Source organism: Streptomyces sp. NPDC086835, from assembly GCF_044745705.1.
Taxonomy (GTDB): domain Bacteria; phylum Actinomycetota; class Actinomycetes; order Streptomycetales; family Streptomycetaceae; genus Streptomyces.
This window is the reverse complement of record NZ_JBIVAU010000002.1, coordinates 978,607-1,036,277: the sequence shown is the minus strand read 5'-3', so window position 1 is coordinate 1,036,277 and position 57,671 is coordinate 978,607. Positions and strand designations below refer to the sequence as shown.

The 57,671-nt window shown below is 70.3% G+C and carries 39 protein-coding genes and 1 pseudogene (2 of these 40 only partly in view); 19 read left to right on the top strand and 21 right to left on the bottom strand.

Annotated features, from left to right (window positions below; all coding sequences use genetic code 11):
* A protein-coding gene (locus ACIPJI_RS10800) for an NCS2 family permease (RefSeq protein WP_356621084.1) crosses the window boundary here: on the bottom strand, window positions 1-751 show its 5' portion. Its footprint begins 695 nt before the window's first position; the window shows 751 of its 1,446 coding nt (coding positions 1-751); its start codon is at window positions 749-751; the stop codon falls past the left edge of the window.
* A 275-nt stretch (window positions 752-1,026) separates the two neighbouring features.
* Between ACIPJI_RS10800 and ACIPJI_RS10795 the strand changes: the two genes are divergently transcribed.
* Window positions 1,027-1,704 carry a helix-turn-helix transcriptional regulator gene (locus tag ACIPJI_RS10795; protein ID WP_307708380.1) on the top strand — a complete coding sequence of 226 codons (678 nt, stop codon included), beginning with the start codon at window positions 1,027-1,029 and terminating at the stop codon, window positions 1,702-1,704.
* 41 nt (window positions 1,705-1,745) lie between these two features.
* Here the strand turns inward: ACIPJI_RS10795 and ACIPJI_RS10790 are convergent, their stop codons facing one another.
* The 8 genes from ACIPJI_RS10790 to glgP all read right to left on the bottom strand — a co-directional run bounded on the left by ACIPJI_RS10790 (window position 1,746) and on the right by glgP (window position 20,606).
* Window positions 1,746-2,225: an SUKH-3 domain-containing protein gene (locus tag ACIPJI_RS10790; protein ID WP_402245614.1), complete on the bottom strand. Its 480-nt coding sequence runs from the start codon at window positions 2,223-2,225 to the stop codon at window positions 1,746-1,748.
* Window positions 2,226-2,327: 102 nt separating this feature from the next.
* Window positions 2,328-2,801 (bottom strand): hypothetical protein, encoded by a 474-nt coding sequence (locus ACIPJI_RS10785; protein WP_356621083.1) that lies wholly within the window; start codon window positions 2,799-2,801, stop codon window positions 2,328-2,330.
* A 161-nt stretch (window positions 2,802-2,962) separates the two neighbouring features.
* On the bottom strand, window positions 2,963-3,355 hold the full coding sequence (locus ACIPJI_RS10780; protein ID WP_307708377.1) for a hypothetical protein: 393 nt from the start codon (window positions 3,353-3,355) through the stop codon (window positions 2,963-2,965).
* Between the two features lie 22 nt (window positions 3,356-3,377).
* A complete protein-coding gene (locus tag ACIPJI_RS10775) occupies window positions 3,378-10,286 on the bottom strand; it encodes a polymorphic toxin-type HINT domain-containing protein (RefSeq protein WP_402245612.1) in 6,909 nt (2,302 codons plus the stop codon).
* Window positions 10,287-10,393: 107 nt separating this feature from the next.
* Entirely contained in the window at window positions 10,394-14,041 is a 3,648-nt protein-coding gene (locus ACIPJI_RS10770) for a LamG domain-containing protein (protein ID WP_402245610.1), read from the bottom strand.
* A gap of 23 nt (window positions 14,042-14,064) precedes the next feature.
* Window positions 14,065-15,627, bottom strand: a complete 1,563-nt coding sequence (locus tag ACIPJI_RS10765; RefSeq protein WP_402245608.1) for a VCBS repeat-containing protein — start codon at window positions 15,625-15,627, stop codon at window positions 14,065-14,067.
* Between the two features lie 307 nt (window positions 15,628-15,934).
* Window positions 15,935-17,503, bottom strand: a complete 1,569-nt coding sequence (locus ACIPJI_RS10760; protein WP_402245606.1) for an FG-GAP repeat domain-containing protein — start codon at window positions 17,501-17,503, stop codon at window positions 15,935-15,937.
* Window positions 17,504-17,930: 427 nt separating this feature from the next.
* Window positions 17,931-20,606, bottom strand: a complete 2,676-nt coding sequence (gene glgP / locus ACIPJI_RS10755; RefSeq protein ID WP_356621077.1) for an alpha-glucan family phosphorylase — start codon at window positions 20,604-20,606, stop codon at window positions 17,931-17,933.
* A 474-nt stretch (window positions 20,607-21,080) separates the two neighbouring features.
* On the opposite strand from glgP, the gene ACIPJI_RS10750 reads away from it, so the two are divergent.
* The 4 genes from ACIPJI_RS10750 (at window position 21,081) to glgB (ending at window position 29,466) form a co-directional block, all read left to right on the top strand.
* Window positions 21,081-23,078, top strand: a complete 1,998-nt coding sequence (locus tag ACIPJI_RS10750; protein WP_402245604.1) for an alpha-1,4-glucan--maltose-1-phosphate maltosyltransferase — start codon at window positions 21,081-21,083, stop codon at window positions 23,076-23,078.
* Entirely contained in the window at window positions 23,075-24,802 is a 1,728-nt protein-coding gene (gene treS, locus ACIPJI_RS10745) for a maltose alpha-D-glucosyltransferase (protein ID WP_307708370.1), read from the top strand. The genes ACIPJI_RS10750 and treS overlap by 4 nt, the downstream gene beginning before the upstream one ends.
* Before the next feature lie 177 nt (window positions 24,803-24,979).
* Window positions 24,980-26,356, top strand: a complete 1,377-nt coding sequence (locus ACIPJI_RS10740; protein WP_402245602.1) for a maltokinase — start codon at window positions 24,980-24,982, stop codon at window positions 26,354-26,356.
* Between the two features lie 50 nt (window positions 26,357-26,406).
* Window positions 26,407-29,466 carry a 1,4-alpha-glucan branching enzyme gene (glgB, locus tag ACIPJI_RS10735; protein WP_402245600.1) on the top strand — a complete coding sequence of 1,020 codons (3,060 nt, stop codon included), beginning with the start codon at window positions 26,407-26,409 and terminating at the stop codon, window positions 29,464-29,466.
* A gap of 105 nt (window positions 29,467-29,571) precedes the next feature.
* Here the strand turns inward: glgB and ACIPJI_RS10730 are convergent, their stop codons facing one another.
* Window positions 29,572-31,821: a UvrD-helicase domain-containing protein gene (locus tag ACIPJI_RS10730; RefSeq protein WP_356621073.1), complete on the bottom strand. Its 2,250-nt coding sequence runs from the start codon at window positions 31,819-31,821 to the stop codon at window positions 29,572-29,574.
* A 237-nt stretch (window positions 31,822-32,058) separates the two neighbouring features.
* Between ACIPJI_RS10730 and ACIPJI_RS10725 the strand changes: the two are divergent.
* Both ACIPJI_RS10725 and ACIPJI_RS10720 read left to right on the top strand, forming a co-directional pair.
* A pseudogene (locus ACIPJI_RS10725) lies at window positions 32,059-32,157 on the top strand (response regulator transcription factor); the annotation flags it as partial.
* Between the two features lie 89 nt (window positions 32,158-32,246).
* Window positions 32,247-33,683: a WGR domain-containing protein gene (locus ACIPJI_RS10720; protein ID WP_402245598.1), complete on the top strand. Its 1,437-nt coding sequence runs from the start codon at window positions 32,247-32,249 to the stop codon at window positions 33,681-33,683.
* 31 nt (window positions 33,684-33,714) lie between these two features.
* On the opposite strand, the gene trxA is transcribed toward ACIPJI_RS10720, so the two are convergent.
* The 3 genes from trxA to ACIPJI_RS10705 all read right to left on the bottom strand — a co-directional run bounded on the left by trxA (window position 33,715) and on the right by ACIPJI_RS10705 (window position 35,965).
* Window positions 33,715-34,056 carry a thioredoxin gene (gene trxA / locus ACIPJI_RS10715; RefSeq protein ID WP_356621071.1) on the bottom strand — a complete coding sequence of 114 codons (342 nt, stop codon included), beginning with the start codon at window positions 34,054-34,056 and terminating at the stop codon, window positions 33,715-33,717.
* A 3-nt stretch (window positions 34,057-34,059) separates the two neighbouring features.
* Complete coding sequence (locus tag ACIPJI_RS10710) at window positions 34,060-34,452, bottom strand: MerR family transcriptional regulator (RefSeq protein ID WP_005311723.1); 393 nt, start codon at window positions 34,450-34,452, stop codon at window positions 34,060-34,062.
* Window positions 34,453-34,591: 139 nt separating this feature from the next.
* On the bottom strand, window positions 34,592-35,965 hold the full coding sequence (locus ACIPJI_RS10705; protein ID WP_307708363.1) for a cation:dicarboxylate symporter family transporter: 1,374 nt from the start codon (window positions 35,963-35,965) through the stop codon (window positions 34,592-34,594).
* A 127-nt stretch (window positions 35,966-36,092) separates the two neighbouring features.
* Between ACIPJI_RS10705 and ACIPJI_RS10700 the strand changes: the two genes are divergently transcribed.
* The 6 genes from ACIPJI_RS10700 to ACIPJI_RS10675 all read left to right on the top strand — a co-directional run bounded on the left by ACIPJI_RS10700 (window position 36,093) and on the right by ACIPJI_RS10675 (window position 42,715).
* On the top strand, window positions 36,093-37,922 hold the full coding sequence (locus ACIPJI_RS10700; protein WP_402245595.1) for an ATP-binding protein: 1,830 nt from the start codon (window positions 36,093-36,095) through the stop codon (window positions 37,920-37,922).
* Complete coding sequence (locus ACIPJI_RS10695) at window positions 37,919-38,599, top strand: response regulator (protein ID WP_402245593.1); 681 nt, start codon at window positions 37,919-37,921, stop codon at window positions 38,597-38,599. Before ACIPJI_RS10700 ends, ACIPJI_RS10695 begins: the two co-directional genes overlap by 4 nt.
* A 154-nt stretch (window positions 38,600-38,753) precedes the next feature.
* Window positions 38,754-40,112, top strand: a complete 1,359-nt coding sequence (locus tag ACIPJI_RS10690) for an ABC transporter substrate-binding protein (RefSeq protein ID WP_402245591.1) — start codon at window positions 38,754-38,756, stop codon at window positions 40,110-40,112.
* Window positions 40,113-40,119: 7 nt separating this feature from the next.
* Window positions 40,120-40,986: a sugar ABC transporter permease gene (locus ACIPJI_RS10685; RefSeq protein WP_356621066.1), complete on the top strand. Its 867-nt coding sequence runs from the start codon at window positions 40,120-40,122 to the stop codon at window positions 40,984-40,986.
* Window positions 40,986-41,810 (top strand): carbohydrate ABC transporter permease, encoded by an 825-nt coding sequence (locus ACIPJI_RS10680; protein WP_402245589.1) that lies wholly within the window; start codon window positions 40,986-40,988, stop codon window positions 41,808-41,810. The genes ACIPJI_RS10685 and ACIPJI_RS10680 overlap by 1 nt, the downstream gene beginning before the upstream one ends.
* Window positions 41,811-42,094: 284 nt before the next feature.
* Complete coding sequence (locus tag ACIPJI_RS10675; protein ID WP_402245810.1) at window positions 42,095-42,715, top strand: XRE family transcriptional regulator; 621 nt, start codon at window positions 42,095-42,097, stop codon at window positions 42,713-42,715.
* On the opposite strand, the gene ACIPJI_RS10670 is transcribed toward ACIPJI_RS10675, so the two are convergent.
* The gene (locus ACIPJI_RS10670) at window positions 42,712-43,767 is read right to left on the bottom strand and encodes a helix-turn-helix domain-containing protein (RefSeq protein ID WP_356621065.1); all 1,056 of its coding nucleotides are present in this window, start codon (window positions 43,765-43,767) and stop codon (window positions 42,712-42,714) included. The genes ACIPJI_RS10675 and ACIPJI_RS10670 overlap by 4 nt on opposite strands.
* A 183-nt stretch (window positions 43,768-43,950) precedes the next feature.
* A complete protein-coding gene (locus ACIPJI_RS10665; protein ID WP_307708356.1) occupies window positions 43,951-44,976 on the bottom strand; it encodes an ATP-dependent 6-phosphofructokinase in 1,026 nt (341 codons plus the stop codon).
* A 301-nt stretch (window positions 44,977-45,277) separates the two neighbouring features.
* Between ACIPJI_RS10665 and pta the strand changes: the two genes are divergently transcribed.
* The 5 genes from pta (at window position 45,278) to ACIPJI_RS10640 (ending at window position 51,552) form a co-directional block, all read left to right on the top strand.
* Window positions 45,278-47,440 (top strand): phosphate acetyltransferase, encoded by a 2,163-nt coding sequence (gene pta / locus ACIPJI_RS10660; RefSeq protein WP_356621064.1) that lies wholly within the window; start codon window positions 45,278-45,280, stop codon window positions 47,438-47,440.
* A complete protein-coding gene (locus ACIPJI_RS10655; protein ID WP_307708354.1) occupies window positions 47,437-48,690 on the top strand; it encodes an acetate kinase in 1,254 nt (417 codons plus the stop codon). Before pta ends, ACIPJI_RS10655 begins: the two co-directional genes overlap by 4 nt.
* Window positions 48,691-48,795: 105 nt before the next feature.
* Entirely contained in the window at window positions 48,796-50,226 is a 1,431-nt protein-coding gene (pyk, locus tag ACIPJI_RS10650; protein ID WP_307708353.1) for a pyruvate kinase, read from the top strand.
* Between the two features lie 181 nt (window positions 50,227-50,407).
* Window positions 50,408-51,166, top strand: coding sequence for a hypothetical protein (locus ACIPJI_RS10645; protein WP_402245585.1), 759 nt, complete (start codon window positions 50,408-50,410; stop codon window positions 51,164-51,166).
* Window positions 51,163-51,552 (top strand): GntR family transcriptional regulator, encoded by a 390-nt coding sequence (locus ACIPJI_RS10640; RefSeq protein ID WP_356621062.1) that lies wholly within the window; start codon window positions 51,163-51,165, stop codon window positions 51,550-51,552. The genes ACIPJI_RS10645 and ACIPJI_RS10640 overlap by 4 nt, the downstream gene beginning before the upstream one ends.
* A 72-nt stretch (window positions 51,553-51,624) precedes the next feature.
* Here the strand turns inward: ACIPJI_RS10640 and ACIPJI_RS10635 are convergent, their stop codons facing one another.
* The 5 genes from ACIPJI_RS10635 to ACIPJI_RS10615 form a co-directional block, all read right to left on the bottom strand.
* Complete coding sequence (locus ACIPJI_RS10635) at window positions 51,625-51,855, bottom strand: hypothetical protein (RefSeq protein ID WP_356621061.1); 231 nt, start codon at window positions 51,853-51,855, stop codon at window positions 51,625-51,627.
* Window positions 51,856-51,959: 104 nt separating this feature from the next.
* Window positions 51,960-53,291 carry a hypothetical protein gene (locus tag ACIPJI_RS10630; protein WP_402245582.1) on the bottom strand — a complete coding sequence of 444 codons (1,332 nt, stop codon included), beginning with the start codon at window positions 53,289-53,291 and terminating at the stop codon, window positions 51,960-51,962.
* Window positions 53,281-53,826 (bottom strand): DUF6114 domain-containing protein, encoded by a 546-nt coding sequence (locus tag ACIPJI_RS10625; protein WP_356621059.1) that lies wholly within the window; start codon window positions 53,824-53,826, stop codon window positions 53,281-53,283. The genes ACIPJI_RS10630 and ACIPJI_RS10625 overlap by 11 nt, the downstream gene beginning before the upstream one ends.
* Before the next feature lie 97 nt (window positions 53,827-53,923).
* Window positions 53,924-54,580, bottom strand: a complete 657-nt coding sequence (locus ACIPJI_RS10620) for a DUF6230 family protein (RefSeq protein ID WP_356621058.1) — start codon at window positions 54,578-54,580, stop codon at window positions 53,924-53,926.
* 716 nt (window positions 54,581-55,296) lie between these two features.
* Window positions 55,297-56,265, bottom strand: a complete 969-nt coding sequence (locus ACIPJI_RS10615; protein WP_402245579.1) for a tetratricopeptide repeat protein — start codon at window positions 56,263-56,265, stop codon at window positions 55,297-55,299.
* Window positions 56,266-56,546: 281 nt separating this feature from the next.
* Here ACIPJI_RS10615 and ACIPJI_RS10610 point away from each other — a divergent pair, with 281 nt between their 5' ends.
* Entirely contained in the window at window positions 56,547-57,194 is a 648-nt protein-coding gene (locus ACIPJI_RS10610; RefSeq protein WP_402245577.1) for a TetR/AcrR family transcriptional regulator, read from the top strand.
* A gap of 27 nt (window positions 57,195-57,221) precedes the next feature.
* Here the strand turns inward: ACIPJI_RS10610 and ACIPJI_RS10605 are convergent, their stop codons facing one another.
* Window positions 57,222-57,671, bottom strand: partial view of a methylmalonyl-CoA mutase gene (locus tag ACIPJI_RS10605; RefSeq protein WP_307708344.1) — the 3' portion only. Its footprint extends 1,251 nt past the window's final position; only the last 450 of its 1,701 coding nucleotides appear in the window; the start codon falls outside the window, past its right edge; it ends in the stop codon at window positions 57,222-57,224.

Sequence of the window (57,671 nt, the reverse complement as noted above, 5' to 3'; positions counted from 1 at the left end):
GCGAGGTCAGGCCCCAGGACTTGACGTCGGCCAGCTCGTTGACGACGACGGCGAGGATCGTCATCAAGACGATGCTGATGAGAATGGCGCCCTTGACCTTGCGGGCGAGCAGCACCACTGTCAGGAGCACGCCGAGGCAGAAGACGAGCATGGGCCAGCCGGTGAGCGCACCGGTGCCGAGCTGCACGGGCACGGTGGTGTTCGCGGCGTCCGGGATACGGGTGACGAACCCGGCGTCCACGAAACCGATGAACGCGATGAACAGGCCGATGCCGACGCTGATGGCTTGTTTGAGGGGCTGCGGGATGGCGTGCATGACGGCCTCGCGCAGACCGGTCACCACCAGGACGCAGATCAGCAGCCCTTCCAGCACGATGAGGCCCATCGCGTCGTCCCAGCCCATCAAAGGGGCGACCTGGAAGGCGACGACGGCGTTGATACCCAGACCCGCGGCAAGGGCGAGCGGCAGATTGCCGCCCACGCCCATGATCACGGTCATGACCGCGGCCACCAGCGCCGTGACGGTGGCCAGTTGCCCGGCGTCCAACTGCTCGCCGAACTTGTCCTTGGCACTGCTCAGGATGATCGGGTTGAGCACCAGGATGTACGCCATGGTGAAGAACGTGGCGAACCCGCCACGTATCTCCCGGCCGTACGTCGAGCCACGCTCGGTGATGCCGAAGAACCGGTCGAGCGGGCCGCCGGTTCCGGTGGGCGGCGCGTCGGCCGGACTGGTCGCGCTGTTCTGCATGACGGCGTCTCCTGGGCCTACAGATGGGAGGGAGAAGGATGACGGCGCCGCGGGGAAAGAGCGTTCACGACTGTTGTGCGAACACACATGCGGCACCTCGCGAGCGGATCATACGTGGCGCGACGCGGTACACAACCAGGCCGTCAGGAACGGGAATTGACTGGTCGGGCAACCCCTGTGGCTTCCTACGAAATCCCTGACGACCTATCCCGCATAACGGGATGCAGGCGACAGTGGCCATGGAGTAGCGGCGAGTAACTGCCTACTCTCGCACCGTGCATCCACCCCTCCCCTTCAACGCGCGCGCCGCCCGCACTCTGCGCGAGAAACTCGGGATGGCCCACGGCCACGTCGCCTACGGCATGCGCGCCTCCTACGGCATGACCCACATCACGCCCGACCACGTCGCGGCGTGGGAACGCGGCACGGCACTGCCCACCGCCGACGAACTCACCGCCCTGGCCGGCGCCCTGTGGTGCGCCCCCGGTGAGCTCATGGGTCACGCCCGTACCCTGCGCGAGCACCGCCTCGCCCGCGGACTTCCCGTCGAGGACGTCGCACGTGCCACGGGCCTGACGCTCGACGCGTACCACCACATGGAAGAGACCGGCCTGTGGACCGGCGACAAGCGCCAGTCCGCCGCCCTCGGCAGCGTTCTCGGCCTTCCCCCACGCGACTTCATCGCCATCACCGGACTCGAGAACGAGTTGGCCCGCCTCCTCACCGAGGCCGTCTCCACCCGCTGGCAGGCCCACATCCGCGCCATCGCCAAGCTCGTCGCCATCGAGCGCCGCGACCTGCAGGACCCGCTGCGCACCATGCAGCAGGACTACCAGATCCTCCTGGCGGCCACCCTCAGCCGTGCCGGCGGCAGCACGGCCTCCGGCGAGGACGGACGGCGCTACCTCGACGAGATCGTCGACCACTTCTGGGCGCTGCTCCCGGACCACTGAGGGCGCTCGCCGCACATGCAGACGATGGGGAGGCGTGCCTTCTACCTCAGCCAGTCGGCCTGCTGCCGACGGCTCTCGTCGCCGCCTCCCACGACCACGTGGGCCAACGCCTCGGCGAAGGTGGGCCCGAGGACCCACATGTCCCGCAGTCCGATCGCGACCACGAGGCCGCTCTCGGCGATGTACGACCGGAACTGGACGGCCCACATACCCAGCGGGGAACAGTTCTCCCCGAACCGGCGGCTGAGCACCCGCGACTCGTCCAGGGCATCGATACAGGCGTCGACCGGATCAATACGCAGGCTCGACGGAGGAACGCGCTGCGTGGCACTGCGGATCGTCAGCCCTCCGAACTCGGACCAGACCCGCCGGGCGAGCGGGCCCGGCTCGAAGCCCGCTCCCCCGAGCTCCTCCATCCATCCGGAGATGTCGTACTCCCGGCCCTCGGCCCACCCCGCTGCGCGAAGAGCCTCCAGCACTGCGGGCCGGTCACCATGGATCGGCTCACCAGTGGGTTCCAAAGGTCCTCCTGATCACGGTCCGGCGGGACGCGTCACACGGATCGGCGGGGAGGGGACGACGTGGCGCGTGGCCGGGTCCCGAGGACCCGGCCACGCTCCTGTCTAGGAACCCAGGACGAGTCCCACCTCGGCCGCCAGTTCCGAGGCGGCCGGGTTCTTCCCGAGCAGCGGGTGTTCCACCACGACCGCGGCGAGCTCCCGCCTGATGAAGTCGCGCCCCGCGTCGACGAACTCGTCGACGCGGCACACGATCTCCGCGTCCGTGTAGGTGGGTGACAGCACGAGGTCGTCACCGCGGCGCTCGATCCGGATGCGTTCGTCGTTCTCTGTGAAGTCGATCCAGTCGTGCGCCACGCCTTCCCGGGCTGACTTCATGACGTCCCGGACGCCGTAGAAGGCGTCGAAGAGCGGCGTCCAGCCCCAGGGAGGGCTGATGTCGATCGCTCCGTGCTCGATCCGCCAGGCACCGAGGAAGCAGTACCACCGCAGATCGCGACGGGAGACGGCCGTCAGGTCCACCCGGGACTCGTACCCCTGCGGGCCGTACCAAGGGTCGGCCGCGAAGGTCATGTGCATGCTCGTTCCCTCCTGTGGGCGGCGCCGCACGGACGTCCTGACCCGTCTCCCCGGCCTCTCCCTGGACGGCCGCCTGGCGTCGAAGACGGTCGTCACGGACGTGGAGAACGGGGAGGACCGCCCCGGTGAAACCAGGGCGGTCCTCGTGGTGTGTGTTCTCGTCAACCCTCGTAGGCCTCTGCGAGTTCCGAAAGCGCTTCGGCGAACTCGGCGCGAGCGCCTCGCAGGTCCTCCTCGGAGGGCAGCGACCGTAGTGCTTCCCGCCGAGCAGACCTGTCTTCGTGGGGGCGGTGTTTCACAGCGGACCGCTCCGCGTCGAGCGCGGAACCGGAATCGGCAACGCGGGTCCAGGTACGGCGCACGCGAGTCCAGGCCTCATCGACCCGGACGAGGGTCTCCATGAGTGCGTCCTCGTCCCCCTGGACAACGGGTGAGCGGAAGTCCGACCCACTCGACGCGATCAGCACGCGCCCGATCTCTCGTTGCACCTGTGCGTCGCAATACCCGCTGGCCAGAACATCGGCCAGGAAGTGGGTGCCGGTCGGCGCCGTCATCACTCTCCTCCTTCTCCCGGGGTCACCGGATGAGATCTCTCACTCCGAGCCCGAACAGAGCAGCGAAGTCCCTCAGCCCGTCTGCTTGGAGTCCGCCCTTCTGGCCGACCACCATGCAATGGGAGATACAGCTGTTGCCAATCTTGTCGTACTTGCCGAGGTCGCCGGCTCTCATGAGCTGGCGTTGGAAGTCCATCGCCATTTGCGGGTTCGGCAGCCGGATGGTCGTGGAGCTGACCTTCTTCAGACCGGGCTGGAACTTGACGATCTCCGTGCTGCTGTAGTCGTCCGCGGTGATGATCTGCTCGGTGTGCAGCGAGGTCTTGCCGTCGGAGACCTCGATGCTGAAGTGCGGTGATTCGCCCTCCGCCTCAGGGGCCCACTTGTGCAGCGTGATCTCACCACAGTTGTGGACCAGGAGCGGCGTGCTGTCCGCCAGCACGTAGTAGGCGTGGATCCCCGTGACCGTGAGGTCGTGCGTGCGCTGGCGCTTGTCGAAGTGGCGTGTATCCGTCACCTCGACCGTGTCACCCGCGGGGGTCCGCAGAGTCATGCCGGGGCGGAGATCCCCCGCCTTGACCCACTCGCCTTCGGAGACCACCCAGAACGGGTGGGTCGTGGTGGCGATCAGTGCCTCGGAGGCGCCGGATCCACTGGCGATCGTGAGGTCGATGAAGTGCTTGTCGTCCTCAGTGACGATGGTACCGGCGACCTCCCTGACAGTCGTCTCACCTGTTTCGGGGTCCGTGACGGTCACCGTGTCGCCGAGGGCGACGTCCTCGATCGGCTTCGTCGAACCGTCTGCGAGAAGAACCTTGGTGCCGGGCAGGAAGCTGTGGCACTCGGTCTTCTTCTTCTTGAGGGCCTCGGCAGCCTTCTTCTTGGCTGCCGCCAAGGCGTCCTTCGCCTTGGACAAGCCGTCCTTCGCCTTGTCGACGGCCTTGTTGGCCTTCCACAGATCCTTGACGCCGCCGATCAGATCGCCGACGAGATTGACCACTCGCTTGGCCAGCTTGGCGCCCTTGGCCCAGTTCCACGGTGCGCCGTACTTCGCCAGGATCTTGCCGGCGAGGCCACCGGCGAAGCTGCCCGCGATGTTGAGCAGCGTCTCGCCGCAGGCACCCATGTCACCGCTGGAGACGCAGTCGAGTGCGGCGTCCACGCCGAGGATGTCGCGGGCGATCTTGACCAGCGCCTTGCCCGCGGACTTGATGCGCTGCTTGGCGTTGGACTGCTGCTCCTGGGCACCGGCCAGGACGTTCGATGCCCCGTCGACGTTGTTGGAGGCGGTCTTGACCGGGTCCGACTTGCCGCCGGAGACCGGAAGTCCGCCCCGGCACTCGATGAGCCCCTGCATGCACTCCGGAATGGCCATACCGCTCGGGTCGGCGTGGGTCACCGGAGTGTTGTTGGCGTAGGCATAACCGTTGATCTGCTGCGGCTGCGTGTGGTCGATGATCGGGTCGACGGAGATGAATTTGCCGATCACCGCGTCGTACTCGCGCGCTCCGAGATGGATCAGACCGGTCGACTTGTCGATCGTCCCGCCGACGTATCCCTGCTCACCGGGCCACGTACCGGTCGCCTCGCCCCGCTCGACGCCGAAGGGATCGAAGCGGCGCTGCGAGACAGAACCGGTGGCGGCGTCGATGGCGAGTTCGCCGGTGCCGTGGTGGTCGGAGGCGACGAATGAGACCTTGTTGTCGTTGGTCCGCACGGCGACCGTCTGCCCGGCGTGCGCGTAGTAGCGCGTGGCCTCCTTGCTGCCGTCGGCGGAGAGCTTCAGCTCCGTCCCGGGCAGATAGACCGTCGTACCCGTGGGATCCTTGCGCTGGACCCGGTTGCCGGAACTGTCGTAGAGATAGGTCGTCTCGGACCCGTCGGCCTCCTTCGCCTTCCCCAGCTTGCCCGCGTCGGTCCATTCCAGGACCTGAGCGTCACCGCCGATGGTGCGCTTGGTCGTGTTCCCCGTGTCGTCGTATTCGTACGAGGACTGTCTGTCGCCCGTCGGCGTGGTCTCGACGACCTTGGTCAGTTGGTGCGGGCCGCTTCCGAGAGCGCCGGCACCTCCGTAGGTGTAAGTGCGCGTGACGTTCTTCGCCGTGTCGAGTCCGGTGTCATGGACGGTCTCGGACGTCCGGTTGCCGATGGCATCCGTGACGTACGACTTCCAGTAGGGCGCCTGGCCGCCCAGCGGGTTCGCGCCGGGAGCGGTCTGGCACGCGCTCGGACCGGTTCCCTCGACGGGAGCCGACGAGCCGATCGTTCCTCTGCCGGACGCGGCTGCCACGGATGCGGCCGGTGTCCACGCCTCCGCGAGTCGCTGGCGCGAGTCGTAGCCGAAGCACTGGACGTCGGGCGCAGCCGTGTTCGAGGTGTCGGCGATGGAGAGGACGTTGCCGGCCTGGTCGTAGGAGTAGTTGGCTTCCTTCACCGGCGCCGAAGCGCCGTAGACGTCCACGACGGAGCGCTTCAGCCGGTCGGTCCCCGTCTCGTAGTCGAAGGTCTGCCACACCTTCTTGCCACTGCCGGTGGAGAGTTCCAGCTGGAGCAGATGGCTCTGCCCGGAGTAGACGGAGTTCGTCACATAGGACGTCGATCCCGTCAGGGACGTAGGCCGCTGCAAGTCGTCGTAGCCGTTGACCAGAACCTCCGCCGGGAGTCCGCCGACAGCCGGCAGCCCGGTGGACTGAACCGTACCGTCGCGGTTGTACACCGCCGTGAAGGTGTACGTTCCCGCCAGGGATCCCTGGGACGCAGGCACGATGTGGTCCGTGCGCAGCGGCCGGTAGAGGTCGTCCCAGGACTGGGTGACGGTGGCGAAGTACTCGGTCGGGGACGTCCAGCTCAGCTCGGCGTACGCCCGCCCCAGGAGCCCCGCCTTGTCGTAGCGGGTCTCCGTGAGCTTGGTGCCCGTGTTCGCCTCGCCCTGCCAGGTGGACAGAGTTCGGCCCAGCTTGTCGTAGACGGTCGAGATCTTCTTGCCGCGGCCGTCCGTCGTCGACACGGCTCGGTCGAGCGCGTCGTACCCGACCGTCGACGTCCCCGCGTCCGGGTCCACGCTCTTCGTCTTGCGACCCAGCAGGTCGTACTCGTACCGCCACACGTTGCCCTTGGCGTCGGTGACCGTCTCCAGCTGGTTCTTCGGCGTGAAGGTGTACTTGGTGACGTCGTAGCCGGACAGCGGGTTCGGGGAGTCGCCCCGGTAGTGCCAGATCTCCTTCGTGTTGCCCTTGGCGTCGGTGATCGACGTCGTCGGCACCCCGCCCTTCGGCGGGTCGACCGTGGTGCGCTCACCGTCGTACGTGGTGGTTGTGCGCCACTGCTCGACACCGGAGACCGCCATGATCTGCGCGGTCGGGCGGCCGAGGCCGTCGTACTCCATCAGGCTCTGCTGGCCGACTTCGCCGTTACGGACGGTCAGCAGCTCGCCGGAGGCCGCGCCGGCCGCGTTGTACGTGGCGTTGGTCTTCTTGACCTTGCCCGTCCCGTCGTAGAACGCGTCGGCGACCATGCGGGTGCCGCCCGGACCCTCCGTCTGGAGCTGGCGCGGGCGCAGCAGGCTGTCGTACAGCTGGTACTCGGAGCCGTACGAGCCGTCGTTCTCGATCTTCTCGGTCCGGATCACCGTGACCTTGTCGCGGCGGACGTCGTACGAGTACTTGATGCTCGGCGTCTGGGACTTCGCGCGGTCCGGGAGCCATACCGAGGTCAGGCGGCCCAGGCCGTCGTAGGCGAGGTCCGTGCGCTTGCCGTTGGGGTCGGTCTGGCCGGCCGACATGCCCCACGCCGGGAGGTAGTCGGTGGTCGTGACGTGGCCCAGCGCGTTGGTGTTCTTCGTCTGCGAGATCAGGCCGTTGACGTCCGTGTACGCCGTCTTGGTCTCGGCGCCGGACGCGTCCTTCTGCGACAGCGGACGGCCGAAGCCGTCGTACGTGGTGGTGCCGGTGACCTGGTAGGTGCCGGTGGTGCCGTTGTGTGAGGTCAGCCGCTCGGTGGTGGTGGCTAGACCTCTGGTCGGGGCAGCTCCGAAGGCCAGGCCGTCGTACGAGGTGCGCTCGTCGGCGTGGACCTGGGTTCTCCGGTCCGGTGTGGCCGAGCACCTCACGCCCACCGACTCGCTGCGCGAGGGCAGCGTGAGGATGTTGGCGGTCGTGTTGTCGGCGTACCAGGTGCGGGTGCAGGTGTCGTCGGACGGCGTGGAGACGTCGCCCTGGTCGTCGACCTCGGTCACACGGCCGGTGCCGTTCGCGGTGTCGTACTTCGTGACGGACTTGGACTCCAGCCAGGTCCCGCCGGACCGCAGCTCGAACCCGCGCTCCGTCTCGGTGCGCACGATCGACGCGTGAGTCGTGCCCCAGCTGCGCGTCTGCGTGGCGGTGTTCACCTTCCACGGGGTGCTGATGACCTTGGAGACGACCTTGTCGCCGTCCCAGGTCTGCGCCTCCAGCTGGTGCCCGGTGAACTCCTCCGAGTCGGTCCACTCGGCGCCCGTCGAGTCCTTGACCTTGACGGAGCGGGTGCCGCCGTCCGGGTCCTTGTCCCCGTCCATGCCCTGGAGGTACGTGTAGTCGATCCGCGTGGTCTGCTTGTCGGCGCTGCCGGAGGTCACGGTGACCTTGCCGTAGCCCTGCCAGCCGCCCCAGGTGAGGTACTTGTCCTCGGTGATGCCGTCCGGCTTCGCCTTCCGCCAGGCCGCGTCACCGTTGTAGTCGTAACGCGTGACGAGGGAGTCGCCGCCGCCGGTGCGGTCGGTCTCGACGATTTCGGCGACCACGTACTTGTGGAACCAGTCCGTGATCGGCTCGATGGTGCCCGGTGGGGCCCACTTGACCGGGTAGCAACGCTTCACCGACGCGCCCGGCCTTGGCAGTGTGTCCTTGGTGCACTCGGTCGGCGCATAGTTGACGTCGAGCTGGGCACCGGTCTCACTGAGGACGGCCGCGAGGCGGTAGCGGTGGAACGGGGCGATGTTGTCGCCGATCGCGTCGACGCGGTTGGCGAGCTGCTCACCATAGAGCTCCAGCGCGGGCAGCTTTGCCGCCGTGCCGACCCGGCCCTCGTGCTCCAACTTGGAGAGCCAGAGTGTCTTGGAGTCGTCACCGTTGTCCGTGAACAGGTGGGTGAAGGTCCACGCGTCCACGTCCTGGTACTCGGTGGCGCTCTTGCGCATCTGGGTGGTGATACTTGTCAGGCGCTTCGTGGTCCAGAAGGTCTGGCCGACGGTGCACTTGGTGGCGGCCTTGCACTCCTGGTCGACCGGGGTGTCCGGCCAGTGTGCCGCGTTCGCCTTGGTCCGCTTGGCTTCGGCGCAGTCGAAGTCGGTTGTGGGCAGACAGCGTTCGGCGACGTCGAACACGACACGGGCGGGTGCCTTCGCCGCGTACACGGAGCCGTCGCGCTGACCGTAGTCGATGCGCTTCAGATAGCCGCCGCGATGGTACGCGGTGCCGTTGACGTCGGTCTTGCCGTTGAGGGCGTAGTAGTTCGTCTCGGGCGCGTAGAAGTAGGACATCACGTTGCCGTGGGTGTCCTTGACGTAGTCCAGGCTCCAGCGCCACGCCTGCTGGCAGTGTGCGCTGGTGAACGTGGCGTTGTAGCAGGGCTCTCCGGAGTCGTCACCGAAGACGGGGACCGTCCAGGCGGAGCCGGTGGTCTCGTTGCCCGTGGCCCAGCCGGGCAGGCGGTTGAGCCCGAACCAGTACTGGGTGCCGTCGGCGGTGGTGACCTTCCAGTGCTCGCCGTCGTTGTCGCCGTTCGTCGCACCGGTCAGCTTCTCGACCTTGGTGCCGTCGTCGGACGAGAACTTCCAGTCCCCGGTCTTGTCGTCCTTGATCAGCTCACTGGAGTTGCCGTTGAGCATGATCGAGGCGTTGTCGAACGCCCAGCACTGCTCACCGGAGGTCGAGTGGCCGTCGTCGGCACACGGCTTGTAACGGCGCTCGATGTAACCGGCGTCGTAGGAGAAGCCCTCACCGATCCAGGAGCCCTGGTTGTTCGTCACGGCAGTGCGGCCGTCGGCCGACTGGGACGAGTAGCCGAGACCGACCGTCGGTGACAGGCCGCCCGGCGTGGGCACCGTCCGCATCGGGTAGTTCCAGCTGAAGCCGCCGGACGAGTTGGCGACACTCCAGCTCGCCGACGGGGAGAGCGACGTCGCCTTGTAGCTGCCCTGGGCGGAGGACGGGCCGGCCGCCAGCGCGACCAGCGGGGCGGCCTCGACGGCCATCGTCGACGGGCCGGACCGCGGCGCGGGGGCCGCGGTCACAGAAGCGGAGACCGTGCGGTCCGCGGGGTCGTTCACCGTCGGCAGCGGCTTCGGCAGCTCCGGGCATGCCTTGCTGCCGGGTGTCGCGACGGCCGCACAGGCAGGCAGTTGCACCAGGTGCAGGCGGGAGGCGTAGGAGCCGCCGTAGCCCTCGGCGAAGGAGGAGTAGTCGACGGTCAGCCGGACCGGGGCCTTCTTGTCCCGTCCGTCGGCGCGTTCGAGGCGCAGCAGCGCGCCGGCGCCGAGCTCCGCGGCCCGCTTCGCCGGCAGCACGTCGACCTTCACCTCGGCGGGCGCGGGCGGGCGGGAGGCGCTGCCGGCACGTGCCGACTTCACCGGCGCCGTGGTGACCGCGACCGGCAGGCCGCCGACCGTCGTCTCCTTCGGCGCCGCTGAGGTCACGGCGACCTCCGCGCTGCCGCCGCCCGGCCAGACCGCCTTGTCGAGCGTCGTGACCGCGGCCTTCCTCGCCGGGTCGGCCGGACGGGGCGCGGCCTTGGCGTTCCTGCCCTCGACAGGATCGCCGAAGTCCTGCACACCGGGCCTGCCCCGGCCCTGTTCCTCCAGGGTGAGCGGCATCGCCTGGACCGTACTGCCGGTCAGGGCGACGACCACCCCCAGGGCGGTCGCTGCGAGCAGCCGCCCGGGTATGCGCCGGTTCATCAACCGGCCACGAAATGGCATCACGTGTCTCCGCACGTAGCAAGGGATGAATCGAGAAGGGACGGGTGTGCCGGCCCGAGTGGCCGGCACACCCGTCCGCCAGGTACTTACATGTCCGGCAGAGCCATCGGGTTGGACATCTGCTGGATCGCGGTCTTGTCCGCGGCTCCGCTGTAGACACGGACCTCGTCGATCGCGCCCGCGAAGTACTCGCTGCCGCCGCCGAGAGCCGAACGGCCCACCTGAAGGGCGCCGGTGGCGGCCCACAGGGTGTCGTCGGTGCCGTGCGCGATGTCGGCGAGCATGCCGTTCACGTACAGCCGGATCTCGTTGGCGAACGCGTCGTAGACGACCGCGAGGTGCTGACCTGCCGGATCGTTGTCGGGCAGTTCCTGGTCGTCGGTGAACGACTTCACCGTCGCGGTGGCCGAGTCGGATTCGGCGACGGCGAGCTCCCACATGGACGGTGTCTCCGCGTCCGGACCGGGCCGGTAACGGACGGTGAGACGGTTCGCCGCCGCGCCGGGCAGCGAGAGCACGGTCTGGGCCTTCTCCGGGTTCAGCGTGGTGAGCTGGGTGCGGGCCGTGACCGTGAAGCTCGCGGCTCCGGTGACCGGGGCGGTCGCCGTCGTCGCGTAGTCCCCGTCACCGTCGAGGACCATGTGCCCGTTCCCGACCATCGGGAAGGGGTCCGCCGACAGCGGGTCGGTGGGCGCCAGGTGGATGTAGGAGTTGCCCGCCAGCTTCAGCGCCTGCCCCGCCCCCGTGTCCGGGGACGAGCCCGAGGTGGCCGAGTCGAGCTGCCAGTAGTTCTTGCGCTCGGGCTTGACCGTCATCATCTCCGCCACCTGCGCGGCAGGCAGAACGCGGTCGAAGACGCGGACCTCGGCGAGGTCGCCGTGGAAGTTGTCCCGGTAACCGCTCTTGGCCGTGGTGCGGCCGAGTTGCAGCGGACCGTAGGAGCGCCACACCGAGCGGCGGGAGGCGACGCCCTTCGAGTCCTTGTTGATGTACAGCCGCAGTTCGGACTTGGTGGCGTCGTAGACGCCGGTCAGCAGGACCCACTGGTCGGGGACGACACTGACGCCCGTGGCGACGGCCTTCCACTCGCCGAGTGTGTCCACGTCCGTCACCGGGACGGAGAACGCCCAGGTGCCGGCCGTCTGGTCGTAGCCGAGCGTGAAGCCCGGTTCGCCGGTGCCGTCCTGGCTGACGATTGCCATGTCACGGGTGGGCGTGCCCTTCGGGCGGACCCAGGCGCTGACGCTGAAGCTCTTCGAGGAGTCGAGGACCGTCTCGTTGACGTCGGCGTAGGCGGCGGAGGTGCCGTCGAAGCGGGCGGCGGCGTCGACCTTGCCGCCGGGGCCCTCCACCCCGAAGGTGACACCGGTGCCTGCGGTCGCCGAGAAGGCTCCGGTCTCGTCGTGCGCCTCGGTGCTGGTCGGCGCGTCGGCGAGGTTCCACTGGGCGGCGACGGGCGTGCCCTCGGTGACGAGGAACTCGTAGTGCGCCTTGGTGCTCGGGTTCTCCGCCTTGTCGACGGCGATGACGTCGACCCAATGGCGTCCGGCGCGCGTCGGCATCCAGCTCACCGTCGCGGGGCCGCCGGCCGAGGTGGCGTTGATCGTGGTCGTCGGCGTGGCCGTGCTGTCGAACGCGTAGCGGTACTTGACGACGTCCGTGTCCGGCACGGAGTCGTTCGGGTTCGGCGAGAAGGTGAACGAGCCGTAGGTGCCGACGCCGTCGTGGTAGACGCTGTCGGACGGGTACTGCTTGGACAGCACGTTCGGCCTGCCGGGCAGCGTCCGGTCGTAGATGAACTCGCAGCGGACGGAGTCGCCGTCGTAGCTCCACGGGCCGTAGCCGTCACCGTCGTAGGCGCGGGCGCTCCAGTAGATGACGGTGTTCTGCGGGACCGTCGACTTCACCGTGTGCGTGAACTTGGTGCCGGAGGTCGGCGCCAGCCAGGAGGGGGTCAGGTATGTGTAGCTCTTGGCCTCCTTGGTGACCGGGTCGGTCCAGTCGACCTTGAACTCGACCTTGACCTTGTCGGTGCTGCTGCTCGTGTGGTCCGGGTCGCTGGCGATGGCCTGGAGCTGCGGCGGGACCTCGGCGTACGGACGGCCGGCGCCGGAGGTGCAGACACCGCCGGGGTTCTGCGAGAGCGTGGTGATCTTCCGCGGCAGGTTGTTGTAGCTGATGGAGAGGTACGCGTTGCCGCAGATCCGCTTCCACTCGGGCAGCCGGGTCTCGTCGGCCGCGCGCAGACCGAGCGTCATCGAGGACCAGCCCTCGGCCGCGGCGGTCTTCACCTCGCTGGTGAGCTCACCGGTGTCGCCGGCCTCGAAGTGCAGGTTGGCCTGGCTCGAGCAGCTGGTCGGCGAGATGGCCTTGTCGACCGTGCCGATGTGGTCCAGCCAGTCGTCCGAGGTGTTGGACCAGCTGGAGGACGACGTGATGCTGTAGTTCTTGCCGCCGATGCGGTAGAGACGGATCGGCTCCGCGGTCGGCGAGGCGCTGTAGATGTGCTCGACGCGGGCGGAGAACGTCGCGCCGAGGATCTGCTTGCCCTTGTAGAACGACATCGGCATGGTGAACAGCAGCCGCCGCACGCCCACCCCGTTGCAGGAGACCGGGCTGTAGTCGGTGGGGCACTTGCCGACACCGGCGCTGCCGGAGTACTTCCAGTCCTGCTCACTGGGCATGCCCGACATCACGCCGGTCCACGCGGTGCGTGAAGTGGTGCGCTGGATCGGGTCGATGACGACCGGGAAGACGGTGTCCTTGCCCTTGAGCAGCTTCTGGTCGGGCACCAGGGACAGCTTGCCCTTGCCGACCTCGAGGCCGAGAGGTGAGGTCTTGCCGCCGCCTCCGGGGCCGGCGAGCGCGGCCTCGGGTGCGACGGACGGGGCCGGGGCCGCGTCCGCGGACGCGGCGGCGACCGCCTTGGAGACGGCCTTCGGGCCCTGCTTCCTGGCCGCTGCCTCCTTGACGGCGGCCGAGTCCCACATCACGGGCTTGCCGGCCTCGAAGACGGTGCCGCCGACGGCTGCGTCCTCGGCCTTGAGGGCGCCGGTGGCGTCCTCCTTGACCTTGAGACCGTCGGTCTTCAGGCCGAGGTCGAGCCTGGCCAGGCGCGGATCGGCGGCGGCCTGCGGGGTCTTGACGACAAGGAGGTGGCCGAAGCCGTCCGCCTCGGCGCGAACCGCGAGGTCGACGCCGGGCAGGGCGTCCTTGTAGGTGGCGGTGTCACCGTCGAGGACCGGCGCGGGAAGCTTCCCGTGCGGCCACGTCAGCGACAGCACGCGGCCCGCCTGGTTCATGGTGACGAACGGCTTGCCCGCCGTGCCGTCGGAGAACGTCAGGCCGACCGCGGCCGCCTTCGGCGCCACGCTGCCGTCGGTGCCGCGCACCAGGGTCCTGTCGATGTCGACCCATGAGCCGCCCTGGAAGGTGCGGATCGGGTCGGTGTACTCGCGGGCCGTGAAGGTGCCGTTGGGCTCTGCGTAGATCTCCCGGCGTGCCGTGCGCATGCCGAGGATCTCGATCTTCTTGCCGCTCTTCTTGGCGACCGCGAGGGCCTCGGCCTCCGTCTGCACGGGGCTGCCGGTGCCGACGGCGGTCTGCTCGGGTGCGGCGTCGCTGCCGTCCGAGGCGTCCGGCAGCGCGTTGAAGCCGCCGGTCAGTACGGCGCCGGCCGCCACCGCGGCGATCGCGCCGCGCAGCACGAGGCCGCGTCGTATACGTCTGGACACGTGTCCGTTCTCCCTGTCGTTCATCAGCGGACCGCCGCACCGAATGCGGTGTCGCCGGCGGGAATTCCGTCCCAGCCGGGCTTGAAGGTCTTCGTGGGGGCGCCGCCGACGGCCGTGCCCCACGGGAAGAGGTGCACGGCGTGGTCCACCGCCGGCCCGTACGGCATGCCGACGTAGAGTCCGCCGGGGCTCGCGGCCATGCTCAGGCCGGCGAACTGCTTGGCGGCCGGTTCACCGGGGATGCCCGAGCCCGGGTCGAGCCACGCGTCGGACGCTCCGGGCGCACCGACCAGGGGGACGATGTGGACGCCGCCCATCTCCTGGTGCTCCTCGGCCGACTCCTCACCGGGGACGCCGATGGCGAGCCGGGTGTTGGTGCCGGAACTGGTAGTGCTCGGCGCGGTGTTGACGGCCGCGAGGCGCTGGCCGAAGAAGTCGCCCGCGTCGCCCGCCTGCTCGACGTCGGCGGTGTTCTGCTCGATCCACATGTGTGTCGTGAACGAACCCGCGGCGGTGACGCGGAACACCTGGACCGCTCCGGCGTCGACCGTCGTGGAGAGGTCCTCGCCCGGCACACCGATGGCGAGGAGCGACTCCGTGGTCGAGGTCGCTCCTGCCGCGCGGTAGGGAACCATGGCGAGCGCCGTCCCGAAGCCGTCGCCCACCTCCTCGGCGCCCGCGACCGTGTCCTGGTCCTGGCCCAGTCCGAAGAGCGGCTTGGGGTGACCGGACGAGAGGGTGTGGCTGAAGACGGCCACTCCGCCGGCGAACGCCACCGTGCCGAGTGCCTCACCCGGTGTCCCGACGGCGAAGTGCGTGGGGGTGGTCGCGAGCGACGCGCCGAACCGGTCGTCGATCTCGGCGTCCCCGGGTACGGCGCCGCCGGTCTCGACGTTCTGGCTGATGACGCCGACGACGGTCTGCGCGGTCCCGTGGATGTAGACGAAGCCTCCGGCGTCCTCGACGGTGCCGATGGATTCGCCCGGCACTCCGGCGACGAGGTACGGCGACCCCGTGGACGTCTTGCCCGCGACGAGCGCGTATCCCAGCCAGTCGCCGGGCTCGGCGGCGCCGCCGATGGTGGTGCCCTCGCCCTGGAGGTGCTCCTTGGCGGCCTTTCCGCCGTTCAGGCCGGTGGCCGAGCCGTAGACGATGTGCACCATGCCGGCGTCGGCGTTGGTGGAGATGTCCTCGTACGGGGCGCCGACGGCCAGGTCGGCGCAGCCGTCCGCGTCGGCGTCGTAGACGGCGAGGGCGAATCCGTACTGGTCGTCCGGTTCCGCCCCGCCCGGGATTCCCGCGGTCTCCTGGGACAGTTCCAGGGCGCCCTTGCCGCCGCCGTAGACGATGTGGACCTTCCCCGCCCGGGGGACGGTGCCGACGGTCGCCTCCGGGTCGGCGATCGCCGTGTCCCGGATGCCGTCACCGTTGAAGTCCGACTCCACGCCGGAGCAGGCGGCGGCGACGGCCGCGGCGGGCGTCACCGGCCCGGCGCCCAGGGCCGAGGCGGTCAGGACGAGCGCGCCGGCGGCGAGCGCCGTCCGTCGTCGCGTGGTGCGTCGTGGCCGACGCGCTGGACTGGTCACTGCGTTGGTTCCTCCCCTTTGCTGCCGGCTGCTTGTGCCGGAAGTTCTCGGCGTCGGCGCCTGTGCGGCGCCCACGTGTGTCGAGGGGCCCGTCGGTCCGGGGGCGGAGCCGTTCACGGTGGGGCCGACGGCGGCTTCCGCGGACGGGCATACGTGACCGAGGGCACGCCAGACCGAGGGCACTGCCCTGTTGACAACTCCGCTACGACAGACAGCTCGTCGGTCCGGGGCGCACGAGGCCCACCGGCACGGCACGGCCTACCGGCGCCGTGGCCCCTCGGCCACGGCGCGGACCGGCCGCCTGCCGTCAGCTCAGGAACGCGCCGAACGCGACGCCGTCCACCGGGATTCCGCCCTCGCCGGGCCGCCAGCTCTGCGTGGGCGCACCGCCGCCCGGCGTGTTCCAGGGGAAGGCGTGGACGGCCCGGTTGGCGACGGGACCGTACGGGACTCCTACGTAGAGCGAGCCGGGGCTCGTGCCGAGGCCCATGCCCGTGAGCATGCGGGGCGCGCGGGCGGCGGGGATGCCGTTGCCGGGCGAGATCCAGCTGTCGCCGGCGCCGGGCGCTCCGAGCAGCGGCAGGATCTGCACGCCACCTTCCTCCGGGTATTCCTCGGAGGACTCCTCACCGGGCACGCCCACGGCGAGACGCATCGTGGCCGCGGTGCCGGTGGCGGTCGGGGCCGTGTTGACCGCGGCGAGACGCTGGCCGAAGAAGTCGCCGGCCTCGGCCTCGCCTTCCGTGTCGGGCTGGTTCTGGTCGATCCAGGTGATCGGCTGTACGGTGCCGTCCGCCTTGAGGTGGTACGTGTGCACGGCTCCGGCGTCGACGGTGGTCGCCAGGTCCTCACCGGGGACGCCGACCGCGAGGAGCGAATCGGAGTTCGAACTGGCGCCGGCGGGGCGGTAGGGCGCCATCGCCAGGGACGTGCCGTACTGGTCGCCGGCCTGTGCGGTGGTGTCACCGCTGCCGCTGCGCCCCTGGCCCATGCCGAACAGCGGGTCGGGGATGCCGGAGGTGTTGATCGAGGGCCGGAAGGCGATCACGGCGCCCGCGAACTCGACGTTCGCGGAGGTGGTGGCGATGGACTCGCCGGGTGCGCCGACGACGAAGTGGCGGTCGGTGGCGGCGATCGACGCGCCGAAGCGGTCGTTGGGCTCGGGGTCCTCCCAGACTCCGGTGCTGTCCTGGGCCACGTGCGCGACGTTGTAGGCGGTGCCGTAGACGTAGTGGAACATCCCCATGTCCTTGCCCTCGGCGCCGTCCTCGCCGGGCGCTCCGATCACGAGGAAGGGGATGTTGGTGGCCGACCTGCCCGCGGCGACGGCATATCCGACCCAGTCCTCCGGCTCGTAGCCCCCGCCGAGTTTGCCGTCGCTGCCCTGGCGGAAGCCGATGGTGCCGAGCCCGCCCGCGGCCAGGCCGGCCGGTGAGCCGTAGATCAGGTGGACCAGGCCCGCGTCCTTGACGGTGCGGTCGGTCAGGTTGATGTCCTCGAAGGGGATGCCGACGGCGAGGTCGCTGCAACCGTCGGAGTTGGCGTCGTAGACGGCGTAGGAGAAGCCGAACTGGTCGCCGGTCTCCGCCCCGTCGGACACGTTCGGCGAGTCCTGCGAGAGGGCGAACGTGCCCTTGCCGCCGCCGTAGACGATGTGGATCTGCCCGGCGCGCTCCTTGCCCGTGACCGTGGCCTCCGGGTCGGCGATCGCGACGTCGCGGATCCCGTCACCGTTGAAGTCGTGCTGCGCTCCGGCGCAGCCGGTGGCGGCGACCGCCTGGCTCAGCGGTGCCGCCCCCTGTCCCAGCAGGGTGACGGCGCAGGCGAGTGCCAGCGCCGTCACACCGCGGGTCGTTCGTGTGCCGATGTACGGCATAGTTCCCCCACCCCGCGCCGTGCCTCCGCGAGGAGCGGCGACGGCCTTTCGGTTGACCGGTCGTCGGGGCGTTCCCGGCGCATGGCCGGAGAGGCCCCCATGTGCTCCGGCAGACCGTGTTCGAACGTGGGGAAGCGTTTCCGCAGGGCCTCCCCGCCCCGCGGGCGCTTCGCCCGGTTCCCTGCCCCCACGATCCACGGAAGCGGAACGGGACTATGGCATGGTCACGTCGATCATCACAAGATCACATGTCCGACATGGAACCATCGGTCACGAACACAGGTTGGTCACAGGGCCTTTGATGAGGCGTCACGATTCCTTCACAAAGGGATACGTGCCGCGTAGCGGGAACAACGGCGTACGGCCGCCCCCACGGGAGCGGCCGTACCAAATCCCCGGACTCGCGGACTCGCCACGAATCAGCACATCAGCGCATCAGCACGCCCGCGTCCTCGCCCGCGGTCTCCGTCGGGACGGCGACGAGCCCGAGGTCCGAACCCGCCGGCAGCAGGCGGTGCGCCGGCAGGATGCGGACCGTGTAGCCGAACGGGCCCGTACGGTCCAGCGCGAGGGGCCCTTCGTACACCCAGCGTCCTTCGAGGTCCGGTCCGCTCGCCGGCTTCAGGGGGAAGCTCTGGGCGTCGCGGATGGCGTCGTCGGAGTCCACGCGGCCGGCGACCACCTGCACCTCGACGTCGTCCGGCTGGAGTTCGCCGAGCGCCGCCTGGACACGGAGCGTGAGGGTCGAGCCGAGACCGGCCGACGCCACCTGGCCCGCGGCAGCGTCCTGGTCGACGGCCTCCACATGGTCGACGGCCACCTGGCGCCAGGCGGAGCGCACCCTGGCCTTCCAGGCCGCGAGGTCCTGCGCGCTGGTGGCGTCCAGGGCGCGGTGGGCCCGCGCCGCCGGGGCGTACAGCCGCTCCACGTACTCGCGCACCATGCGGCCCGCGAGCACCTTCGGGCCGAGGGTCGTCAGGGTGCGACGGACCATCTCGATCCAGCGGTCGGGCAGCCCGCCGGTGCCCCGGTCGTAGAACCGCGGGGCGACCCGCTCCTCGATCAGCGAGTACAGCGCCGCCGCCTCGAGCTCGTCGCGGCGGTCCTCGTCGGTGGACGCGCCGTCGGCGGTGGGGATCGCCCAGCCGAAGTCCGGCTCGAACCACTCGTCCCACCAGCCGTCCAGGACCGAGAGGTTGAGGGCGCCGTTGAGCGCCGCCTTCATCCCGCTGGTGCCGCACGCCTCCAGGGGCCGCAGCGGGTTGTTCAGCCAGACGTCGCAGCCCGGGTAGAGCTTCTTCGCCATCGCCATCCCGTAGTCGGGCAGGAAGACGATGCGGTGGCGCACCCGCGGGTCGTCCGCGAAGCGCACCAGTTCCCGCACCAGCCGCTTGCCGCCGTCGTCCGCGGGGTGGGCCTTGCCGGCGACCACGATCTGGATCGGCTGGGTGGGGTGCAGCAGCAGCTCCGTCAGCCTCTCCCGGTCGCGGAGCATCAGGGTGAGCCGCTTGTAGGAGGGCACCCGGCGGGCGAAGCCGATGGTGAGCACGTCCGGGTCCAGCACCCCGTCGATCCAGCCGAGTTCGGCCGCGCCCGCGCCGCGCTGGCGCCAGGAGGCACGCAGCCGCTCCCGTACCTCCATGACCAACTGCTCGCGCAGGGACCTGCGCAGCTCCCAGATGTCGGCGTCCGGGATGTTCCCGACGGAGTCCCAGCGCCCGGAGCCGCCCACGGAGAGGGCGTCCTCCGCACGGCTGGTGCCGATCTGCCGGGCGCCGAGGCGGAACACCTCCGGTGCGACCCAGGTCGGGGCGTGGACACCGTTGGTGATGGAGGTGATGGGCACCTCCGCGGCGTCGAATCCCGGCCACAGTCCGGCGAACATGCTGCGGCTCACCGCGCCGTGCAGTTCGGAGACGCCGTTGGCGCGCTGGGCGAGCCGCAGTCCCATCACGGCCATGTTGAAGACCCCGGGCTCGCCGCCCGGATAGGTCTCCATGCCGAGCTGAAGCACCTTGTCGACGGGCACACCGGGCAGTTCCGCGCCCTCGGAGAAGTGGCGTGCGACAAGTTCGCGATCGAAACGGTCGATGCCGGCCGGCACGGGGGTGTGGGTGGTGAAGACCGTCCCTGCCCGCACGGCCTCCAGCGCCGCGTCGAAGCCGAGGCCGCTGCCGCCGTGCTCGGGCGGCTCGCCCAGTTCGCGGATGCGTTCGAGGCCGAGGAAGCCGGCGTGGCCCTCGTTGGTGTGGAACACCTCAGGCGCGGGACGGTCGGTGAGCCGGCAGTAGGCGCGGACCGCCCGCACTCCGCCGATGCCCAGCAGCATCTCCTGCAGCAGCCGGTGCTCGCTGCCGCCGCCGTACAGCCGGTCGGTGACGTCGCGGGCGCCCGGCCCGTTCTCCTCGATGTCGGAGTCGAGCATCAGCAGCGGTACCCGGCCGACCTGCGCGACCCAGATGTGCGCGTGCAACGACCGGCCACCGGGGAGGGCGAGGGACACCCGGGCCGGGGTGCCGTCCACCTCGCGCAGCAGGCTCACCGGCAGCTCGTTCGGGTCGAGCACGGGGTAGTGCTCCTGCTGCCAGCCGTCACGGGACAGGGACTGGCGGAAGTAGCCGTGCCGGTAGAGCAGGCCGACCCCGATCAGCGGTACGCCGAGGTCACTGGCGGCCTTGAGGTGGTCGCCGGCGAGGATGCCGAGGCCGCCGGAGTACTGCGGCAGTGCGGCGGTGACGCCGAACTCGGGTGAGAAGTAGGCGATGGCGGTGGGGAACGCGGGAGTGTCGGGGCCGACGTCGCCGCCGTTGGACTGGTACCACCTGCGGCCGTGCAGATAGTCGTCCAGGTCGTCGGCCGCTGCGGCGAGTCTGCGCAGGAAGCGCCGGTCTTTGGCCAGTTCGGCCATACGGGTGGCGGACACGTTCCCGAGGAGTCGTACGGGATCGCCGCCGACGGCCCGCCACCCCTCGGGATCGACGGTCCGGAAGAGCTCTCGGGTCTCGGTGTGCCAGGACCAGCGCAGATTGCGTGCGAGGTCGCTGAGCGGCCCGAGCGGTTCGGGGAGGACGGGGCGGACGGTGAATCGACGAATGGCCTTCACAAGTTCACCTTCGCAGGGGAGGTACACATCCGAGCGGACGCAGGACGGTGCGTCCTTTTCCGTCATTTCCGACGGTATCGGTCCGCGCCCTCCGTAACCACGGCGCACGGGTGTCGCACCGGCGCGTTGGCGCACCCGGCGCGTAAACGGCCGTCAGAAAAGTCCGGTTCCCGATCCATGACAGGCCGGTCTCTTTTCATGTGTCTTGTGCGACCCCGTACGTCCTAGTAGTTAACACATCACCGGATTGCCCACCCGAAGGGCGTGGGAAGGCTCACCCGGTACGCAGGCGAGCACCCTCGAACGGCCTCCCTACCGTCCACCCGAGTGAACGCGGACAGGAGCGGACATGCCCGCAGCCCGCCAGTCACCGTTTCAGCAGATACAAATAAAACTCAGTCAAATGAGACCCACTCCGCACAAACGAGACATCCCGCTCGATCCGACCTGCCCGCACAGCCCTCAGGTGATGTTGTGAACTCGCTCATCGGTCGCATCCCCGTCCTGGACGTCCGCCCACTCGTCGACTGCGGCAGAAGGCCCGCGAAGGCCGTGGCGGGTGAGACCTTCCAGGTCACCGCCACGGTCTTCCGCGAGGGCCATGACGCAGTCGCCGCCAACGTCGTGCTGCACGACCCGAAGGGCCGCCCCGGTCCGTTCACCCCCATGCGGGAACTCGCCCCCGGCACCGACCGGTGGGGAGCGGAGGTCACCCCCTCCACGGAAGGCCACTGGACGTACACCGTCGAGTCCTGGAGCGATCCCGTCGCCACATGGCGCCACCACGCCGGCATCAAGATCCCTGCCGGGATCGACACCGAACTGGTCCTGGCCGAAGGGGCGGAACTGTACGAGCGCGCCGCGGCCGGGGTCCCGAAGAAGGACGGAAGGGAGGCCGTGCTCGCCGCCGCCGACGCGCTGCGCGACACGGCCAGGCCCGCGGCGGCCCGGCTCGCCGCCGCGTTCGCGCCCGACGCGGAAGCCGCCCTCTCCCGCCATCCGCTGCGCGAGCTGGTCAGCTCCTCACCGCCGTTGCCGCTCCAGGTGGAACGCCGGCGGGCGCTCTACGGCTCCTGGTACGAGCTGTTCCCGCGTTCGGAGGGCGCGGTCGTCGAAGAGGGCCGGCCGCCCGTCTCCGGCACCTTCCGCACCGCCGCCGAACGGCTGCCCGCCGTCGCCGCGATGGGCTTCGACGTGGTGTACCTGCCGCCGATCCACCCCATCGGGACCACCCACCGCAAGGGCCCCGACAACTCGCTGACCGCCGGTCCCCACGACGTCGGCGTGCCCTGGGCGATCGGCTCCGCTTTCGGCGGGCACGACGCGATCCACCCGGACCTCGGCACGCTCGCCGACTTCGACCACTTCGTGACGGCCGCCCGTTCGCTGCGCATGGAGGTCGCACTCGACTTCGCCCTCCAGTGCTCCCCCGACCATCCTTGGGTCAAGGAACACCCCGAGTGGTTCCACCACCGGGCCGACGGCTCCATCGCGTACGCGGAGAACCCGCCGAAGAAGTACCAGGACATCTACCCCATCGCGTTCGACGCGGACATGAAGGGCCTGGTCCGCGAGACGGTCCGGGTGCTGCGCTTCTGGATGGACCACGGGGTGCGGATCTTCCGTGTCGACAACCCGCACACCAAACCGGTCGTCTTCTGGGAGAAGGTGATCGGGGAGATCAACGGCAAGGACCCGGACGTCATCTTCCTGGCGGAGGCGTTCACCAGGCCGGCGATGATGCGCACCCTGGGCGCGATCGGCTTCCAGCAGTCGTACACGTACTTCACCTGGCGCAACACCAAGCACGAGCTCACCGAGTACGTCACCGAGCTGGCCGGGGACTCGGCCGCCTTCATGCGGCCGAACTTCTTCGTGAACACCCCCGACATCCTGCACGCCTACCTTCAGGAGGGCGGCCGGCCCGCCTACGAGGTGCGGGCCGTGCTGGCCGCGACGATGTCCCCGTCCTGGGGCCTCTACGCGGGCTACGAGCTCTGCGAGAACGTCCCGCTCAAGGTCGGCAGCGAGGAGTACCGGCATTCGGAGAAGTACCAACTGCGCCCCCGCGACTGGGAATCGGCCGAGCGTGAGGGCCGCACGATCTCACCGCTGATCACCACGCTCAACCGGATCAGGCGCCGCCATCCGGCGCTCCAGCAGCTGCGTGACATCCACTTCCACCACATCGACAACGACCGGATGATCGCCTACTCCAAACGGTCCGGTTCCGATGTCGTCCTGGTCGTGGCGAACCTCGACCCCCACCACACCCAGGAGGCCACGGTCTCGTTGGACATGCCGCAACTCGGTCTCGAAGGGGACGAGACCGTACCGGTGCGCGACGAGCTCACCGGCGAGACCTATCACTGGGGCAGGGCCAACTATGTGCGCCTCGAGCCGGGTACCGCGCCCGCGCACATTCTCACCCTGCGACCGTCCCAGCAGACCGGAGGGTCACCCACATCATGATCGTGAATGAGCCTGTCCACGACACGTTCGAGGACACCCCCGCACGCGACCGCGACCCCGACTGGTTCAAGCGGGCCGTCTTCTACGAGGTCCTGGTCCGCTCCTTCCAGGACAGCAACGGCGACGGCGTCGGCGACCTGAAGGGCATCACCGCCAAACTGGACTATCTGCAGTGGCTGGGCGTGGACTGCCTGTGGCTGCCGCCGTTCTTCAAGTCCCCCTTGCGGGACGGCGGTTACGACGTCGCCGACTACACCTCCGTGCTCCCCGAGTTCGGTGACCTGGCCGACTTCGTGGAGTTCGTCGACGCGGCCCACCAGCGCGGAATGCGCGTCATCATCGACTTCGTCATGAACCACACCAGCGACCAGCACCCGTGGTTCCTCCAGTCGCGCAGCGACCCGGACGGCCCGTACGGCGACTACTACGTCTGGGCCGACGACGACAAGCAGTACCAGGACGCGCGGATCATCTTCGTCGACACCGAGTCGTCGAACTGGACCTTCGACCCGGTGCGCAAGCAGTACTACTGGCACCGGTTCTTCTCCCATCAGCCGGACCTCAACTACGAGAACCCGGCCGTGCAGGAGGAGATCATCTCCGCGCTGCGGTTCTGGCTCGACCTCGGCATCGACGGGTTCCGGCTGGACGCGGTGCCGTACCTCTACCAGGAGGAGGGCACCAACTGCGAGAACCTGCCGCGCACCCACTCCTTCCTCAAGCGGGTGCGCAAGGAGATCGACGCGCACTACCCGGACACGGTGCTGCTGGCGGAGGCGAACCAGTGGCCGGAGGACGTCGTCGACTACTTCGGCGACTACACCGCCGGTGGCGACGAGTGCCACATGGCGTTCCACTTCCCCGTGATGCCGCGGATCTTCATGGCGGTGCGGCGCGAGTCCCGCTACCCGGTCTCGGAAATCCTCGCCAAGACGCCGGCCATCCCGAAGAACTGCCAGTGGGGCATCTTCCTGCGCAACCACGACGAGCTCACGCTCGAGATGGTCACGGACGAAGAACGCGACTACATGTACGCCGAGTACGCCAAGGACCCGCGCATGCGGGCCAACATCGGCATCCGTCGGCGGCTCGCGCCCCTGCTCGAGAACGACCGCAACCAGATCGAGCTGTTCACCGCGCTGCTGCTGTCGCTGCCCGGCTCACCGATCCTCTACTACGGGGACGAGATCGGGATGGGCGACAACATCTGGCTCGGCGACCGGGACGCCGTGCGCACCCCGATGCAGTGGACCCCGGACCGCAACGCGGGCTTCTCGTCGTGCGATCCGGGACGGCTCTACCTGCCCACCATCATGGACCCGGTCTACGGCTACCAGGTCACCAACGTCGAGGCGTCGATGTCGTCGCCCTCCTCGCTGCTGCACTGGACCCGGCGGATGATCGAGATCCGTAAGCAGAATCCGGCCTTCGGGCTCGGTTCGTATACGGAACTCCCCTCCTCGAACCCGGCCGTACTCGCCTTCTTGAGGGAGGCGCCCTCCAAGGAAGAAGGAGGAGACGACCTGGTCCTGTGCGTCCACAACTTCTCGCGGTTCGCGCAGCCGACGGAGCTCGATCTGCGGACCTTCAGTGGACGCCATCCGGTGGAACTCATCGGCGGAGTGCGGTTCCCGCCGATCGGCCAGTGGCCGTACCTGCTGACCCTGGCAGGCCACGGCTTCTACTGGTTCCGCCTCCGCAAGGACGCGAAGAGCGCAGCCTGACGTGTCCGCGAGGGGGACAGAACCGGTCCGAAAGGCGCCCCCTACTCCGGCGGGGCGGTTTCCACCGCCCCGCTTCGGGCACTCCCCCCTCATCCCCGCGCGCCGCCGGACAGCCACAGCTGCAATCCGGGACACTTTGCGCATTCGTGGTGTACCCGGGGAAAGGACGCGATGCCCATGTCGGAGGCTGCATCCACCCGGACTCCGCTCGGTCTGCTTCCCTCGCTCGCCCCACTGCTGCGCCAATGGCTGCCCGAACAGCGATGGTTCGCGGGCAAGGGGTGCGCGGTCGGAGGCTTCTCACTCGTCTCCGCGACGGAGCTGCTGCCCCTGAACGGGCCCGGCCCCGGGCTGCTGCACCTGCTTGTGCGGGTCACGCAGCGGGACGTGCCCGTGCGGTCGTCCGCAGACTGCTACCAACTGCTCATCGGCGTGCGCCGGACCCTGCCGCCGCCGATGGCACCCGCGTTGATCGGCCATCTCACCGACGGACCGCTCGCCGGGCGGACCGTCTACGAGGGGACCCGCGACCCACGGCTCGCCGCGCTCCTGCTCGAACGGCTGCGCACACCGGGCCTGCTCGGGCCGCTGCGCTTCGAGCGGTTCGACGGCGCGCCCGCTCTGCCGGACCAGCTGCCCGCACGGCCGCTGGACGCCGAACAGTCCAACTCGTCGCTGGTCTACGGCGACGCGTACATCCTCAAGCTGTTCCGCCGTATCCACCCGGGGCCGAACCCCGACCTCGAGCTGCCGCTCGCTCTCGCACGGGCGGGCTGCGAACGGGTGCCCGCACCCGTCGCCTGGTACGGGACGAGCGCGCCGGAACCTTTCACCCTGGGCGTTCTCCAGCCGTTCCTGCCGGGCTCCCGCGACGGCTGGGTGCTCGCGCTGGAGGCACTGGCCGCCGACCGCTCCTTCCAGAGCGAGGCCCGCGAGCTGGGCCGGGTGACCGCCGAGGTGCACACCGCGCTCGCCGACACCCTGCCCACGGTGAAGCTCGGCGGCCCGCAGACCGAGCGGCTGGCGGCGGCGATGGTCCGGCGGCTGGAGACGGCCGCGCAGTCGGTGCCCGCGCTGGTGCCGTACGTGCCGCGGCTGCGCGCCGCCTTCGACGCGGTGGCCACGCTCGGCGGTCGCGGGCGCACCTGGGCCGCCCAACGGGTGCACGGGGACCTGCATCTCGGCCAGATACTGCGAGGCCCGAAGGACACCCCCTGGTCGGTCATCGACTTCGAGGGCGAACCGGCCAGGCCGCTCACCGAACGGTGCCGTCCGCAGCCCGCCGTACGCGATGTGGCGGGCATGCTCCGCTCCTTCGACTACGCGGCCCGTACGCATCGCCCCTGGAACCCCGCGTGGGCGGAGCGGTGCCGTGCGGCGTACTGCGACGGCTACGCCGAAGCCGGCGGCGACGACCCGCGCGAGGAGCCCGAACTGCTCCGCGCCTACGAGACCGACAAGGCCGTCTACGAAGTCGTCTACGAGGCCAGACACCGGCCGGACTGGCTGCCCGTGCCGATGGCCGCGATCGAACGCCTCGCCGCACTCGACTGACCTCACCGCTTCCCCCACCGACGCATCTGCCGCCCTAGGAGGCCGAATCCGTGACCGCCCGACCGTCGTCCCGCAAGCCCTCGGGACCGGAAGTCCCGCACCAGCCGACCGAGACGCACAGCGCAGAGACCGGACCCGCCGGGCCGGCCGAGCCGGGCGCGGTGCGCGGCACGGAGAGGACGAGGTCCGGCTCCGGCCGTGCCCGTGGTTCCGCGACCGCCCCCGTCACGCCGCCCGCCGGTGACGAGCCGTCCGTGACCGGGACACCGCAGCCGGCCGCGGCCGACTCCACCGCCCCGGAGGGCTCCGTGCCCGCCGGGAACGAGGCGGCGGGCACGGCCGACGCCGGGGCCGGCTCCGTGCCACCAGGCACCGGGGCGCGCCCGGCCCGCTCCGGCGGTAGGAAGGCCGCACGCGCGAACACCGCCGAAGCGGCGGAGCCGGACGCGGCGGCCGGGTCCGGGACCGTCACCGCCGAGGCGGAAGCGGCCGTACCCCAGCCGGCCGGCTCGAGCGGGACCGCGGCCCGGCCCGCACGGGCGGCGCGTGCCCGGGCCGGCGCCACCAAGGCGGCGGGAGCCGGGACCGCACCGGCCGGGGCCGCCCGCGCCAGGGCGGGCACCACCCGCACGAAGAGCACCCGGACCGGCGGCACGAGCACCGACGTTCCCGCCGCCGACGCTCCCGCAGCGACTCCGGCCGCGGCGGCCGGGACAGCTGCCACAGGGGCCGGAGCTCCCGGCGGCGCGTCCGGGACGACACCGGGGGCCACCACCGGGGCGGCCGGTGCCCGGTCGGCGGCCGCCGGTTCCGGCGCCGCGTCCGCCGACCAGGGCGGGTCCGCGTCCGGCCCCGGCAAGGCGGCCCGTGCCAAGCCGGCCGGCGCCCCCCGGCCGCGCGACGGACGTGGGGTCCGCACGGCGAAGCCGCTCGGCGACGACGACCGTGGCCGGCTCCTCAGCGGCAGCCACCACGACCCGCACGCCCTGCTCGGCGCCCACTCGGTGCGCGGCGGAGTCGAGCTGCGCGTGCTGCGTCCCCACGCCCTGTCCGTGACCGTCCTCGCCAAGGGCCTGCGCACCGAGCTGAACAACGACGGCGACGGCCTCTTCTCCGGCGTCCTCCCCCAGCGGACGACCCCCGACTACCGGCTGCTCGTCACCTACGAGGGCCACGAGGACGGCTTCGAGGTCGAGGACCCGTACCGCTTCCTTCCCGCGCTCGGCGAGCTCGATCTGCATCTGATCGGCGAGGGCAGGCACGAGGAGCTGTGGAGGGCGCTGGGCGCGCATCCGATGACGCACCAGGGCGTCACCGGCACCCGGTTCACCGTCTGGGCGCCGAACGCGCGGGGCGTCCGTGTGGTCGGCGACTTCAATTTCTGGGACGGTTCCGGCTTCCCCATGCGCTCGCTCGGCGCGACCGGCGTGTGGGAGCTGTTCCTGCCCGGCATCGGCGAGGGCGCTCTCTACAAGTTCGAGATCATGCGCCCGGACGGCTCGTACACCCAGCGGGCCGACCCGATGGCCCGGCGCACGGAGGTGCCGCCCGCCAACGCGTCGATCGTGACCGAGTCGCACCACGAGTGGGGTGACCAGGAGTGGATGACGCGCCGCGGCGAGGTGCCCGTCCACGAGGCGCCGCTGTCCATCTACGAGGTGCATCTTCCGTCGTGGCGACCGGGACTGACCTACCGCCAGCTCGCGGTGCAGCTCCCCAAGTACGTGAAGGACCTCGGCTTCACGCATGTGGAGTTCATGCCGGTCGCCGAGCATCCCTTCGGCGGCTCCTGGGGCTACCAGGTCACCGGCTTCTACGCGCCGACGTCGCGCATGGGCACCCCTGACGACTTCAGGTACCTGGTGGACAGCCTGCACCGGGCGGGCATCGGCGTGTTGGTGGACTGGGTGCCCGCGCACTTCCCGCGGGACGACTGGGCGCTGGCCGAGTTCGACGGACGCCCCTTGTACGAGCACAGCGACCCGGCGCGGGCGGCGCACCCCGACTGGGGCACCCTCGAGTTCGACTACGGGCGCAAGGAGGTCCGCAACTTCCTGGTGGCCAACGCGACGTACTGGTGCGAGGAGTTCCACATCGACGGCCTGCGGGTCGACGCGGTCGCCTCGATGCTCTACCTCGACTACTCCCGCGAGGACGGCGAATGGTCGCCGAACGTCCACGGCGGCAGGGAGAACCTGGACGCGGTCGCCTTCCTCCAGGAGATGAACGCGACCGTGTACCGCCGCTGCCCCGGCGTGGTCACCGTCGCGGAGGAGTCCACCGCCTGGGACGGCGTCACCCGGGCCACCCACCACGTGGGCCACGACGGCTTCGGCGGGCTCGGCTTCGGCCTGAAGTGGAACATGGGCTGGATGCACGACTCGCTGGGCTACGTCGAGCACGAACCGGTGCACCGCAAGTTCCACCACAACGAGATGACGTTCTCGATGGTCTACGCCTACAGCGAGAACTACGTCCTGCCGATCTCGCACGACGAGGTCGTGCACGGCAAGCGGGCCCTGGTGAGCAAGATGCCCGGCGACTGGTGGCAGCAGCGGGCCAACCACCGCGCCTATCTGGGCTTCATGTGGGCCCACCCCGGCAAGCAGCTCCTGTTCATGGGGCAGGAGTTCGCCCAGGGCGCCGAGTGGTCCGAGGGCCACGGCCCCGACTGGTGGCTCCTCGACCCGTCCTACGCGGCGGAGCCCGACCACCGCGGTGTGCGTGACCTCGTGCGCGAGCTGAACACCGTGTACGGCAAGGCTCCCGCGCTGTGGCAGCGGGACACCGTGCCGGAGGGCTTCGCATGGGTGGACGGCGGGGCGTGGGAGGACAACGTCTTCGCCTTCCTGCGTTTCGACAAGCACGGCTCGCCGCTGCTCGCGGTGAGCAACTTCTCGCCGGTGGTGCGGCACGGCTACCGGCTGGGCGTACCGGAGACGGTCACCGCCTGGGCGGAGATCCTCAACACCGACGAGGAGCGCTTCGGTGGCTCCGGCGTCCTCAACGCGGACCCGATGAAGGCGGAGCAGGTGGAGTCCCACGGCCGCCGTACCTCGATCGCCCCGACCCTGCCGCCACTGGCGACGGTCTGGTTCCGGCCGGCCTGAGCCCCGCCGGAGCAGACCGCGACGGCCGCGGTCACCTTCACGGTGACCGCGGCCGTCGCGCGTTCCTGGCGACCGCTCCCGCTCGTCCGCGACGTCAGCGGCGGCTCAGGCCGCTTCGGTCCCGCGCCGGCCGCTGGTGCGCACCACTCCCAGTCGCTGCGTCGCCCTGGTGTACGCCACGTACAGGTCGTTCACACCCTGCGCGGAAGCGGAACGGATCAGGTCCGGTTCCGCCACGATCACGGTGTCGAACTCCAGGCCCTTGGCGGCCCTCGGGTCGAGCAGGACCACGGGCCGCGTCAGATCCGGCTCGCCCGTGGCGGACACGTCCGGAACCGCCTCCGCGATCGCGGCGTGCAGAGCGGCGGGGGCGATCACCGCGATCCGGCCCTCGCGCGGCGCGTCGGCGACCCGGGCGGCGACGGTGGTGGCGAGCTCGGCCGGGTCCACGGTCACCTCCCACGGTTCGACCCCGGTCGAGCGCACCGAACGCGGTGGTTCGAACGCCGGGTCCTTGCTGCGCCGCACCTCGGCGGCGAGAGCCATGATCTCCGCCGGCGTCCGGTAGTTGACGCCCAGCCGGGTGTGCTCGAAGCGGTCGCCGACGTACGGCTCGAGGATCTCCTGCCACGACTCGCAGCCGGCCGCGTCGCCGGTCTGCGCGGGGTCGCCGACCAGCGTCATCGACCGGGTGGGGCAGCGACGCATCAGCAGCCGCCACGCCATCTGCGAGAGCTCCTGCGCCTCGTCGACGATGATGTGCCCGAACGCCCAGGTCCGATCGGCGGCGGCCCGTTCCGCGGCGCTGCGGTGGTCCGCCTCCTCCTGGCGTTCGGCCATCCGCTCGGCGTCGATGATGTCGTGCGCGGCGAGGATCTCCGATTCCTCGTCGTCCTTGTCCTCGAACTCGTACGTCCGTGAGGCGTAGGAGACTTCGAGCACGCCCTGCGCGTAGGCGATCTGCCGTGCGCGCTCGGCCTCGGCACGGGCGAGGGCCGCGGAGTCGTCCTCGCCGAGGAGTTCGGCGGCCTCGTCCAGCAACGGCACGTCGGCAGGGGTCCACGGGCCCGTGGCGCGTCTGAGGAGTGCGGCCTCCTCAGCCGGCAGATGGACCGGCTCCGCGAGGAAGTCCGCCAGGAACTCCTGCGGCGTGAGCGGCGGCCACAGCGTGGCGATCGCGGCGTGGACGTCGGAGCTTGCGGCGATGGCCTTGCCGAGCTGCGCGATGTCGTCGGGGCCGAGGAAGTTGGGTCCTCCGTACGGGTCGGCGCCGATGCGGTCCGCGAGCTGGGTCGTCAGGTCGTCGATGATCCGGAACACGAAGTGGGGGCGGGCGAGATTGTGCGGCAGCCCCGTCTCGCGGGCCTTGTGCCGTGCCTCGACGGCCATGCCCCAGTCGATGACGAGATCGCCGTCGTCGTGCGGCACGACGAGCGGCTCGTCCTTGTCGGGCACCCGCTGCCGGTCGCGTACCGCCTCCGCCAGCACGTCCGCCATGTCCGCGCGGCCCTTGACGGCCGCGGCGGCGGGGCTGTCGGTGCCGGTGGCGTGCACACCGGGGAAGAGCTCACCGACCGTCGACAGCAGCACACCGGTCTCGCCGAGCGAGGGCAGCACCTCCCCGATGTAGCCGAGAAAGGCAGGATTCGGTCCGACGATCAGTACGGCGCGCTTGGAGAGCTGTTCCCGGTGCGCGTACAGCAGATAGGCGGCCCGATGGAGGGCAACCGCGGTCTTGCCCGTTCCCGGTCCGCCCTCCACGACGAGGACACCGCGCTGCGGGGCGCGGATGATCCGGTCCTGCTCGGCCTGGATGGTCGACACGATGTCGCCCATCCGCCCGGTGCGGGCGCTGCCCAGCGCGGCGAGCAGCACCTCGTCGGCGTCGTGGGACTCGTAGCCGGTGCGGGTGGTATCGGCGAGGTCCATGATCTCGTCGTGCAGCGCGGTGACCATGCGCCCCTGCGTGGTGATGTGCCGCCGACGGCGCAGTCCCATCGGCTCGTGACCGGTGGCGAGGTAGAACGGGCGCGCGACGGGGGCCCGCCAGTCGATCAGCAAAGGAGTGCGTTCCGCGTCGTCACGGCGGATTCCGGTGCGCCCGATGTGATGGGTGACTCCGTCGCGCCGGTCGATGCGGCCGAATACCAGACCGGTGTCGGCGGCATTCAGGGCCGCCAGCGACGCCGAATGCTCGATGACGCCGATGTCCCGCTCGACCCGCGCCTGCCTGCCCGTCCCCACCTGCGCGATCGTGGCGTTCAGGGCGGCTTCGGCCTCGTCGCGGAGCTGGTCGAGCCGCTCGTGCACGAGAGAGACGAATTGCTGTTCCCGCCGCAATTCCTCGGTTGACAATTCAGCTCCTGACGCGGTAAGGTACGTTTATTGAACTTCTCCGTCCGGTGATGAATCCCTTGGACGGAAACAATAAATATACCCAGGAAAATGCCCCGGCCGTCAATTCGGTCGGGTTTTTTGTTGCCGCCGCCGGAGCGGCAGGCGGCTCAGGGCAAGCCCCAGGAGCAGCACCGCGTACGCGCCCGGCGCAGTGCTCCGGGCCCACCACGGAAGCGGGAAGATCCGGCGGAGGGGACCGTCACCGTCGGCCGCTTGCGCCGCAAGCTGGGCAGCCCGCCGGTCGTCACGACGACGCCCGGGGTGGGCTTTCGCATCGCCGAGGCTCCACGGGCCCCCGGCTGTCAGTGGTGGGCCATAGCGTTCTGGGCAGTGGGAGCGGGCGGTGCACGAACCGCCGGTTCGGTCCTGGGGAGGGGTCTGCCATGTCTGCAACGACGTACCTGGAGCTGTCACAGGACGGCGGAGGCGCGCACAAGTTCTACGAGGTCACCGTGGAGGGGACGGTCGTCTCGGTGCGCTACGGCCGGATCGGCGCCGCCGGCCAGCTCCAGACCTCCACCTTCCCCACCGGCGAGAAGGCACAGGCCGCCGCAGCGAGGAAGATCGGCGAGAAGGTCCGCAAAGGCTACGCGCCCGCCGTTCAAGGGCAGCGCTCGGCACGGCCGGTGACCCGCCGTCAGGTCACGTCGGCGCCGTCCACGGCCCGTTCGACCGCCCCGGTGCTCTGGCGGTTCCGCACGGGTTCGTCGGCGTTCGGCATCCACATCGACGAGGACCGCTGCTGGGTCGGCAACCAGGCGGGCGACGTGTACACCCTCAGCCACACCGGCGAGGTGCTCGCCCGCTACTCGCTGCCGGACGGCGTCAAGTGCCTGGTGGCGGACGACTTCTGGATCTACGCCGGCTGCGACGACGGCAAGGTGTACGACCTGTCGTCGAAGCTGCCCTTCGCCGCCTACGACATCGCCGCGGACGTCGACATCTTCTGGCTCGACATCCGGGAGGGCGTCCTCAACGTCTCCGCCGCCGACGGAGGACTGACCGTCATCGACCACGAGGACGAGTACCAGTGGTCGCGCCGGTCCGCGGGCGACCAGGCGTGGATGGTCCGCGCGGACGAGCACGCGGTCTACCACGGCCACCGCCGCGGAGTCACTGCGTACGCACCCGACGGGGGCCGGGAGCTGTGGCACACCCCGACGCAGGGCGGCGTGCTCTTCGGCTGGCAGGAGGACACCTCGGTGTACGCCGGCACCGCCAGGAACGTGGTGCAAAGGCTCGGCAAGCACACCGGCGTCGTCGAGGCGACCTACCGGTGCGACACCGCCGTCTACTCGTGCGCGGCCTCGCCCGACGGACGCCATGTCTTCGCCGGTGACTCCTCCTCGTCCGTGTACTGCTTCGACGCCGACGGCACCCGCCTGTGGAAGCTGGGCACCGGCGGCGGTTCCGCGCTGTCGATGCAGTACCGGGACGAGAAGCTCTACATGGTCACCACCGACGGCTCGCTGGTGTGCATGGACGCCGACGAGAGTGCCGTCGGCGCCGCCCAGCGCGGCACGGTGCCCGTCGCGAGGGACGTGAAGTCCGCGGCCGCGCTCCCCACGTACACGCCTCCGGCGTCGCTGTCGGCGGTGGCGACGGTCTCCGAGCCGCCGAGCACGGGCGTCGTGGTCGAGTGCGTGCGCACCGGCGGCAAGCTCCGCGTCCACGTCGTCTCGAACGGCTTCGAGCCTTCGTGGAACGTGCAGTTCCCGCGCGGCATACGTGAGGCCGGAGCGCGGTACGTGGTGGACGCGCTGCACCCCGCGCAGGGCGGCTTCTACCGCGTGCGGGGTGAGATCCGCCGCCTCGTCTGAGGCACCGCCGCCGCTGCCACCGCCGGCGCCGTCATCCCCGGACGAGCACGTCCTCCAGCTCCTGGAGAAGCCGGCGCTTGGGCCGCGCGCCGACCATGGACTTCACGGGCTCGCCCCCGTCGAAGACCATCAGCGTCGGCATCGACAGCACGCCGTAGCGGATCACCGTCTCCGGATTGGTGTCGGCGTCGATCTGCAGCACCTTCAGCCGCCCGGCCTCCTCGCGGGCGACCGCGCTCAGCACGGGTGCGAGCTGACGGCACGGACCGCACCAGTCCGCGGTGAATTCCACGAGGACCGGACGGTCCGCGCCGAGCACCTCGGTCTCGAAATCCGTGTCCGTCACCGCGGCCACGCCCTCTGCCTGGATCATTCGTCAGCCTCCGAATTCGCATTGTGGGTCCGGGCCTTCGGGCAACTGCGCCTCTGCCCGCAGCAACTGCTCACCGACCTGCGCCCGCACCGACCGCAGTTGCTCGATCAGCGTGTCCAGCTCGGCGAGCTTGGCCCGGTAGACGGCGAGCGAGGCGGGGCAGGAGTCACCGGCCGGATGGCCGGCGCGCAGGCACTCGACGAACGGCCTCGTCTCCTCGAGGCCGAACCCGAAGTCCTGAAGGGTCCTGATCTGCCGGACCAGCCGCAGGTCGCCCTCGTCGTACGTGCGGTAGCCGTTCACCGCGCGCCGTGCGGGCAGCAGCCCGCGGGACTCGTAGTAGCGCAGGGTCCGGGTGGTGGTGCCGGCCCGCTCCGCAAGCTCGCCGATTCGCATGCCGGAGACCGTAATCCTTGACGCCGACGTCAAGGCAACGCCTGTCGTACGACGACCGCCGGAAACGGAAAGCGGCGTGTGCCGGACCCAAGGGGGGAAGAGGGTCCGGCACACGCCTGGAAGGAAGGTCCGCGGGTGGTCAGACCTTCACAGGCTCACGCTCGTCGTCCCGCGGGGCCGGGACGTCCGAGTGGCCGCTGTCGCCGTGCGGCGCGTGGTCGTCGACGAGGGTCTTCTCGTCGAAGGGGACCTTGCCGGCCAGCACCTGGGCGGCCCGCTCCTTGTCGATCTCCTTCGTCCACGTGCCGACCAGGACCGTCGCCACCGCGTTGCCGGCGAAGTTCGTCAGGGCGCGCGCCTCGCTCATGAAGCGGTCGATGCCGACGATCAGGCCGACGCCGTCGACCAGCTCGGGCCGGTGCGACTGCAGGCCGCCGGCCAGCGTGGCGAGACCCGCTCCGGTGACGCCCGCGGCGCCCTTCGAGGCGATGATCATGAAGACCAGCAGCGAGATCTGCTCGGAGGCGCTCAGCGGCGCGCCCGTCGCGTTGGCGATGAACAGCGACGCCATCGTCAGGTAGATCGCGGTGCCGTCGAGGTTGAAGGAGTAGCCGGTCGGGACGGTGATGCCGACCACCGGCTTGCTCACGCCCATGTGCTCCATCTTCGCGATGAGACGCGGCAGCGCGGACTCGGAGGACGAGGTGGAGAGGATCAGCAGGAACTCGCGGCCCAGGTACTTCAGCAGCGTGAAGAGGTTCATCCCGGCGATCAGGCGGAGCAGCAGGCCCAGCACCACGAAGACGAACACGGCGCAGGTGACGTAGAAGCCGATCATGATGACGGCGAGCGACTTGAGGGCGTCCAGACCGGTCTCGCCGACGACCGCGGCAATGGCACCGAAGGCGCCGACGGGCGCGGCCCACATGATCATGGCGAGGATGCGGAAGACCAGGCGCTGGATGTGTCCGATGCCGCGCAGCACGGGCTCGCCGGCCGACCCCATGGCCTGCAGCGCGAAGCCCGCGAGCAGCGCGACGAGCAGCGTCTGCAGCACCTCGCCCTCGGTGAAGGCGGAGACCAGAGTGGTGGGGATGATGCCGAGCAGGAAGTCGGTGGTGCTCTCGCTCGCGCCGGAGGCCTGCTTGGCGCCGGCCTCACGGGCGGCGTCGGTGAGGTGCAGGCCGGCGCCCGGGTCGAGCAGGTTGCCGACGAGCAGACCGATGGCGAGGGCGACGGTCGACATGACGAGGAAGTAGCCGAGCGCCAGACCGCCGACGGCGCCGACCTTGGCGGCCTTGCGGACCGAGCCGATGCCCAGCACGATCGTGCAGAAGATCACCGGCGAGATCATCATCTTGATGAGGTTCACGAACCCGGTGCCGATGGGCTTGAGCTCGACGGCGACCCCAGGGGCGGCGAAACCGACGATGATGCCCAGCACCACCGCGCCGATGACTGCCAGATACAGATAATGGGTACGGTCCCGCTTGCCTGCGGCTGTAGTGGCCACGGGGTGCCTCCTCGTTCGAATGTTCGTCCACGTCCCGATGGATCTCAGCGACTATCCATCAGGCTGTGACACCGGTCACCCTTGCGTTCGTTTCGTTCATACAAATCCGGCCAGGCAGACTGGCGGCATGCGCATCCCCCGTCCCCGCAGCCTGGCGGCCCAGCTCTTCGCGATGCAGGTCGTGCTGGTCGCCGCGATCGTGGCCGGCTGCGCGCTCTTCGCCTACCTCACCGACCGGTCGCAGGCAGAGGACAGCGCGCGCCTGCAGTCCCGGGCCACCGCGGCCGCTGCCGCGCGCTCCCCCTCGGTCTCGGAGGCCGTACGGTCGAAGGACCCGTCGGCGTTCCTCCAGCCGTACGCGGAGGGCCTGCGCAAGGACGCCGGCGTGGACTTCGTCGTGATCATGGATCCCCAGGGGCGGCGCTGGACGCATCCCGAGCCGGACCGGATCGGACGTACGTATCTCGGCCACATCGAGCCGGCGCTGGACGGCCGGGTCTACAGCGAGCAGTACGTCGGGACGCTCGGCCTGTCGGTGCGCACGGTGGCCCCGGTGTACGACGGCGGGCGGGTCGTCGCCATCGTCAGCGCGGGCATCACCGTCGAAGAGATCACCGAGCAGGTGCGCGACCAGGTCACGGCGCTGCTCGCCATGGCCGGTGCGGCGCTGGTGCTCGGCGGGGCCGGCACGTATGTCATCAACGCCCGGCTGCGGCGGCACACCCACGGGATGAACGCGGCGGAGCTCGGCCGCATGCACGACTACCACGAGGCCGCACTGCACGCCGTGCGCGAAGGCCTCGTCATGCTCGACGGCGGCCGCAGGATCGCGCTCGCCAACGACGGGGCGCGTGAGCTGCTCGGGCTCGGCGAGGACGCCGTGGGCCGCCATGTCGCGGACCTCGGCCTCCCGCGGCCGCTCACCGGAGCGCTGCTGGCCTCTGAGCCGCGCGTGGACGAGCTCCATCTCTCCGCGGACCGGGTCGTCGTCGTCAACAGCCGGCCGGTGGTGGGCGGGGAGCAGCGCGGCACCGTCGTCACCCTGCGCGACCACACCGAGCTCCAGGCCCTCTCCGGTGAACTGGACTCCGAGCGGGGCTTCACCCAGGCCCTGCGGTCCCAGGCACACGAGGCCGCCAACCGGCTCCACACGGTCGTGTCGCTGATCGAACTCGGCCGGGCGGACGAGGCGATCGTCTTCGCCACGGCCGAGCTGGAGCTGGCCCAGGCCCTCACCGACCGCGTCGTCGACGCGGTCGGTGAACCGGTGCTGGCGGCGCTGCTGCTCGGCAAGGCGGCACAGGCCAACGAGCGCGGCGTGGAACTGGTCCTCGCGGAGGACAGCCGCATCGACGACGGTGTCATCCCGCGCTCGCTCCCGTCGCGCGACCTGGTGACGATCCTGGGCAACCTGATCGACAATGCTGTCGACGCGGCGTCGGAGACGGGCACGGGCCCCCGTCCCGTCTCAGTGGCCGTGCCGGGCCCGCCCGCGCCCGTCGACACCACGGCCGTGCCGGACCCGGCGGTGGCGCTGCCCGCCTCCCGCACGGCGGGCGAACCGCCCGCCCACGGCACGGACGCACAAGGCCCGCACGCACCTGTCACGCCGTCCCACCCCGGGGCCGCGCCGCCCGTCGGCAGCGCCCCGGTCGACAGCGTGGGAGCGCCGCCGCCCCGCGCCGTACGCGCGCGCGTGACTGTGACCGCCCGGGTCGAGGGCGGTGAGCTGCTGCTGCGCGTCGGTGACACCGGGGCCGGTGTCGACCCCGACGACGCCGCCGAGGTGTTCCGGCGCGGCTGGTCCACCCACGGCGCGGGCCGCGGCCTCGGTCTCGCGCTCGTGCAGCAGGCGGTGCACCGCGGCCGTGGCACCATCGTGCTGGCCCAGGGCCCGGACGGCGGCGCGGAGTTCACCGTGCGGCTGCCGCTGCATCCCGCGGAGGTGCCTGCGTGACGATCAGAGTTCTCGTGGTCGAGGACGACCCCGTCGCCGCCGACGCGCACGCCCTCTACGTAGGACGGGTCGCCGGGTTCAAGGTCGCCGGTATCGCCCATTCACGGGCCGAGGCCGTACGCGCCCTGGAGCGCACCGACGTGGACCTGCTGCTGCTGGACCTGTATCTGCCCGACGGTCACGGTCTGGCGCTCGTACGGTCGCTGCGCGCGGCCGGCCACTCCGCCGACGTCATCGCCGTCACCTCCGCCCGCGATCTGGCGATCGTCCGCGAGGGGGTGTCGCTCGGGGTCGTGCAGTACGTCCTCAAGCCGTTCACGTTCGCCACCCTCCGCGACCGGCTCACCCGCTACGCGGAGTTCCGCGCCTCCGCCGGCGAGGCGAGCGGCCAGGACGAGGTGGACCGGGCGCTCGCGACCCTGCGCACGCCCCGTGTCACCACGTCCCTCCCCAAGGGCCTCAGCGGTCCCACCCTGGAGGCGGTCACGCGGACCCTGCGCGAGTCGGCGGAAGGGCTCACCGCCACGGAGGCGGCCGCGGCCGTCGGCATCTCGCGGATCACCGCTCGCCGCTATCTGGAGCACCTCGTCGGCGCCGGCCGGGCCGCTCGCGCCCCTCAGTACGGGCAGATCGGCCGCCCGGAGCTCCAGTACCGCTGGATCAGCACCGTCCGCTGATCCGTCAAGTCGCTTGTTCTGCACGGGGATTGCTTTTGTCAACTGACCGGTCATACGGTCACCGGGCAGCAGCCCACGCGCCCCGCAGCACGCTTGCGGCAGCAAGCGGACCGCAGTCCTGCCCGGCGCCCCCGGCTCCGAGGAGGTCGTGCCCGTGCGCCCCACCGCCCCACTGGCCCTCACCATCGCTGTCACTGCCCTCGCGGCGACGCTCACCGCCTGCGGCAGCGGGTCCGGCGACGACCCGGACACCGTGGAGGTCGTCTACAACCGGTCCACGGACAACAAGATCCGTTTCAAGGACGCCTACCTGGAGGCGGCGAAGCGGCAGTTCGAGAAGGAGAATCCGGGCAAGAAGGTCAAGCTCGTCCCGATCCAGGCCCCGGACAACGACTACGCCACCAAGGCCCAGCAGATGATGCGTTCCCCGAAGACCGCGCCGGACCTGGTCTACGAGGACACCTTCCGCATCAACTCCGACATCAAGGCCGGGTACCTGAAGCCGCTCGACGACCAGCTCGCCGGCTGGGACCAGTGGGATCAGTTCGTCGACACGGCGAAGGCCGCCGCCAAGGCCGAGGACGGAAAGACGTACGGCGTCCCGGACGGCACGGACACCCGGGGCCTGTGGTTCAACAAGGAGATCTTCGCGAAGGCGGGCCTGCCGGCCGACTGGGAGCCGAAGAACTGGGCGGAGATCCTCGACGCCGCCCGCACCGTCAAGGAGAAGGTCCCCGGCGTCGTCCCGCTCAACGTCTACACCGGCAAGGGGCCCGGCGAGGCGGCCGTCATGCAGGGCTTCGAGATGCTGCTGTACGGCACGGGCGAGGACCCGCTCTACGATTCGGCCGCCAGGAAGTGGGTGACCGGAGGACAGGGCTTCAAGGACGCCCTCGACTTCGTCGGCACGGTCTACAAGGAGAAGCTCGGACCGGACGTATCCGACGCGCTCGACCCCAATGTGGGCACCCGCGTCGCCACCGAGTGGTTCCCGGAGGGGAAGCTCGCGATCTCGCTCGACGGTTCGTGGATGGGCCAGAACTGGATCAACAAGGGCCCCAAGGAGTGGCCCGAGTGGAGCGAGAAGCTCGGCCAGGCGCCGATGCCCACCCAGCACGGCCAGGCGCCGGGCAAGGTGTCGATGTCGGGCGGCTGGGCCTGGTCGATCCCGGCGAAGGCCGAGAACCCCGACCTCGCCTTCGAGTTCGTGAAGACGCTGCAGACCAGGCAGAACGCGACGAAGTGGTGCGTCGTCGGCGCGCAGATCGCCGTGCGCGAGGATGTGGCGGCCGATCCGCGTTATCTGCGGTCCATGCCGGGCATCGAGTTCTTCACCGGCCTCGTGCAGTACACGCACTACCGGCCGGCGCTGCCGGTGTATCCGCAGGTCTCGACGGCGATCGGCGAGGCGATGGAGCAGGTGACCACCGGGGACTCCTCGGCGGCGGAAGCGGCGAAGGCGTACGACGAACAACTGAAGACCATCACCGACGGCGCCGTCGTCGCCAAGTGAGCGACCGGTGAGCGCCTCCCGAACGGGATGGTGGCGGTGGGTACCGCTCGCCCCCGCCACCATCCTGCTGCTTCTGTTCCTCGCCGGTCCGATCGGCTACTGCGTCTGGATCGCCTTCACCGACACCCAGCTCACGGGCCAGGCGGGGTCCGAGTTCGTCGGGCTGGACAACTTCCGCCGTGCCTTCGCCGACGACGACTTCCGCAACGCGGTCCGGCTGACCCTCGTCTTCACCTTCGTGTCCGCGATCGTCGGCCAGAACACCCTGGGCCTGGCCCTCGCCGGGCTGATGCGTGCCGCGTCCCGTCCCGTGCGTACCCTCACGGGAACCCTGGTGATCACCGCCTGGGTGCTGCCCGAGATCGTGGCGGCGTTCCTGCTCTACACCTTCTTCCGGCGCGAGGGCACGCTGAACGCGATCCTCGACTGGCTGCATCTTCCGTCGCAGAACTGGCTGTACACCCTGCCCATCCTGGCCGTGTCCTTCGCCAATGTGTGGCGCGGCACCGCGTTCTCGATGCTCATCTACTCCGCGGCGCTGTCCGAGATCCCGCGTGAGGTGACGGAGGCCGCCGAGGTCGACGGGGCGTCCGGCCCGCGTCGCGTCCTGTACATCACCCTGCCGATGATCCGGCGCTCCATCGGCACGAACCTGATGCTGAACACCCTCTCCACCCTCTCCGTCTTCGGTCTGATCTGGGCGATGACCCGCGGCGGGCCGGGCAACCGCAGCCAGACCCTGCCGGTGTTCATGTACGACCAGGCGTTCCTCAAGTCCTTGATCGGCTACGGCACGGCGGTGGCGCTGCTGCTGTTGCTGGTGGGTTCGCTGTTCTCGGTCGTCTATCTGCGGCTGATGAAGGTGGAGCCGTGATGCGCCGCGCGACCCGGGCGCGCCTCGTCGCCGACACCGCGCTGCTGGTGACCGCGGCGGCGTTCGCGGTGCCGCTGCTGTGGCTGGTCCTCGCCTCCGTGGACGCGGAGGCGGACCTGCGGCTGCGGGTCCCCTCGTCGGTCACGGCCGGCAACTTCGACGCGGTGCTCACCGACGAGATCACGTTCACGCCGATGCTCAACAGTCTGCTGCTGTGCGGCGGCGCGACGGTGGTCTCCGTGGTGTGCGCGGCCCTGGCCGCCTATCCGCTCTCACGTCACCGGTCGCGCTGGGGCCGCTCGTACCTGCTGACCATCCTGTTCACGACCTGTCTGCCGATCACCGCGATCATGGTCCCGGTGTACGGCTTGTTCGTGCAGGTCGATCTGATCGACACGATGTACGGCACGGCGCTGTTCCTGGCCACTGCCCAACTGCCCTTCGCCGTCTGGCTGATGAAGAACTTCATGGACGGCGTCCCGGTGGTCCTGGAGGAGGCCGCGTGGACGGACGGGGCGTCGAACCTGCAGACACTGACGCGGGTGGTGCTGCCCCTGATGGGCCCCGGCGTGACGGTGGTGACGATCTACACGTTCATCATGCTCTGGGGGAACTTCTTCGTCCCCTTCATGCTGCTGCTGAGCCCCGAGCAACTGCCCGCCTCCGTCTCGATCTTCACGTTCTTCGGCAACTACGGCTCGGTCGTCTACGGACAGCTCGCGGCGTTCTCGATGCTGTACTCGGCGCCGGTGCTGGTGCTGTACATCCTGATCTCCCGCAGGCTGGGCGGCGGCTTCGCCCTGGGCGGGGCGGTGAAGGGGTGAGCAAGGCGCCCGTACCGCCACGGCCGGCCCGCCCGGCGCCTCGGTACGCTCCCGGCGCCCCGGAACCGCCCGGTAACCGCGGTGCCCCACTCCCCACCGGACCGGCCATGGCTGTCCCGACGGTACGGACGCGTGATCAGGTCGGAGCTTTCGACAAGCCGTGGCTTTGGGTGTACGCACCGTAGTCAGCGGACGACGGCCGCCCCTAGGTTGTGCGCGTGCAGCACAACCCCTCCCCTCCGTTCAACGCCCCCGCCGCGCGCCGACTGCGCGAGGCCCTGGGGATGGCGCCGGCTCATGTGGCGTACGGGCTGCGGGCCCAGTACGGGATGCCGGTCACCCCCGAGACCGTGGCGGCATGGGAACGGGGGCTCGCCGTCCCCGACACCCGGGAGCTGACGGCGCTGGCCGGCGTGCTGTGGTGCTCGCCCGGCGAGCTTCTCTCCACCGCGACGAGCCTGCGCGAACACCGGATCGCCCGGGGCCTCGCGCCCGACGAGCTGGCCCGGCGGCTCGGCATGGACGCCTCCGCCTATCTGCGGATGGAGGAGTCGGGCAGATGGCGGGGCAACGAGCGGCAGACCGGGGCCCTCGCCGGGGCGCTCGGCCTGGCGCCCCGCGAACTGCTCGCCGCGACCGGCCGCGACAAGGAGCTGGCCGAGCTGCTGCGGGACGCGGTGACCTCGCGCTGGCAGGCGTACGTGCGCCCGGTGGGCAAGATGCTGCCGCTGGAACGCGGCCACCTCCAGGACGTCCTCCAGCAACTGCACGCCGACTACCAGGCCCGGATGGTGGCCACGCTCAGCTGGGGCGCGGCCTCGGACGACTCGGGCGAACCGGGCCGTGAGTTCCTCGACCGGATCGTGGACCACTTCTGGGAGCTGGCCCGCGCCCCCCGGCGTTAGGAGCGGCCGGGCCTCGGGTCGAACGAGAACAGCTGGCCCGTGCCGTCGTCGGTACAGCCGAGCTGACGCAGGTCGGCGCCCTTCTTCTCGCTGTCGGCGGCCTCCACCCCGGCACACAGGCCGCTGTGGACGGGGCGGAGCCGGTAGCCGCGTACCGGCTTGCCCACCGGTTCCAGGCGGAAGGCCTCCGCCGGGCCGCGTTTGCCGCACTCCTGGTCCTCCACCGGGGCACCGGCCTCGGTGGACTTCTCCTGGACGCCGGTGCAGCCCCAGCCGAAGGTGGTGTGGAAGGTCTCGAGCCGCCAGTCGGTCCCGATCCGTTTCAGGGAGAACCTGGGGATGGAGTCGGGCGTGCACGGCTGCTGGTAGAGCTGGCCGTTCTGCCCGCCCTGCTCCGCGAGGCACAGCCCGGAGTCCACGGCCCGTATCTGTACCGGTCCGGGAGCGGGCCCGCTCACGGCGGGCGGCTCGTCGTCCGCCTCCGTGCCGCCGCCGAAGTGCAGCACGGCCGCGGTGACCGCGACGGCGATCACGACGGCCCCCACCGCCGCCGGCAGCAGCCGGGGCCGCCGCCGGGGGCCGGACGGCGCAGGTTCCGGCGCGTCCGGCCCCGGGGTCGTGCCGGCTCGGAGCGACACCCCGTCCGCGGCGGAAAGCGCCGCTTGTTCGCCGGAACGCGGTTCGCGTCCGGACTCCGCGAGGGACGGCGCCGGTCCACCGTGTCCCGCGTCCACCGCTGCCGGCACCGCCACCGCCGGCCGTTCGCGGCGGGTCAGCTCCTTGCGTACCCGCAGCCACGCGTCGAGTTCGCCGGGCCCGGCGCCGCAGGCCCGCACGAACGCGGCGACGAGTTCCTCGCGCGGCAGCGTGGTGCGGGCGAGCATGTTGGCGACCGTGGAACGCGGCAGCACGTCCCCGACCGCCTCCGCCCGGGACGTCAACTCCCGGTAGGTCAGGCCCGATCGGTCCTTGAGCGCCTGCATCGCAGCGACGAATTCGGCCGGGTCGCGTACCCGCTCCGGATCCGGGGCACCGCTCCCGGCGAAGTCCATCCGCTGCTCCCCCTCTGCCGCCCACCTGCTGGGACAAGGTGGGACACGTCCCGGACAGGGAACAGCCTTGCGAGCGGCGGCGGGTAACTCAAGAGTGGTCTTCGCCAACCACCGGCGGGGGAACGCCGAACGGCCTTGATCGCCACGGGGGGACGATCAAGGCCGCTCGGCCCGGGCGGGTCCTCAGAAGACGGACTCGGCCTCGAACATCCGGTTCTCCGGGACGGTCTTCAGCCGGGTGACCGCGTGTGCCAGCGGCACCATCTTCACGTCGGTGCCACGCAAAGCGGTCATCATGCCGAACTCGCCCCGGTGCGCGGCCTCCACCGCGTGCCACCCGAAGCGCGTCGCGAGCACCCTGTCGTACGCCGTGGGCGTGCCGCCTCGCTGGACGTGGCCGAGAATGACCGGCTTGGCCTCCTTGCCGAGCCGGCGCTCCAGCTCGGCTGCGAGCCGGTTGCCGATGCCCTGGAAACGCTCGTGGCCGAACTGGTCGATCTCGCCCTTCGCGTACTCCATGGAGCCCTCGGCGGGGTGCGCGCCCTCCGCGACGCAGATCACCGCGAACTTCTTGCCGCGGGCGAAGCGCTCCTCGACCATCTTGACGAGGTCGTCCACCGCGAAGGGCCGCTCGGGCAGGCAGATGCCGTGCGCGCCGCCGGCCATGCCCGACTCCAGGGCGATCCACCCGGCGTGCCGGCCCATGACCTCGACGACCATGACCCGCTGGTGCGACTCGGCGGTGGTCTTCAGACGGTCGATGGCCTCCGTGGCGACCATGACGGCGGTGTCGAAGCCGAAGGTGCGGTCGGTGGAGGAGATGTCGTTGTCGATGGTCTTCGGGACGCCGACGACGGGCATCCCCGCCTCGGACAGCATCCGGGACGCGGTGAGCGTCCCCTCGCCGCCGATCGGGATGAGCGCGTCGATGCCGTACTGCTTCGCCAACTCCGCCGCGTTCTCCGCCGCTTCGCGCAGCCGGCCGCGCTCGAGGCGGGCGGAGCCGAGGATCGTGCCGCCGCGGGCGAGGATGCCACTGACGGCGTTGAGGTCGAGGGGACGGTAGTGGCCGTCGAGGAGTCCCTTGAATCCGTCCTCGAAGCCGATGACTTCGTCGCCGTGACCCGTCATGGCACGGTGCACGACCGACCGGATCACTGCGTTCAGACCCGGGCAGTCTCCGCCTGCGGTGAGCACTCCGATGCGCATCGTGCTGTGTCTCCTGCTCGTCAGTGGTCCTTGTGAGCCCACATCCGATTGTCCCACGGGCGGGGGAACGCCCGCGCTCCCTGCTACTCCGCGCCGCTCGCGGCCCGGCGCCGCCGTTCCCGCCCGGCGGGCGCCCTAGCCACCCGCGGAGGTATTGTCAAGAGGGCATTGCCGCCCCGAGCGGCCTTTCGGCGCGCCCGGTCCCGCCGTCCGTACGGCGGAGCACCGGGTGGGCCGGCGAAGCGGCGGGGCCGGGGTACGCCCCGGATCGCACCCATGGACTTGGACGGGAGAGATACGCGTGGCGCGCAGCGTTTACGTGACCGGGATCGACCGCGGAGACGGCCGGCAGGTGGTCGAGCTGGGGGTCATGGAGCTCCTGACCCGCCAGGTGGACCGGGTGGGCGTCTTCCGCCCCCTCGTCCACGACGGCCCCGACCGGCTCTTCGAGCTGCTGCGGGCGCGCTACCGGCTCTCCCAGGACTCCGCCTCCGTCTACGGCATGGACTACGACGAGGCGGCCGCGCTCCAGGCGGAGCAGGGCACCGACGAACTGGTCTCGCGTCTGGTCGAGCGTTTCCTGGCGGTGGCCAGGGAGTACGAGGTGGTCCTCGTCCTCGGCACCGACTACGCGGGCACCCAGCTCCCCGACGAGCTGGCGCTCAACGCCCGGCTCGCCAACGAGTTCGGCGCCTCCGTGATCGCGGTGGTCGGCGGCAAGGGCCAGACCCCAAAGGCCGTACGGGCGGAGACGCGCAACGCCTTCCGCGCCTATCAGGCCCTCGGCTGCAACGTTCTCGCCATGGTCGCCAACCGGGTCGCCCCCGACGAGCGGGCGGGCATAGCCGAGCGGCTCGCGGCCCGCCTCCCCGTCCCCTGCTACGTGCTCCCCGACGAGCCCGCGCTCGCCGCCCCCACGGTCGCCCAGATCACGCACGCCCTGGGCGGCACGGTCCTCCTCGGCGACGACTCGGGGCTCGCCCGCGACGCCCTCGACTTCGTCTTCGGCGGCGCGATGCTCCCGAGCTTCCTGCCCGCCCTGACCCCCGGCTGCCTGGTCGTCACCCCCGGCGACCGCGCCGACCTGGTCGTGGGCGCCCTCGCCGCGCACTCCGCGGGCACGCCGCCCATCGCGGGCGTGCTGCTGACGCTGAACGAGCGCCCGAGCGAGGAGATCCTGACCCTCGCGGCCCGCCTCGCGCCCGGCACCCCGGTCGTCTCCGTGACGGGGAACAGTTTCCCGACCGCGGCGGAACTGTTCGCGATGGAAGGCAAGTTGAACGCCTCCACGCCGCGCAAGGCGGAGACCGCGATCGGTCTCTTCGAGCGTCATGTGGACACCGGCGACCTGCTGGCCAGGCTCGCGGTGGCCCGCAGCGGCCGGGTCACCCCGATGATGTTCGAGCACGAACTGCTGGAGCAGGCCCGTGCCCACCGCCGCCGGGTGGTGCTGCCGGAGGGCACGGAGGAGCGGGTGCTGCGCGCGGCCGATGTCCTTCTCCGCCGGGACGTGTGCGACCTGACCCTCCTCGGGGACACCGAGATCATCCGCAAGAAGGCGGCCGACCTCGGCATCGACCTGTCGGCCGCCCAGCTGATCGACCCGCAGGCGTCCGAACTGCGTCAGCCCTTCGCCGAACGGTACGCACAGCTGCGCGCCCACAAGGGCGTGACGGTCGAGCTGGCGTACGACGTGGTGGCGGACGTGAACTACTTCGGCACGCTCATGGTGGACAAGGGCCTGGCCGACGGCATGGTGTCGGGCTCGGTGCACTCCACGGCGGCCACCATCCGCCCGGCCTTCGAGATCATAAGAACAAAGGGGGCCGCGCGGTGGGGGTCCCCCCGGACGGAGTCTGGGGGAGCGTCAGGCAGGGCGGGGGTGGGCGACGAAAGGGCGAAGCCCGAGGCGTCGATCGTCTCGTCGGTGTTCTTCATGTGCCTGGCCGACGAGGTCCTGGTCTACGGCGACTGTGCGATCAACCCGGACCCGGACGCGGAGCAGCTCGCCGACATCGCGGTGCAGTCAGCCGCGACGGCCGCCCGCTTCGGCGTGGAGCCGCGGATCGCGATGCTGTCGTACTCCACCGGGACGTCGGGCTCGGGTGCCGACGTGGACAAGGTGCGCGAGGCGACGAAGCTGGTGCGCGCCTCGCGTCCGGACCTGCACGTCGAAGGCCCCATCCAGTACGACGCCGCCGTCGAGCCCTCCGTAGCCGCCACCAAGCTGCCGGACTCCGAGGTCGCCGGCCGGGCGACGGTCCTGATCTTCCCGGACCTGAACACCGGCAACAACACCTACAAGGCCGTGCAGCGCACGGCGGGCGCCGTCGCGGTCGGACCGGTGCTCCAGGGTCTGCGCAAGCCGGTCAACGACCTGTCACGCGGCGCTCTGGTCAGCGACATCGTCAACACGGTCGCCATCACCGCGATCCAGTCCCAGGCCCAGGAGCTCCCCGCATGACCGTCCCGCAGTCCCCCACGCGCGTCCTCGTCCTCAACTCCGGCTCGTCGTCGCTGAAGTACCAGCTGCTCGACATGCGCGACTCGTCCCGGCTGGCGGTCGGTCTGGTGGAGAGGATCGGCGAGGCGACCTCGCGGCTGGTGCACACGCCCCTCGAGGGCGGCGGTGAGCGGCGTGAGCGCACAGGCCCGATCGCGGACCACGACGCGGCGCTCAAGGCGGTGTCCGAGGAGCTCACACAGGACGGGCTCGGACTGGACTCCCCCGCGCTCGCCGCGATCGGCCACCGGGTGGTGCACGGCGGTCTGAAGTTCCACGCACCGACCGTGATCACCGAGGAGGTGATCGCGGAGGTGGAGCGTCTCGTCCCGGTCGCGCCGCTGCACAACCCGGCGAACATCACCGGCATCCGCACGGCCCGGGCCCTGCGCCCGGACCTCCCGCAGGTCGCCGTCTTCGACACCGCCTTCCACACGACGATGCCGGAGGCCGCCGCCCGGTACGCCATCGACGTCGAGACCGCCGACGCGCACCGTATCCGCCGCTACGGCTTCCACGGCACCTCGCACGCCTACGTCTCGCGGGCCACCGCGGCGTTGCTCGGCAAGGACCCGTCCGAGGTGAACGTCATCGTGCTGCACCTGGGCAACGGCGCCTCCGCGTCCGCGGTGGCGGGTGGCAGGTGTGTGGAGACCTCGATGGGACTGACCCCCTTGGAAGGTCTCGTGATGGGTACGCGCTCCGGTGACATCGACCCGGCGGTGACGTTCCACCTGAAGCGCGTCGCCGGCATGAGCACCGACGAGATCGACGCACTGCTCAACAAGAAGAGCGGTCTGGTGGGCCTGTGCGGGGACAACGACATGAGGGAGATCCGCCGGCGGATCGACGAGGGCGACGAGCGGGCGCGGCTGGCGTTCGACATCTACGTCCACCGGCTGAAGAAGTACATCGGCGCGTACTACGCGGTGCTCGGGCGGGTGGACGCGGTGGCGTTCACGGCGGGTGTCGGCGAGAACGCCGCCCCGGTGCGAGAGGCTGCCCTCGCGGGTCTGGAGGAGATGGGCCTCGTGGTGGACGCCGGGCTGAACGCCGCCCGGTCGGACACGGCGCGGCTGATCTCGCCGGAGTACGCGCGGGTGGCGGTCGCCGTCGTGCCGACGGACGAGGAGCTCGAGATCGCGCGACAGACCTTCGAGCTGGTGACGGGAGACGTCAAGAAGGGGGTGCCCGACAGCCCGACAGCCTGAAGCGCTGGAAGGCCGGAAGGCTAACGCCTGAGCGGGCCGGCGCCCATTTGTACATTCCACCAGACGGAATATTCCGCAGGGAAACAAACCGATAGGATCCGCCTTATGCGCCGTTCCAAAATCGTCTGCACACTGGGCCCCGCCGTCGACTCATACGAGCAGCTGAAAGCGCTCATCGAGGCCGGTATGAACGTGGCCCGTTTCAACTTCAGCCACGGGACCCACGCCGACCACGAGGAGCGGTACCACCGCGTCCGCCAGGCGTCCGAGGACACCGGACACGCCGTGGGCGTGCTGGCCGACCTCCAAGGCCCCAAGATCCGCCTGGAGACCTTCGCCGAGGGACCGGTCGAACTGGTCCGTGGCGACGAATTCACCATCACCACCGAGGACGTCCCCGGCGACAAGTCGATCTGCGGGACCACCTACAAGGGCCTGCCCGGTGACGTCTCCAAGGGCGACCAGGTCCTGATCAACGACGGCAACGTCGAACTGCGCGTCGTCGAGGTCGACGGCTCGCGGGTCAAGACGATCGTCGTCGAAGGCGGCGTGATCTCCGACCACAAGGGCATCAACCTCCCCGGCGCGGCCGTCAACGTCCCGGCCCTTTCTGAGAAGGACGTCGAGGACCTGCGCTTCGCACTGCGCATGGGCTGCGACATGGTCGCGCTCTCCTTCGTCCGTGACGCGAGCGACGTCAAGGACGTCCACAAGGTCATGGACGAGGAGGGCCGCCGCGTCCCCGTCATCGCCAAGGTGGAGAAGCCGCAGGCGGTCGAGAACATGCAGGACGTCGTCATGGCCTTCGACGGCGTGATGGTGGCCCGTGGCGACCTCGCGGTGGAGTATCCGCTCGAGCGGGTGCCGATGGTCCAGAAGCGCCTCATCGAACTGTGCCGCCGCAACGCCAAGCCGGTGATCGTGGCGACCCAGATGATGGAGTCGATGATCACCAACTCCCGCCCCACCCGCGCCGAGGCGTCCGACGTCGCGAACGCGATCCTGGACGGCGCGGACGCGGTCATGCTCTCCGCGGAGTCGTCGGTCGGCGCGTACCCGATCGAGACGGTCAAGACGATGTCGAAGATCGTCGTCGCGGCGGAGGAGGAGCTCCTCTCCAAGGGCCTCCAGCCCCTGGTCCCCGGCAAGAAGCCCCGCACCCAGGGCGGTTCGGTCGCCCGCGCGGCCGCCGAGATCGCGGACTTCCTGGGCGGCAAGGCGCTGATCGCGTTCACCAAGTCCGGTGACACGGCCCGCCGTCTGTCCCGCTACCGCGCCGAGCAGCCCATCCTTGCCTTCACGACGGACCAGTCGACCCGTAACCAGCTCACCCTGAGCTGGGGCGTGGAGTCCTTCCTCGCGCCGTTCGTGGAGACGACGGACGCGATGGTCGAGATCGTCGACGCGGAGCTGCTCAAGCTCCAGCGCTACAACGCGGGCGACGTCATGGTGATCACGGCCGGCTCGCCTCCCGGCGTCCCGGGCACGACGAACATGGTGCGCGTCCACCACCTCGGCGGCGAGGCCCGCGGCTGACCCGCTCCCCCTGTCGACAGGCGGCCCCCCCGACCCTTCCGGTCGGGGGGCCGCCGCCTTGTGTCCGGCTCCGCCGTCACCCTCTCCGGGGCCAGGCGTATCAACTCCTTGACACAGTCAGGGAGCTGGGCAATTGTGTCACCACCTTGATACACCCGACGGACGGAGAAAGGTGGTCGGCATGTCTGCTGCCGCGACGGCGGAAGGCACCTGGCGCACTTGGATCGACACCCCCACCCGATGGGCGGGCGCGGCCGCCGGCGTCGCGGTCGGCGCACTCGTCGACTTCAACCCGGAGCCGGACGTCCAACTCCTCTACGCCTTCCCCGCGTTCGGACTGTGCGTCATGGCCGGCGTACGGGCGGCCGATCTGATCGCACGCCCGCGGCACAGCTGGATACGGGTGGCGGAAGTCGCACCCCGCCGCGTCCGCGACCACGTGCCCCGCGCACTGGCCGCGTTCCTCGCCGCGCAGGCGGTGATCCTCACGGTACTCGTCGTCGTTGCCGCGAGTACGGCCTCCGCGGACTCCAAGGGCCGCCCCGGACGGGCCCTGGCCGTCGAGTGCCCCGCCGGGTCCCAGCTGCTCGGCCCCTGGCCCGGCCTCTACTACGCCTGGCCGGCGCTGGGGGGCATGGCCCTCGGCACCGTCGCCTGCGCACTGCTGCTGCGCCGCGTGACCTTGCGCTCCCAGACGGACGACCAGCGCCGGATCCAGGCACGCGCGGCGGTCGGCGCCTGGGGAGTGCTCGTCACGGCCCCGCTCTTCGCCGTCTCGTTCACCATGGCGGTCGTCGTACTGAGCCTGTCCTGCGCGGGCGCGGCGAAGGTCTTCGCCCTGACGGCGCTGGCCCTCACCGCCTTCACCTCCGCGCTGACCGGCTGCCACTGCCTGGGCGTCCTCCTGATCCCCCAGGCCTACACGGAGGCCAGGTCATGACCGCGCACAGCGTCCGCATCACCGTCAACCACGCGGCGCCCGTCCCGCCCTACGAACAGGTCCGGGCCCAGCTCGCCGACCTCATCTCCGTGGGCCGGCTCCGCCAGGGCGACCGGCTGCCCTCCGTCCGCCAGCTCGCCGCTGACCTCGGCCTCGCCAACAACACGGTGGTCCGCGCCTACCGCGAACTGGAGACCGCCGGCCTGGTCAGAACCCGCCGCGGCTCCGGAACCCAGGTCATCGCGCCCCCGTCGATCGCCGACTCCAAGGAGAAACTCGCGGAACAGGCCCGCCTCTTCGCGATCGCGGCACGTCAGCTCAACGCGACGGACGAGGAGGCGTTGGCGGCGATCCGGCACGCACTGGCGTCGGCGGACAGCGTCTGAGGCGGCGGCGAGCTTCTGCACGGCCTGGATGGAGGAGAGGCCCTTGCCGACATACTCCGGCTCCCGACGCGTTCAGGTCGCCACTTCGACGCCCACCGCATTCCACGCGCGGACGAACCCGCTGCCGCGAGCGGAAATGGTCACCGTCCCGTCCCCGTGGTCGATGTCGCCGGCGACCTCACCCGGCGCGACCGGCGGCCACTCGACGTCCATGTGCTCACCGAGGGACAGCGCGTACTCCATCCCCGACGGCTCGAACTGAACGGTGAGCAGCTCGTCCACGGCGGATACTCGGATTCTCATCGCTTACCCGTTCTTCGGTGTGAGGACGCCGAACGACTGTGGGCCTCACCCCCCTGAACGGGTGCGGCCCACAGCCTTTTCGCGGCTCCCGGTGGCTTCGGGGGTCAGCCCTTCGCGCCGGTGAAGTAGTTGTGCAGGCCGGGAACGGTCAGCGTCCCGCCGAACTGGCCGGCCTGGGTGACCTTCACGTCGGTGAACATGGCGAAGGGGACGTTCAGCGGCGGCGGGGTCTCCGGGCTGAAGGTGATCGGGATGATGCCGAAGAGGTTGCCCTTCAGCTCCTCCGTGTACATGGTCACTTCACCGTCGCGGATGGTCGAGGTGGAGCCCTTGGCGGCCTCGACGTGCGCGGTCGTGCCGTTCGGGCCGATCACGAGCTGGTGCAGGTCCTTGATGTCCACGCCCGTCGCGGTGAACTTCAGAACCTTCTTGATCTTGCCGCTGCCGGTCTTGACCTCCACGATGCCGTGGTAGTCGAGACCCGTCAGCGTGAGCATCGAGCTCTCGAGGATCCACGGATCGTCCGGGAGCAGCGGCCGGCCGGGCTCGAGTTGGGCGTCGGCCAGGGCCTCCGGGTCCGGGGTCGGGCACGGGAAGCGCGGCTTGGCGCCGTCCGGGATGTCCTCGTCCTGCTTGGGGTCGAGTCCCTTGACGTCCTCGTCCAGCTCTTCGACCTCGGCGCCGGCCTTGTCCGCCGCGTCCTTGATCGCTTCCTTGGTCTTGTCGACCGTGTCGTCCACCGTGTCGCCCACCGCGTCGGCGGGCTTCTCCGCGGGCTTCTCCGTGGGCTCGTCGGCCGGGGCCTCCGACGGCGCCGTGGAGGGTTCCTCGGCAGGCTGCGTCGCGGTCTCGCTCGGCGACGGGGACTGTGACGGCTCGCCCTTCAGCGTGTCGCCGATGCCGTCGATGAGGTCCTTGACCTTGTCGCCCACGCCCAGCGGGTCGAGCGGGTTGGTCGACTGGCTCGGGGACGGCTCCGGCGCGGGCGCCACCTGCTCGGATCCGGCCGCGGAGGCGGACGGGCTCTCGGCCGGCTTCGGCTCCTGCGCCCCGTCGCCCGTTCCGGTTCCGGACGTGGCGCTCGGCGTCGGCTCCGGATCGGCCGTGTCCGACGGGGACGGTGACTCGGACGGCTTCGCCGACTCCGACTCCGACGCGGACGGTGACGGGGACTCCGAGGGCTCGTCGGAGCGGGTCACGCACGGGCCGGGAGCGAAGGGGATGTCCTTGTCGTCGGCCAGTGCCAGCTTCGGGGTGAGCCCCATGCCGACGAAGACGGCGGTGGGCATCGCGGCCAGGGCGATCGCCTTGCTCGCGGGCATCTGGAGCTTGTGGAACAGGGACTTCCTGGGCGCGGCGTGGCGCGGCCCCTTTCTCTCCCGCGAGCCGTCGCCGCCCGCGTCCGCGGTCAGCGGTGGTGTCACGTCACCCGGCACTGTTCCTCCCGCCGTTGCCTTCGATGGATGTCTCGTGCGTGTCCGCGCCGAAGCCGTCACGCTGCTCCGGTACGGCGGGACTGTCGGGCGCGGCCTGCTGGACCGCGGGCGCCCCGTCGGCGCTCACGGGCCTGCCGGGCGCCCACGACAGCGAGAGCGCGCCACCCGTGAGGGACAGGACGAACCCGATGATGAAGCCGCCCAGGTTGGCGATCGGAAGGGATACCAGCGCCAGGAGAATCGTGGCGACGCCCGCGAACACCCGTACGATGTGCTGGAACCACATCGTGAGACCCAGCGTCACCAGAAGCACGCCGATGATCAGCGAGCCGGCCCCCGCCGTCGTCTGCATCGCGAGGTTCATGTGGCCGATTTTGAAGGTCGCATACGGGAAGTAGGCGATGGGGATCCCGCCGAGCAGGGTCAGCAGACCCGCCCAGAAGGGCCGCTGTCCCCGCCAGGTACGGAAGTTCCGCCGAAGGACGCGGATGTAGTGCTCGTCCCGCCCCTGTGACACTGCAGTCTCGGCGCTCATGGAAAACAGCTCCCTGGTACTGGCGTTGCTGTGTGAAGAGAGTGGCGGGCGGGCGAAGCTGCCAGAGTCTCACCCGCCCGCCCGGACGGGGCTACCGTCAGTAGCACTCGACCTTGGGGCCGTCGCCCTTGTGCAGGCGCATGCTCAGACCGCTGAGCTCGAAGGTGCCGGCGGTCGTCGCCCACGCCTTCTGCTCGACACCGGTCAGTTCGACCTCGTCCGCCTGCTGGGCGAACCCGTTGGGCAGGATCGAGGTGTCCTTGACCGCCGGACCCTTGCCGACGCCCGGGTTGTCCGTGTCCTTGGCCGCGACGCCGATGTCGATGTTCTTGAACTTGGCGTTCGCGTCCAGCTCGGACACGTCCAGGTAGAGCTTCTCCGCCTGGACAGCGGTGCCCTTGTCGCCGGCGGTCAGCCGCAGCGTGATCTTGCCGACGAACGGGACGTCGGTGACCACCGACTGGCACATCTTGGTGATCGACGCGTTCTTGAAGGTCGAGATCGCAACGGGGTGCGCGACCTTCTCGTCACCCTTGAGGTCCTTGTACCCCATGTCGACGCCGCCGTACTGGGAGAACCCAGATCCGACGAGCTTTCCGGCCGTAACCTTGAACTCCTGGCCCGACACCGCGAAGGACGCGGCGAGCGCCCCCTGTGCCAGGCCGACGCCTATCGCAGCCGTCGCGGCCACGCTCGGCACCATGACCAGGGCGAACCGCTTCCATCTGGTTCCACCGCGAGCCATAGACTCCATGACTTTCCTCCTTCTCGGACGTACATCTCCGGTCCGGACCCGCGGGCCCGTCCTGGGATGGGAGAAGTGCTACGTCCTCGGGAAGGAGAGCGCCTGGTCTTCAGGCGCGACGTGCGTCCGAAGAACACCGGCGATCACCCCCGAGCGACAACCACTGGTCGCGCCTGACTCGTCACGCACAACCTGCCGGACAGGCCCTGCCGTTCTGTGGCAGGAACCCCCCTGTCCGCGACCGGCGCCACTGACGCCGATCGGCCCGGTGGGGACCCAATGGGCCGCGGCACGGCTGGGAGCCGGGCTGGTGCGGTATTGGACCGAGCGTCGCCGATCGTGGTCCATTCCACGCCAGGGCACAAGGGGGTTCGTTACTGGCTAGTAACGGCCTGATAACCACGCCACGACCGCGCGATGTCGCGTGAGCACGCTGGGTGCCGTCCGGACCGCCGACACAGAGGGCGATAGCCATAGATAACCGGACAGAACAAGGGCGTTGCTGTACTCGGAGTAACCCGACGACCCGATTGCCAAGTTTTGGCAAAGCCGAGCCGCGTTTTGTCACTGTGTCGCCAAAACGGCGGTGACGCCGTGTCAGCGCCACCGCCGCAAATCCCTCAGAACGCCACCCTCAGGACACCCTTGTCATAACGGCTGTCAATGAGCGTCCGGCCGGGGCCCGGTAGGACGCCGCCGAAACATCAGCGACATCACAGGAGTCGTCAGAAGAGCACCCGCGCGAGCGCCTGCCGCGCCGCCGTCACCCGCGGGTCGTCCTGACCGACCACCTCGAAGAGTTCCAGCAGCCGCACCCGCGCCGCGTCGCGCTCGTCCCCGGCGGTGCGCCGCACCGTCTCCACGAGCCGGCCGAAGGCGTCCTCGACATGACCGCCGACGAGATCCAGGTCCGCGGCGGCGATCTGCGCCGAGGCGTCGGCCGGGTCGGCGGCAGCGGCGTCGCGGACCTTCTGCGGGTCCATGTCCTTTACGCGGCCGAGGAGTTCGGCCTGCGCGAGACCGAGCTTCGCCTCCGTGTTGCCCGGGTCGTCGGACAGCACGTTCTTGTACGCCTGGACCGCGCCACCGAAGTCGCCCGCGTCCAGGGCCTGTACGGCCGCTTCCAGCAGTGCGTCGTAAGGGCCGGCCGGGACGGGGGCCTGTGCGGCCTCCCTCGAGGCGTCCGGGTCGACCGCGATGCCGGTGAGGCCGAAGCGCTCCTCGGCCACCTGCACCAGCTGGTCCAGCGTCTGGCGGATCTGTGCCTCCGGCGCGGCGCCCTGGAAGAGGGGCAGCGCCTGGCCGGCCACCACCGCGAACACCGCGGGGATGCCCTGGATCCCGAACTGCTGCATCAGCATCTGGTTGGCGTCGACGTCGACCTTGGCGAGAACGAACCGGCCGTTGTACTCCGTGGCGAGGCGCTCCAGCAGCGGGCCGAGCTGCTTGCACGGCTCGCACCACTCGGCCCAGAAGTCGATGACGACCGGGACCTCGGTGGAGCGCTGCAGGACGTCGCGCTCGAAGCGCGCCTCGTCGGTGTCGATCACCAGGCCGGCAGGGGACACGGCTCCGCCGCCGCCCTGACGGGCGGCCTCGGCCCTCGCCTGCTCCGCCTTCGCCTTGGCCTCGTTGGCCGCCTTCACCGCGGCGAGGTCGACGACGCCGCTCATGGACATGTTCCTAGGCTGCATGAGTACATCCTCCCCCTTCCGCGCGCACAAATGAAAAGCCGCCCGCCGCTGCCGCCGGCAGGCGGCTCGAGGGTGCGACCCTCCGTCGACCGTGTTCGACTTCGCGGTCGGTCCTGCGATTCCGAGATGTCGGCGCCGGGTCCCCACCATGGCGCCTGTGGTTGTCGCGACGAGCCGGTCATGGCTTTCGCTACGGGTCGTAGCGTATCTGCGTAGGTCCGGCGGTGTGAAGCATTTTCCGGTGAGCTGCCTCACAGCCGCCTTTCTCCTTACCGGCGGGTATGGTCGCGGGCATGTCCAGCAGCACCCACCCCGGAGCACCGCGTACGAGTCGTACGGGACGGCCTCGCAGCGCCGAGACCGATTCGGCGATCCTGGAGGCGACCCGTGCCTCCCTCGTCGAGCTGGGGTGGTCGAAACTGACCATGGGGGACGTCGCCACGCGGGCGGGCGTCGCCAAGACCACGCTGTACCGCCGCTGGGCGAACAAGAACGAGCTGGTCGTCGACGCCGTGGCCGTCCTCTTCGACGAGCTCGAACTCGCCGACCGCGGCAGCCTGGTCGCGGACGTGGAGGGTGTGGTGCTCCAGTTCGCCGAGCTGCTCGGGCAGCCCGAGACCAAGACGGCCCTGATGGGCGTCGTCGCGGAGTCCACCTGCGACGAGGCGCTGCGGGCGCGCATCCGGTCGGCGATCGTCGAGCGGCAGAAGCGGCTCGTCGTCGAGGGCCGGGAACGCGCTCAGGCCCGCGGCGAGCTTCCGTACGAGGCGGACCCCGAGGCGGAAGCCCGCAACACGGACCTGATCTTCGACGTGGTCGCGGGCGCGGTGGTCCACCGGGCGCTGGTGAGCGCGCAGCCGGTGGACGCCGAGTGGGCGCGGCGGTTCACGTCCCTGCTGGTGTCGGGGCTCGCCGCCCTGCCCCGGTAGCCGGGCGGCGAGGGGCCCGGGACGGGCTCAGAAGCCGGGCGGCTCCGTGTAGATGCCCCACTCGTCGCGCAGGGCGTCGCAGATTTCGCCCAGCGTGGCCTCCGCCCGTACGGCGTCGAGCATCGGCGCGATCATGTTGGAGCCGTCACGCGCGGCGCTCAGCATCGCCTCCAGCGAGGACCGCACGAGCGCCTCGTCGCGGCCGGCCTTGCGGTCGGCCAGCACCCGCACCTGCTCGCGTTCGACCTCGTGGCTGACCCGCAGGATCTCCAGGTCGCCGGTGACGGAGCCGGTCGCCGTGTTGACGCCGACGACCTTCTTGTCGCCCTTCTCCAGGGACTGCTGGTAGCGGAAGGCGGACTCGGCGATCTCGCCGGTGAACCAGCCGTCCTCGATGCCGCGCAGGATGCCGGAGGTGATCGGGCCGATCGGGTGCTGCCCGTCCGGGTGCGCCCGGCGGCCGCGTTCCCTGATCTG

What these genes read in the sequence shown, in the direction of transcription:
- ACIPJI_RS10655 (WP_307708354.1), top strand. Translation starts at nt 47,437, where the DNA reads ATGACCGTCCCGCAGTCCCCCACGCGCGTCCTCGTCCTCAACTCCGGC.
- ACIPJI_RS10615 (WP_402245579.1), bottom strand. Translation starts at nt 56,265, where the DNA reads ATGCAGCCTAGGAACATGTCCATGAGCGGCGTCGTCGACCTCGCCGCG.
- ACIPJI_RS10720 (WP_402245598.1), top strand. Translation starts at nt 32,247, where the DNA reads ATGTCTGCAACGACGTACCTGGAGCTGTCACAGGACGGCGGAGGCGCG.
- ACIPJI_RS10670 (WP_356621065.1), bottom strand. Translation starts at nt 43,767, where the DNA reads ATGGACTTCGCCGGGAGCGGTGCCCCGGATCCGGAGCGGGTACGCGAC.
- ACIPJI_RS10610 (WP_402245577.1), top strand. Translation starts at nt 56,547, where the DNA reads ATGGTCGCGGGCATGTCCAGCAGCACCCACCCCGGAGCACCGCGTACG.
- ACIPJI_RS10620 (WP_356621058.1), bottom strand. Translation starts at nt 54,580, where the DNA reads ATGGAGTCTATGGCTCGCGGTGGAACCAGATGGAAGCGGTTCGCCCTG.
- ACIPJI_RS10785 (WP_356621083.1), bottom strand. Translation starts at nt 2,801, where the DNA reads ATGCACATGACCTTCGCGGCCGACCCTTGGTACGGCCCGCAGGGGTAC.
- ACIPJI_RS10640 (WP_356621062.1), top strand. Translation starts at nt 51,163, where the DNA reads ATGACCGCGCACAGCGTCCGCATCACCGTCAACCACGCGGCGCCCGTC.
- ACIPJI_RS10775 (WP_402245612.1), bottom strand. Translation starts at nt 10,286, where the DNA reads ATGAACCGGCGCATACCCGGGCGGCTGCTCGCAGCGACCGCCCTGGGG.
- ACIPJI_RS10740 (WP_402245602.1), top strand. Translation starts at nt 24,980, where the DNA reads ATGTCGGAGGCTGCATCCACCCGGACTCCGCTCGGTCTGCTTCCCTCG.
- ACIPJI_RS10675 (WP_402245810.1), top strand. Translation starts at nt 42,095, where the DNA reads ATGGCGCCGGCTCATGTGGCGTACGGGCTGCGGGCCCAGTACGGGATG.
- pyk (WP_307708353.1), top strand. Translation starts at nt 48,796, where the DNA reads ATGCGCCGTTCCAAAATCGTCTGCACACTGGGCCCCGCCGTCGACTCA.
- treS (WP_307708370.1), top strand. Translation starts at nt 23,075, where the DNA reads ATGATCGTGAATGAGCCTGTCCACGACACGTTCGAGGACACCCCCGCA.
- ACIPJI_RS10700 (WP_402245595.1), top strand. Translation starts at nt 36,093, where the DNA reads ATGCGCATCCCCCGTCCCCGCAGCCTGGCGGCCCAGCTCTTCGCGATG.
- ACIPJI_RS10665 (WP_307708356.1), bottom strand. Translation starts at nt 44,976, where the DNA reads ATGCGCATCGGAGTGCTCACCGCAGGCGGAGACTGCCCGGGTCTGAAC.
- ACIPJI_RS10710 (WP_005311723.1), bottom strand. Translation starts at nt 34,452, where the DNA reads ATGCGAATCGGCGAGCTTGCGGAGCGGGCCGGCACCACCACCCGGACC.
- ACIPJI_RS10680 (WP_402245589.1), top strand. Translation starts at nt 40,986, where the DNA reads ATGCGCCGCGCGACCCGGGCGCGCCTCGTCGCCGACACCGCGCTGCTG.
- ACIPJI_RS10625 (WP_356621059.1), bottom strand. Translation starts at nt 53,826, where the DNA reads ATGAGCGCCGAGACTGCAGTGTCACAGGGGCGGGACGAGCACTACATC.
- ACIPJI_RS10780 (WP_307708377.1), bottom strand. Translation starts at nt 3,355, where the DNA reads ATGACGGCGCCGACCGGCACCCACTTCCTGGCCGATGTTCTGGCCAGC.
- ACIPJI_RS10635 (WP_356621061.1), bottom strand. Translation starts at nt 51,855, where the DNA reads ATGAGAATCCGAGTATCCGCCGTGGACGAGCTGCTCACCGTTCAGTTC.
- trxA (WP_356621071.1), bottom strand. Translation starts at nt 34,056, where the DNA reads ATGATCCAGGCAGAGGGCGTGGCCGCGGTGACGGACACGGATTTCGAG.
- ACIPJI_RS10645 (WP_402245585.1), top strand. Translation starts at nt 50,408, where the DNA reads ATGTCTGCTGCCGCGACGGCGGAAGGCACCTGGCGCACTTGGATCGAC.
- ACIPJI_RS10760 (WP_402245606.1), bottom strand. Translation starts at nt 17,503, where the DNA reads ATGCCGTACATCGGCACACGAACGACCCGCGGTGTGACGGCGCTGGCA.